Here is a 55,461-nt window from a genome sequence, read left to right on the forward strand (position 1 = left end):
TCGCCGTCGACGAGGCAGAACAGGGAAACCTCGGGGCCTTCGAGGAAGGACTCGAACAGGACCGGGTTGCCCGCCTCGAGCACCGCCTGCGCGTGGGCTGCGGCCTCGGCGCGGTCCGTGGTGACCACGACGCCCTTGCCGCCGGCCAGGCCGTCGTCCTTGACCACGTAGTTGGGGCCGAACTGCTCCAGGGCCTTTTCGACGCCCGCCGCGACCTCCTCCGGCGCAACGCGCAGCGCGCGGGCCGTGCGCACGCCGGCGGCGGCCATGACGTCCTTGGCGAATGCCTTCGAGCCCTCCAGCTGGGCCGCGGCCTTGGTGGGGCCGAAGACGGGGATACCCGCCTCGCGCAGGGCGTCGGCGGCGCCGGTGACCAGCGGGGCCTCCGGGCCGATCACCACGAGCTCCGCCTGCTCGTCGCGGGCGAGGGTGACGATGGCTTGGGGCGACGTGGCGTCGATAGGCAATTGCTTGGCCAGCGTCGACATACCCGCGTTGCCGGGTGCGACGACGAGCTCGTTGCCAGACAGACCTTTGAGCAGGGCGTGTTCGCGGCCGCCCGAACCGATAACAAGGATGCGCATGGCCTCAAACTTACAGGTACGGTTTGAGTGTATGAGCACAGTCTTTACAAAGATCATTGACGGCGAGATCCCCGGACGCTTCGTGTACAAGGACGAGGACGTCGCCGCCTTCCTCACCATCGAGCCGATCGCGTACGGCCACACCCTGGTCGTGCCGATCAAAGAGGTGGACAAGTGGACCGACCTCGAGCCCGAACTGTGGGCCAAGATGAATGCGGTGGCGCAGCGCATCGGCGCCGCCATTGTCAGCGAGTTCGAGTGCGAGCGCGCCGGCTACCTCATCGCCGGGTTCGAGGTGCCGCACGCGCACATCCACGTCTTCCCCGCCAACGACATGTCGGGCTACAACCTGTCCACCGTCATGCGCGCCGACGAGACCGACCCGGCGAAGATGGACGCGGCCGCGGAGACGCTCCGCGCGGCGCTGAACTAGTCCTTTTCCGGCGTCTTGGCGTCCTTGGCTGGCTGCGCAGCCTTTGTCGCCTTCGTTGCCTTTGTCGCTGTCGCGCCATTGACCTCGCGCAGCAGCGGCAGCGAGATCTTGAACGTCGCGCCCTCGCCCGGCGCGGTGTCGACGGTGATGGTGCCCTCGTGCTGCTCGATGAGCGACTTGGTGATTGCCAGGCCCAGGCCGGAGCCGCCGCCGCCCGCGCGGTGGCGCGACGCGTCCGCGCGGTAGAAGCGGTCGAAGATGCGCGCCGCGTCCTCCTCCGCCATGCCGCGGCCGTTGTCCGCGACCTCGATGACGATGCGGTCCAGGTTCTCGCGCAGCGTGATGGTCACATCCACGTCGGAGCCGCCGTGCTTGAACGCGTTGTTGATCAGGTTCATGAGCACCTGGTGGAGGCGATCCGGGTCGCCGTTGACCATCGGCGGCCGGACGCACTGGTTGTCCACCTCAATGGAGCGCTCCGGGTAGGCGGCCCGGGCCGAGGCCGTCGCGGAGTCCACGACCTTCTGCATGTCTACGGCCTTACGGTCCAGGCGGGTGCCCTCCGCGCGGGTGAGCGCGAGCAGGTCCTCCACCAGCAGCTGCATGCGGCCGGATTCTTCCTCGATCTTGTCAATGACCATGTCCGCGTCGGGGGCCATGCCCTTGCGGTAGAGCTCGGCGTAGCCGCGCAGGCTGGTCAGCGGGGTGCGCAGCTCGTGGGAGGCGTCGCCGACGAAGCGCCGCATCTGCTCCTCTTTCCCCTGCGCGTCATTGACCGAGTCCTGCAGCTGGCTCACCATCGTGTTGACAGCGTAGGACAGCTTGCCCACCTCGGTGTCGCGCGACCAGGCGGGGACGCGGCGGTCCACATCGCCGTCCGCGATCGCCAGCGCCGTGTCTTCCACTTCGCGCAGCGGCGTCAGCGACCTTCTCACCAGCGTCTTCGCTGCGATGGCGATCGCCAGGATCGCAATCGCGCCCAGGCTCGTCTCGACCACCGCGAGCCAGCGCAGAATGCGGTTTTCTGATTCCAGCCGCTTCGCCACCAGCGTGATGGTGCCGTCATCGCTTTTCGACGCCACCGCCCTCCACTGCGTCAGCGACGCCGAACTATCCACGTTCTTCGACCCGATGGTGCGCGCCTGGTCCAGGACCGTCAGCTGCTCCCAGTCGGGCGGATTGCCCCGCGGGGTGTAGCGCGAGAACGGGTACGGGTAGCCGGGGAACCAGGTCGCCTGGGCAAACTCGCTGGGCACGCCGATCGACGGGATCCAGGTGCCCTGCCCCGCCCAGCTGTCCAGGCCCTCCTGCAGCTGGTCGTCCACGCGCTGCATGAGGATGCCGCGCATCAGGAAGAAGACCGTGGCAAAACTCAGCACGATGCCCAGGGTGGCCACCACGACCACCAGGGACACCAGCTTCTTTTGCAACGGCCGCGAGGCCTGGTTGTACGACCAGGCCGCGAGCGTCTGCTTCGCCTTCATGGACCGCTACGCCGCAGGTTACTGGCGCGGGGTGCGCAGTACGTAGCCGACGCCACGCACGGTTTGGATCAGCGGCACGTCGCCGGTGTCAATCTTGCGGCGCAGGTAGGAGATGTAGGACTCGACGACGTTGCCGTCGCCGCCGAAGTCGTAGTGCCATACGTTGTCCAGGATCTTCGCCTTGGACAGCACGACCTCCGCGTTGAGCATGAGGTAGCGCAGCAGGTTGAACTCGGTCGGGGAGAGATCGATGATCTCGCCGGCCTTGGTCACCTCGTGGGTTTCGTCGTTCAGCGTCAGGTCCGCGTAGCGGATGGTGGTGTCGTGGTCGGCGTCATCGGTCACGTTGCCGCGACGCAGGATGACGCGCAGGCGGGTGATGACTTCCTCCAGGGAGAACGGCTTGGTTACGTAGTCGTCCGCGCCGATGGTCAGGCCGTGGATGCGGTCCTCCACCGCGTCCTTGGCGGTAAGGAAGAGCACCGGGCCGTCCAGGCCGTCCTGGCGCAGCTTGCCCAGCAGCTCGAAGCCGTCCATCCCCGGCATCATGACGTCCAAAATGTAGGCGTCCGGGCGGTACTCGCGCGCCATGGTCAGCGCCTCCTGCCCGGAGTTTGCGCTTTCTACCTCGAATCCCTGGAACTTCAGGGAGACGGTCAGCAGCTCGACGATATTGGGCTCGTCATCAACGACGAGCACCTTGATGCCCTTCGGGTTCTCAGCCATGAAATGCACTCCTTTGTATGAGTAATTAACCAGATAGCATTTAACTCCCCTCTACTGTACGTTTGCTGTACGTCGTCTTGGGGCTGTCGAGCAAAAGTGGGGGTATATCCAGAGAGCGAAGGTTTAGCCAAATCAAGGCCTTTAAACGCTGACCGCACAGCGCGCGCGAGGACCGCCGCCCCTCCCCCTCGGCGGCAAAAAATTGGAGCTGGAGACGAGACTTGAACTCGCAACCTACGCATTACAAGTGCGTTGCGCTACCGATTGCGCCACTCCAGCAATGCCCATGAATCTTACACATCGACCGGTGAGTGCGCGAAACACGTCGGCGCGATAGTGTTTCGCGTGTGGCATCACTAGAGCAGTATTGGCAGCGGCTGCGTGGCTCGCGCGACCACGTGGCCACGATTGACGAGTCCCGCACCTCCCCGCCCCCGTCCGTCCTCGCGCCCGTCGATCTGACGGACCCCGCGCAGGTGGCCGCGGTCATGAACATCGCCGCGCGGATCGGCGAGACCCTCATCGCCAACGGCACGACGTCCTCGGACGCGATCGCCCAGATCCGCACGGTCACCTCGTCGTACGGCTTGCACTACTGTCACGTGGACATCACGGTGAACACCATCACCATGAACGCCAACGTGGGCGTCCAGCGCCGCACGCCGGTGAACGTGTTCCGCGTGGTCACGATGATGAGCGAGAACTACCACAAGCTGCAGGAAGCCGACCGCCTCATCCGCTCGATCCGCGCGGGCGCCACCCGGCCGGAGATGGCGGAGAAGATCCTCGACGACATCGACAACGAGCCCATCCCCTACCGCAACACCCGCAACCTGGCCGGGTGGGCGGTCATGGGCGCGTCCGTGTCCATCCTGCTCGGCGGCGATCTCCTCATGGCGCTCGTCGGCGGGCTCACCGCCTTCCTCATCATGGGCTTTAACAAGGTCCTGTCTCACAACTCGCTGCCGTACTTCTACCACTGCGTCATTGGCGGCTTTATCGCCACCATCCCGGCCGCCATCTTCTACGACTTCTCCACCTCGATCGGCCACACGATCGTGCCCAGCCAGGTCATCGCCACCGGCATCATCGTGCTGTTGGCCGGCCTGACGCTGGTGCAGTCGCTTTTCGACGGCATCACCGGCTCCCCCGTCACCGCGGCCTCCCGCTTCTTCCAGACCATGTTGTCGTCCGGCGGCATCGTCGCGGGCGTGGCCATCGGCCTGTACGTGGCGGAGCTGTTAGGAGTGCCCCTGCCGCCGCTGGAAACCATGTTAGGTAAGCCGTCGTTAAGCAGCGCCGGCTGGCGCATCATCGGCGGGGCGCTGGCCGCCGCCTCGTTTGCCGTGACCTGCTTTGCGGAGCGCCTGGCCATCATTGTTTCTGGGCTCACTGCCGCCGCGGGCTCCGCGATGTACTACATCTTCCTCATCCCCTTCGGCACCGATAAGTTCATCGCCACCGCGGCCTGCTCCATCGTGGTTGGCCTGGCCGGCGGTCTCATCTCCCGCCGCTACTTGGTCAACCCCGTGATCACCGCGGTGGCGGGCGTGACGCCGTTCCTCCCCGGCTCAGGCATCTACCGCGGCCTCTACGCGGTGCTCAACGAGCAGATTGTGGTGGGGATGAGCAACATCTTCAACGCCATCGCCGTGTGCATGGCGCTGGCCGGCGGCGTGATCTTCGGCGAGTGGGTGGCGCGCCGCATCCGCGCGCCGCAGCTGTACATCCCGTACCGGGCGTTCAAGCGGGCGGGGCGCGTGACGTTCCAGCAGATTCGGCGCGCGGAGCAAGCCGCCCTCCGCCCGAGGCGCCGGAAGCACTAGCTTTGGCGTAGAATCGCCGTTTGAGATTTGCGTTTCGTACAAGGAGGAACCTGTAGTGCCACCGAAGATCACCGACTCCCGCCCCTCTCCCGAGGCCATCAATGAGATGGAGGAGCAGACCGCTTCCGGCGCCCGGCGAATCGTGGCAACGTACGCCGAAGATTTCTTCGACGGAGTAACCCTGATGTCCATGCTCGGCGTGGAACCGAAGGGCTTCAACTACAAGAAATACGCCGAGGAGGTCCTGGGCGACCCGGAGGACGAGGAAGACTCCAAGTCCGCCAAGAAGGCGACGAAGAAGAAGTCGTCCAAGAAGGCCTCGAAGAAGAAAGCCTCGAAGAAGAAGGCGTCGAAGAAGAAGGCCACCAAGAAAAAGGCGACCAAGAAGAAGGCGTCGAAGAAGAAGTCCACAAAGAAAGCAAAGAAGTCCTAGGTGAACGACTTCGTCGTAGTAGCCAACCGCCTGCCCGTGGACCGGGTGGGCGACTCCTGGCAGGCCTCCCCGGGCGGCCTGGTCGCCGCGCTCGCGCCGGTGCTGCGCGCTCGCTCGGGCTGCTGGGTCGGCTGGCCCGGCGAGACGGACACCCACCTCGAGCCGTTCCACGCCGACGGCATCGACCTGGTCCCCGTGGCGCTGGACGCGCAGGACTACACCGACTTCTACGAGGGGTTTTCCAACTCCACCCTGTGGCCGCTCTACCACGACCTCATCGTTGCGCCGCAGTACAACGAGCAGTGGTGGGACCGCTACGTAGCGGTCAACGAGCGCTTTGCGGCCGCGGTCTCCGCTGTCGCCGCCGAGGGCGCCACCGTGTGGGTGCAGGACTACCAGCTGCAGCTCGTCCCCGGCCTGCTCAAGCGGGAGCGCCCGGACCTGCGCATCGGGTTCTTCCTCCACATCCCGTTCCCCTCCCCCGATCTGTTCCGCCAGCTGCCGTGGCGCGAGCCCATCCTGCGCTCGCTGTCGGCCTGCGACCTCATCGGCTTCCAGCGGGCCGCCGACGAGTCGAACTTCCGGGGGCTCCTCGAGCTTATCGACGCCACCGCGGTGCGCACCGGGACGTTCCCGATCAGTATTGATGCGTCGATAGTCGCCCCCGGCGACCCCGCGCCCGTCCGCGAGCTGGTGGGAAACCCGACGCTGCTCATGCTCGGCGTGGACCGGATGGACTACACCAAGGGGATCCTGCAGCGGCTCCTGGCGTTCGAGCAATTCCTGGAGCGCGGCGGCGAGGCAACCCTGATCCAGCTGGCCACGCCGTCGCGCGAGCGCATCGACCACTACCGGCGCACCCGCCGCGAGGTGGAAGAGGCCGTGGGGCGCATCAACGGGCGCTTCGGCCGCATCGGCCGGCCCGTGATTCACTACGTGCACCACGGCGTGCCCAAAGACCAGCTCGGCGCGTACTACGCCGCCGCCGACATGATGCTGGTCACCCCGTTCAAGGACGGGATGAACCTGGTGGCCAAGGAGTACGTGGCCTGCCACCCGGACGGCAGCGGCGCGCTCGTTCTGTCCGAGTTCGCCGGCGCCGCCGTGGAGCTCCACCAGGCGTACCTGTGCAACCCGTTCGACGTGTCCTCCATCGTCCGCGCGATGGAGGACGCCGCCCAGCCCGACCCGCAGCGGATGCGCGCGATGCACGACTGGGTGACCACCCACGACGTCGCCGCCTGGGCCGCATCCTTCCTGGAGGCGCTATGAACCGCTTACTCGCACTCGGCCTGACCGCCGCGCTCGGCCTCCCGCTGGCGGCGTGCGGCGGTGAGCAGACCTGGCAGGTCGTCGCCGTACACACCGATCCCGCCGAGCCCGGGGCGCTGCTTGCCGACGCCGCGGGGCTGGCCAACTTCACCATCACCGATTCCTCCCTCACCGGCACCACGGCGTGCGCGGACCTGGACGCGGCCATCACCACGGAGGACGACGCGTTCACCGTAGACAGCGTCGAGGTGGGCGACGCCGCCGACTGCGACGGCGGGGCGCGCCACGTCCACGAGCAGCTGACCAGCATTATCGTGCCCGGCGCGCGCTTCCGCGTGGATCACCTCACCGATTCCGAGATGGTGTTCACAGCGACGAGTGACGGCCCCGAGGGCGAGAGAGTGGTGGACCCGCCGAGCATCCGGCTGATGGCACTGTGAGAGCCGCCATCGAGCGGGCGGCGCTCGCGAAGTCTCTGCTGGTCTGCCTGGATTTCGACGGCACACTCGCCGAGTTCAACGCGGACCCCTACGCGGTGGCCCCGCACCCGGCCGCGGTGGACGCCCTCCGCACCCTCGCCGCGCTGCCGCGCACGCAGGTTGCCATCCTCTCTGGCCGGCACCTCGACGGCCTGCGCCGGGTGCTGCCGGAGATTGCGGGCAACGTCGTCCTCGCCGGGTCCCACGGCGCGGAGCCCGGCCCGGAACTTTCCAGCGACGACGCCGCCTACCTCGACCGCATCGGGGCGGCGCTCGAGCGCATCGCCGCCGCCCCCGCGTACGTGGAGGTCAAGCCGTACCAGCGCGTGCTGCACGTCGCGCCGATCGCGGGCACCCCTGACGCGGAGCGTATGCTCGCCGCCGCGCGCTCCCTGGACACGGGCGGGCGCCCCGTGACGCCGGGGCACAACGTGGTCGAGTTCTCCGCGGTGGAGATCACCAAGGGCACCTGGCTTTCCCAGCACAAGCGCGAGTTTGGCGCGACGCTCTTTGCCGGCGACGACACCACGGACGAGACCGCGCTGCGCGTCCTGGATCCCCGCCACGACGTGGGGATTAAGGTCGGCGATCAACCGAGCGTGGCCGCGCACCGGGTCGCCGACGTGCCCGCGATGGCGCAGGTGCTCAGCGAGCTGGCTCGCGCACGGTCCGCCCGGGCAGGTACTGCGTCGGCAGAATGATGCGCTCCTGGCGCTGCGGCCGCCCGTTCATTGCGGCGCGCAGCAGCATCGCCGCCGTCTCCCCCTTGCGCTGCGTGGGCTGCGCGACGGTGGACAGGCCGTCCACGCCGATGCCGTCGAAGCCGGTCACGGACAGCTCCTCCGGCACGCGCCGCCGCCCGCGGCAGTACTCGAGCACCCCGAGCGCCATCGAGTCGGTGGTGCACAGGATCGCGGTGAGGTCCGGGTGGGCCTCGAGGAGCTCGCGCGCGCCGTCGGCGGCAGAATCCACGTCGTTGAGGTCGCGCGCGACCACCGGCACGTCCGCGATCCCCGCCGCCGCGAACACGTCCAGCGCCCCGCGCACCCGGGCGCGCTGCACGTGCAGGTCTGCCGCCTCCAGCTCCTCCGGCGTCACCGGCCCGTTCTTCGGCGCGCTGAACAGGCGCTTGGTCAGGATCCCCACGCGCGTGTGCCCGGCGCGCACCAGGTCCTCGGCGGCCGGGGCGATCGCGGCGGCGTCGTCGATGCCCACATACGGCACGCCGGGGACGTCGACGGGCTGATCGCAGATGATGAGGGGGAGGTCGCGCGAGTGGGCGTCGATAAGCATCTGCGCCTGGGCCGGAACCGAGTAGATGATGTAGCCGTCCACGATGGCATCGTGCACGCTCACGCCGGTCGGGATGAGGGTGAGCGAGTAATCGCTCCGCTTAGCGACGCCCGCGAGGAAGTCCACCGACGCCCGGTCCTCAAAGGCGAACGAGAGCTGCTCGGTGAGTACGACCCCGATCGTGGCGGTGCGGCTGGTGCGCAGCGAGCGCGCGTGCGGGTTGGGGCCGGCGTATCCCTTCGCCTTGGCGTGGGCGAGGATGCGGCGGCGCAGCGCGGGCGAGAGCTGGTCGGGGTGGTTGTACGCGTTGGACACGGTGGTGCGCGAGACGCCGAGGTCGGCGGCGATGGAGGCGAGCGTCGCTGGCATACGGATATGCTACCTGCACCTTTCGCGCGGTCCCGGAACTGAATTTTTTGAAAAGCTTTTTCAGTAGTGGTTGGATGGGTGCCATGATGAAACGACTCGCCGCGACCGCGTTTGCACTCACACTCACCCTCACCGCCTGCGGCACGCAGGGCTCCGAAAGCTCCGGGGACGCCCCCACCGGCGCCACCGACGGAGCCGCGGCCGACGCAGCCGCCATGGTGGCCACCACCCAGGTGTGGGCCGACGTGGCCTCCGCCGTAACTGGCGACGAGGTGCCGGCGATCATCGACAACCCGTCGACCGACCCCCACGACTACGAGCCGACCGCCGCCGACCTGGCGGAGATCGCGCAGGCCAAGACCGTCGTGGCTAACGGCGGCGCCTACGACGCGGCCCTTTACAACGCCGCAAAGGGCAACCTCATCACCGCGCTCGAGCCGACCGAGGCGCACGACCACGAGCATGAGCACGAGCATGAGCACGGCGAGGAAGGCCACGACCACGAGCACGAGGGACACGACCACGCGCACGGCGAGGAGAATGAGCACATCTGGTACTCCACCGAGGCCATCCGCGACGTGGCGGAGCAGATCGGCGGCAACCCGATCGACGACAAGCTGGCCGGCATCGACGAGTCGCTCGCCGCGCTGCCCGAGGCGCACGTCATCCAGACCCACCCGATCGCCGACGCCATCGTGGAGGAGTCCGCGCTGGTGGACGACACCCCCGAGTCCTACCGCCACGCCACGCTCAACCACTCCGAGCCGTCCGCGGCCGCCGTGGCCGAGGCGCTCGAGGCGATCAAGGACGCTGACATCCTGATCAACAACTCCCAGTCCCCCAACGCCGTCTCCGAGCGCCTCGTCGCAGCGGCGAGGGAGGCCGGCGTGCCGGTCGTGGACATCACCGAGACCCCGCAGGACGGCAAGAACTTCTTCGACTACTTCCAGGAAGTCCTTGACCAGCTCAATGCTGCAGCTGCGTAGCGCCACCGTCGCGCCGCTGTGGCGCGACATCACGTGTGACCTCGCCGCCGGCGAATTCCTCGCCATCCTCGGCCCGAACGGCTCGGGCAAGTCGACGCTCCTGCGCGCCGCGCTCGGCACGCAGCGCCTCGACGCCGGCTCGATCACACTCGGCGGTCGCGTGGGCTACATCCCGCAGCAGCAGATGTTCCCCGCTCACCTCCCGGCGCGCGTGCGCGACCTCGTCTCGCTCGCCGGAGGCAACCCCGAGCAGTTGCTCGCCCACGTCGGCGCCCCCTCGCTTATCGACGCCCACGTCGGCCGCCTCTCCGGCGGCCAACAACAACTCGTACGCCAAGCCCAGGCCTTCGCGCAGGACCCCGAGATCATCCTCGCCGACGAGCCTTTCCTGTCCCTGGACGTGGCGCGCCAGCGCCAGACCATCGCCCGCTTCCAGGAATCGGGCGCCGCGGTCGCCATGGTCACGCACTCCATCGACCCGGTCATCGACGTCGTAGACAAGGTCCTCTACATTGGCCCCAACGGCCACGTCCTCGGCACCGCCGACGAGGTCCTCCAATCCGACGTCCTCTCCGAGCTCTACGGCGCGCCCGTCCAAGTCGTCCGCGCCGGAGGAAAGACAGTGATCATCTGATGTGGGACACCACCACGTACCTGCTCTCGCAGGACTTCGTCATCACCGCCCTTGTGGCGTGCGCCTTCCTCGGCGTGCTCTCCGGGGTGCTCGCACCCTTGATCGTGATGCGGCAGATGTCGTTTGCTGTGCACGCCACCTCCGAGCTCGCGCTCATGGGCGCCGCCGCAGCCCTGGTCCTCGGCTTCAACCTGTCGCTCGGGGCCGTGCTCGGCTCCATCGCCGCCGCCGTCGCGCTCGCGCTGCTCGGCTTCAAGGGCGGCAACGACTCCGCCGTCGGCGTGATCATGAGCTTTGGCATGGGCATCTCCGTGCTGTGCATTTACCTGTACCCAGGCAACTCCACCACCGCGATGTCCCTGCTCACCGGCCAGGTGGTTGGCGTGGCGCAGACGAGCGTCTGGGCACTGGCCATCACCACCGTCATCGTCGTGGCCGCGGTGGTGGCGTTGTGGCGCCCGCTGCTGTTCTCCTCGATCGACCCGGTCATGGCCGCCGCGACTGGCGTGCGCGTGCGCACCACGGCCACCGTCTTTGCCATCCTAGTCGGGTTGGCCGCGGCGAACAGCGTGCAGATCGTCGGCGTCCTGCTCGTCATGGCGCTGCTCATCACGCCCGGCGCGAGCGCCATCGCGGTCACCGCGAACCCGAAGCTAGCGGTCCTGCTCTCGGTCGTGTTCGCCGAGGTGTCCGCCGTCGGCGGCTTCATCCTCTCGCTCGCGCCAGGCCTGCCGGTCAGCGTGCTCGTCGCGTTCGTGTCCTTTGGCATTTACGTGGTCTGCCGAGGGATCGGGGCGCTGCAGGCGCGGCGGATTACAACGAGCTCAGCCCCTACTTCGCCGCGCGGCGCTGGCGGGCAAACTCGCTGAGCACTACCGACGCCGCGACCGAGGCGTTGAGCGATTCCACCCAGTCCGCGGTGGGGATGGACATGATCACGTCGCAGTTCTCGCGCACCAGGCGGGAGATCCCCTTGCCCTCGGAACCGACGACGATGACCACCGGATCGCAGGCGCCGTCGAAGGTGTCCAGCGTGTGCTCGCCGCCTGCGTCCAGGCCCACGACCATGTAGCCGTTGTCCTTGAACTCCTTGATAGTGCGGGTGAGGTTGGTCGCCTTCGCCACCGGCAGGCGCGCCGCGGTGCCGGCGGAGGTGCGCCAAGCCACGCCCGTAACCTGGGCGGAGCGGCGCTCCGGGATGATCACGCCGTCGCCGCCGAACGCCGCCACGGAGCGGATCACCGCGCCAAGGTTGCGCGGGTCCGTGATGTTGTCCAGCACCACGAACATGCCGTTGCCCTGCACCTGGCCCATCAGGTCGAAGACGTCGGCGTACTTGTACGGCTGGATCTTCAGGCCGATGCCCTGGTGCATACCGTTGCCGGTCATCTCGTCCAGGGTGCGCTTCGGCACCTCGGCGACCGGGATCCCGCGCGACTGCGACAGCGCCACCGCCTCGCTCAGCCGGTTGTCGTGGCCAGTGCCCTGCGCCACGTAGAGCGCCTCGGCCGGCACCCTGGCGTGCAGGCACTCGATGACCGGGTTGCGCCCCACCACCATGTCCGCCACCTCGCGCTCGTGGCGCCCCTGGTTGCGGCGCTGCTGCGCCTGCTTGCGCTTGTGGGCCGCGTGGTAGACGCGGTCCTCCGCCTTCGGCGTCGCGCCCTTGCCGCGCAGGCCGCGGCGGCGCTGGCCGCCCGAGCCCTTCGTGGCGCCCTTCTTGCTCGTCTTCTGCTTATCCGGACGCTGGTACGGCTTTGCCATCTCGTCTCCTACTCCTTGATCTGCCAGGTGGGGCCGTCGGCGGTGTCGGTGACCTCGATGCCCGCGGCGGCGAGGCGGTCGCGCACCTCGTCTGCAACCGCCCAGTTCTTCGCGGCGCGCGCCTCCGTCCGACGCTGAAGCTCCGCCTGCACAAGCGTGTCCAGGGCCTCGAGCGTGCGGTCAGTGTCGCCGCCTGCGTTTCCGCCAGCATTGTCCCACGCCACCGGGTCAACGCCCAACACGGCGGCCATCGCGCGCACCTGCGCCGCCAGCGCGGACGCCTGCTCGGCGTCGCCGGACGCGAGCGCGCTGTTGCCAGCCCGGACCGTGTTGTGGATTTCGGCGAGTGCTTTGGGGACGGAGAAATCGTCGTTAAGCGCTTGCTCGAACGCGGCAGTCCACGACGACGGTTCGGGCGAGCCCGCGCGGTGCGCGAAGTCCTCGATGCGGCGGTACCCGGCCGCGGCTTCCTGCAGGGCCTCCGGCGAGTACTCGAGCACGCTGCGGTAGTGCGCGCTGCCGAGGTAGTAGCGCAGCTCGACCGGGCGGACCGACTCGAGCATGTTGTCGATGGAGAGCACGTTGCCCAGCGACTTCGACATCTTCTCGCCGGCCATGGTCACCCAGTGGTTGTGCATCCAGAACTGCGCGAAGCCGTCGCCCGCGGCGTGGGACTGCGCCTGCTCGTTCTCGTGGTGCGGGAACTGCAGGTCAAGCCCGCCACCGTGGATGTCAAACTCGGCGCCCAGGTACCAGGTGGACATCGCCGAGCACTCCAGGTGCCAGCCCGGGCGGCCGTCGCCCCACGGGGTCGGCCAGCTCGGCTCGCCCGGCTTCGCCGCTTTCCACAGCGCGAAATCGAGCGGGCCGCGCTTACCGGCGCCCGTCTCGCTGCGCGCCATGTCCTCCGGCCGGTTTCCGGACAGCGAGCCGTAATCGGAGCCGTCGGCGGCGACCCAGGCGTCCACGTCGAAGTACACGGACCCGTCGGAGGCGTAGGCGAAGCCGCGGTCAATGAGCCGCTGCATGTACTCCACCATCTGCGTCACGTGGCCCGTGGCGCGCGGCTCCACCGACGGCGGCAAAACGCCAAGCGTGTTGTAGGCGCGGGTGAACTCGCGCTCGTAGGTGGACACCCACTCCCACCAGGGGCGGCCGTGTTCGGCGGCCTTGTTCAGGATCTTGTCATCAATATCGGTGACGTTGCGCGCGAACGCCACGTCCATGCCCTTCGCCGCAAACCAGCGCCGCACGATGTCAAATGCCACACCGGAGCGCAAGTGCCCGATGTGCGGCGCGGACTGCGGAGTCGCGCCGCACAGGTAGATCGAGACGTGCCCCTCGCGGAGGGGCGTGAAGTCTTGCAGCGTGCGGGTTTTGGTATCGAAGATGCGTTGAGTCACGCCTGCTAGCTTAGTTCAACCAGCGCCGTCGCAATCGCCGCCCTCCCCTGGCCCGCGCCGGTAAAGCCCATGTGGTCCGTCGTCGTCGCCGACACGGTTACGGGCGCGCCGAGCGCCTCGCCCAGGACCTGCTCGGCCTGCTCGCGCACCGGGCCCATCTTCGGGCTCTGCCCGATGAGCTGGGCAGAAGCATTAACGACGCTCACCCCTTCCCGCCCCAGCAACTCGCGCAACTCCCTGAGCAGCTCGGTGCCCTTCACGCCGTCGTACTCCGGGCGCCCCACGCCCACGAAGGAACCCAAGTCCCCCAGGCCCGCGGCCGAGAGCACGGCGTCCACGATCGCGTGCGCGACCACGTCGCCGTCAGAGTGCCCTTCGCAGCCGTCGACCCCCTCGTGCAGGATTCCCGCGATCCAGCACGGCTTGCCCTCCTGGATCTGGTGGGCGTCGAACGCGTTGCCCACGCGCAGCTTGGTCATCTGGTGTGTCATGCCCGCCACCTTACCGGGGCGACGGCGAGGCGCCCGGGATCTCAAAGACGGTGGGCTCGGCCTCGTCGGTGATGCTCGTGGCCAGGCGCAGATCGATCGGGGTGGTGATCTTGAACGCCATCGGGTCGCCTTGCACGGTGACGACGTCCGCGCCGAACCATTCCATCAGCGAGGCGTCGTCAGTAGCCACGAAGGACTGGGTGCCGCCGAAGTAGGCCTCGTTGGCCGCGCGGAGTGCGCGCAGGTCAAAGCCCTGCGGCGTCTGGACCGCGCGTAGACGCGAACGGTCCGGGGTGTCGACCACGGCGCCGGCGGCGTCGACCTCCTTGATCGTGTCCGCGACCGGGAGGACCGGAACGACCGCGTCCGCGCCGTCCAGCACGCGGCGGGTCACGCGCGCGATCATCCCCGGCGGGGTGAGGGCGCGGGCGGCGTCGTGGACGAGCACGCAGGCGTCGTCAAGCGGAATGGCCCGCAGCGCCGCGAAGATGGAGTCGGCGCGCTCTGCGCCGCCGTGGACAAAGCGCACCTCGTGGCCGCGCAGCGCGCGCCTGGCCACGTCCTCCATCGACGGGCTGACCACGACGTAGATCGCGTCGACGATCTCGGCGGTCTCCAGCGCGGTGACGGAGCGCTCGATCAGGCTGCGGCCGCGCAGCGGCACGTACGCTTTCGGCACCGCCGCCCCCAGGCGCGTGCCCTGACCCGCGGCCGCGACGACCGCGACGACCCGGCGCGACACGGCGCTACTTCTCGTCGTCGAAGGACAGGTCCCCGTAATCCAGGTCGTCCTCCTCGGCATCCTCCGGCTCCGGGGCGAAGGAGATGCCGGCCTTGACCTGCTCGTCGATGATCTTCTGGATGCCCTGCTCCAGCTCCGCGACCTTCTTCTCATCCACCGGCTCAGCCAGCGCGAGCTCGCCGACCAGGATGTGGCGCGCCTTGCCCAGCATGCGCTTTTCGCCCGCGGACAAGCCCTTGCCCTGGTCACGGCGCCAAAGATCGCGCACGACCTCCGCCACCTTATTAATGTCGCCCGAGGCGAGGCGCTCCTGGTTCGCCTTGTAGCGGCGGGACCAGTTGCCGGCCTCCTCCACGTCCTCCTCGCGCAGGACGGAGAAGACCTTCTGCAGGCCTTCCTCGTTGACCACGTCGCGCACACCGACCAGCTCGGTGTTCTTCACGGGCACGCGGACCTCCAGGTCGGATTGGAGGATTTGCAGCACGAGGTAATCCAGCTTCTCCCCGCCGATCTCGCGCTGTTCAATATCGGCGATCTTCGCCGCGCCGTGGTGCGGGTAGACCACAACTTCTCCGACCTTGAATTCCATGGCAGCTCCTTCAGACATCGTTGACCAACCCTACCACCGTAGCTTTCGGGTGCCTTGCTTCGCGGAGGGGGCGGGGAGCGTAGTCAAGCAAGCGCCCGTGAAAGGATCCGAAAGTTTACCCCCGGATGCCCCAGCTCCCCTGGGGCAGCCCGGGAAACTGGGAAAACTAGGACAGCTGGGACTAAGGTAAGGCGGAGAAATCTACGCGCACTATTACGATGGAGGACACCCACGTGAAGTCCCTGAAGCCGGTTGCCGCTCTGGTGGCCGCGTCCGCATTGGCACTGTCCGGCTGCTCCGCCGGTCAGATCACCCAGACCTCCGACCAGGTCGCCGCCGTCGACGGCGCTACCGCCTTCACCGACAACCGGGAGGTTTCCGTCCAGGACGCCACCGTCATCCTGCAGGAAAACGGCCAGGCCGCGGTGAAGTTCACCGCCACCAACCAGGACACCGCGATGAAGGACCACACCCTGCGGTCCGTGAAGGTCAACGGCACGCCGGCGAACGTCCAGGGCGCGGAGCCGATCGGGTACAACTGCGTGCTCGTCGCTGACGCCGCCGAGAGCCTGACCAACGTGCCGCAGTCCGAGGACGCGTGCATCCAGTACGTGCCCACCACCGTGGCCAACGACGACTTCGCGTACGGCGGCACCGTGCCGGTCGAGTTCGACTTTGACAGCGGCTCCGTGACCGTGGACGCGACCGTGTCCGCGCCGCTGCTGGAGTCCGGCCAGGTGGAGCGCGAGGCAGATCGCTAAAAAACCGCGCAGCGTCCACACCTGCACCGAGTGTGGATACACTGCACCGAAGTGGCTCGGGCGCTGCCCCGAGTGCGGGTCGTGGGGGACCCTGCAGGAACAAACACCCGTCGCCACCAGCTCCGCGCTGACGCCCACGTCTTCAGCGGAGCCCATCACGCTTATCGACGCCACGTCGACCCACACCATCGCCTCCGGCATCACCGAGCTCGACCGGGTGCTGGGCAGCGGCGTCGTCCCCGGCTCCGTGGTCCTCATGGCCGGCGAGCCGGGCGTGGGCAAGTCCACGCTCCTGCTGGAGGTCGCGTCGCGCTGGGCCGCCCAGGGGCGCAACACGCTGTACGTCACCGCCGAGGAATCGGCCGGCCAGGTGCGGGGGCGCGCCGAGCGCACTGGGGCCCTGCACGACAGCCTCTACCTGGCGGCGGAATCCAACCTGGACGTAGTGTTCGGGCACGTCGAGCAGGTGAAGCCGTCGCTGCTCATCGTCGACTCCGTGCAAACCATGCAGGCCAGCGGCGTCGAAGGCGTCGCGGGCGGGGTGGCGCAATCGCGCGCGGTGACGGCCGCGCTGACCAGCCTGGCAAAGCGGACCAACTTGCCCGTGCTGCTGGTGGGGCACGTGACCAAGGACGGCAACGTCGCCGGCCCGCGCGTGCTGGAGCACCTGGTGGACGTGGTGCTGAACTTTGAGGGCGACCGCCACTCCACGCTGCGCATGCTGCGCGGCATCAAGAACCGGTTCGGGGCAACCGATGAGGTCGGCTGCTTCGAGCAGACCGCCGACGGCATCCGGGAGGTGCCAGACCCGTCCGGCTTGTTCCTCTCGCACCGGGGGAAGACGCCGGACGGGTCCGCGGTGACGGTGGCGATGGACGGCGTGCGCCCCATGCTCGCCGAGGTCCAAGCGCTGACCGTCGACCCCGTGAATAAGAACCCGCGGCGCGTCGTTACCGGCCTGGACTTCAACCGGGTGCCCATGGTGCTCGCGGTCCTGCAGGCGCGCTGCGGCCAGCGCACCAACGACAAGGACGCGTACGTGGCCACCGTCGGCGGGGTGCGCATCACCGAGACCGCCACCGACCTGGCCGTGGCACTGGCCACCTGGTCGAGCCTGCACGAGACTCCCCTGCCACCGAAGACGGTGGTGATCGGCGAGGTCGGGCTCGCCGGCGAGCTGCGCCGCGTCCCCAGCCTGCAGCGGCGCCTGCAGGAGGCGGCGCGGCTGGGCTACGAGCGCGCGATCGTGCCCGCCGGCGGCGACGCGGACGCGCCTGGCATGGACATCACGCGGGTGTCCACGCTCGGCGCGGCGATCGCCGCCGTCTCCCCCGCTAAGTGATGTTAAACGGCGCCGGGTCGGAGGCGTTATCGCCGATCACGGCGTGCAGGAAGTAGGACCCGGCCGGCACCGGCTGGCGGTTCTCGCACGCCTCCGGCGCGGACCCGGTGGCGGACCAGCGCGCCTCGAACCCGCGGGTCGCGCCCGGAGCGAACGTCTGCATCCCGCCGACGACGGGCTCGTAGCAGTCCGTGTCCGCCCAGACGCGCTCGTTGGTGCCCATCGCGTACACCTCGAAGCGCAGCTTCGCCTCGTCGAGGTTGATGTTGCAGTCCACGTCGGTGGGGTTGCGCACCTCCATGTACAGCACCGGCTCCGTGCCCGCCGGGTAGGACGGCTGGTTCGTCGTCGCCGTGATCTGCAAGTCCTTCAGCGAGCACTCGCCCGGGTTCGCGGGCGCGGCAGCGACGCTCGGCTCGGAAGACGCTGTCTCGCTGGCAGAGCTGGCAGCGCTCGTGCCGGATTCTTCACCGACGACGGTCTCGGTCGGCTCCGCCTTCGGCTTCTCCTCGCTGGGGCTCGGGCTGGCGGTCGCCTCGACCGAGCTGCTCGCCGTGTCGGCGCCATCGCCGCCGGAGCGCGCCACCGCGGACAGGCCCCACACGATCAGCCCGACGAGGACCAGGAGCGCCACGAGGACGACCACGCGGCGTCGCATGTAGATCTCGGGCGGAAGCGGACGCTTCGGCGGGCGCTGGTCGGTGGGGCGCTGGTAAGTCATGCCTTTACCTTAGCCACCGAAGTTCTCGTACACGGTCTCGACGCGGCCGTCCTCCAGGCGGTAGCGCGCGCCGACCAGGCCCGCGGTGCCGTCGTCAATGCCCTTGCGCAGCGACGGGATCCGGTCGAGGAGGTGCGTTGCGGTGACGCGGGCGTGGGTGCGCTCGATTTCCGACGAATCCACGGGGCCGTCCGCCTGCGCGGTCAGCACGGAGGGAGCGATCTTCTCCACGAACACGCGGGTCAGGCCCGTGGGTAGCTTCGCACTGTTCACGCCCTGGATCGCGGCGCCGACTGCGCCGCAGCGCTCGTGCGACAGGAACAGGACCAGCGAGACGCCGAGGTCCTGCACCGCGAAGTCAACGGAGCCGGCGACGGAGGAGTCGATGCAACCGCCCGCGTTGCGGATGACAAAGACGTCGCCGAAGCCGGCGTCGAGCAGCAGCTCGACCGGCACGCGCGAGTCGGAGCAGGCGATGACGGCCGCGACCGGGTTCTGGCCCGCGGTGAGCGACTGGCGGCGGGCCGTGTCGCGGTTCGGCGCCAGCGTCTCGTCGGTGGCGAAGCGCTCGTTGCCCTCCTTGAGCGCGGCCCAGACGTCGGTCGGAGTGGATGGGGTGGCTGTCGTTTGTTCAGTCATGTGCCTATTCTGTCACTCATCGTGGATGAATCGAAGCAATATGAACATTTAATCGCCTGGTACGAGGCCAACGCGCGCGACCTGCCGTGGCGCGCCCCCGGAACCACCGCCTGGGGCGTGCTGCTTTCCGAGGTCATGAGCCACCAGACCCAGGTCGACCGCGTCGCCCCGATCTGGCAGGAGTGGATCGCGCGCTGGCCCACCCCGCACGCCTTCGCGCAGGCGGGGGCGGACGAGGTGCTGCGCGCCTGGGGCAACCTGGGGTACCCGCGGCGGGCGCTGCGGTTGCTGGAGTGCGCGCGGGTGATCGTCGATAAGCATGGCGGCGACGTGCCGGCGGACGTGGACGCGCTGCTCGCGCTGCCCGGCATCGGCGACTACACCGCGGGCGCCGTGGCCAACTTCGCGTACGGGCGCGACGTGCCGGTGGTGGACACCAACGTGCGGCGCGTGCACGCGCGGGCGGTGCGCGGCGAGGCGACCGCGAAGCCGTCGAAGCGCGAGCTCACCGAGATCCCGCACGGGCCGCGGCTGTCGGTCGCGCTCATGGAGCTCGGGGCGCTCGTGTGCACCGCCCGCGACCCGCGCTGCGGCGAATGCCCGGTCGTCGACTGCGCGTGGCTCGCCGCCGGGAAGCCGCCGGCCGCGGAGAAGCCGCGCTCGCAGAAGTTCGCGGGCACCGACCGCCAGGTGCGCGGCAAAATCATGCGCCTGCTGCGCGAATCGACCGAGCCCGTGGAGCAATCGCTTATCGACGCCACGTGGCACCACCCCGCGCAAACCCACCGCGCCCTCTTCTCGCTGCTCGACGACGGGCTCGCGGTGCAGGACGAGGACGGTCGCTTCCGCCTGCCGCGGTAGCGCTATATTCGAGCCATGTTCGCAACCGCCTTTGCCATCTCGATGCTCGCCGGCCTGTCCACGGGCCTCGGCGGCGTCATCGTCGCGCTGAAAGGCGACATCGGCGACCGCTTCCTCGCAGGCTCGCTCGGGTTCTCCGCGGGCGTCATGGTCTACATCTCGCTCGTGGAGCTGCTGCCGGAGGCGATGGACTCGCTGCGCAGCGGCTGGACCGCGATCGCGGCGTTCTTCGCGGGCGTGGCCCTCATCGCCGTGATCGACCGGCTCGTCCCGGACGACATCAACCCGCACGAGCCGGAGACGTCGGGCGCGACCGGCGCGCTGCGCCGCGCGGGCGTGCTCACCGCCATCGCCATCGCGCTGCACAACTTCCCCGAGGGCTTCGCCACCTTCATGGCCGCCTACACCGACCCCGTTCTCGCCGTCCCGATCGCCATCGCCATCGCGCTGCACAACATCCCGGAGGGCGTCGCCGTTGCCGTGCCCCTGTCGCGCGGGACCGGCAACCGGTGGCGCGCCGCCGGCTGGGCCACCCTGTCCGGCCTGGCGGAGCCGCTCGGCGCGCTCGTCGGCTTCGCGCTCATCGCCCCGTTCATGGGCCCACAGACAATGGGGCTGTCGTACGCCGCCGTGGCGGGGATCATGGTGTTCATTAGCATCGACAAGCTGATGCCCAGCGCGATCCAGACCGGCCACCACCACACGTCCGTCTACTGGATGATGGGCGGAATGGGGTTAATGGCTGCCAGCCTGCTCATGTTGGCCTAGCATCAGCCTGGTGAAGACCACTACATTCATCGTTCCGACCGCGGCCGTGGCGCTGGTGTGCGCGGGGAGTCCGGTGGCGGGGGCGTCGATAAGCGAACCGCCCGGCACACTCCTGAGCACCGCCGACGTGCCGGCCAGCGACGGCCAGCGCATCCGCTACACCACCCAGAACGAGGCCGGCGAGACCGTCGAAGTCTCCGGCGCGCTCTACGACACGCCCAACGCCCGCGGCCTCATCGCCGTCGCCCCCGGCACGCGCGGCATGGCGGACCACTGCGCGCCGTCGGCGGGCGAGGCGATGCTCTCGTCCATCAAGGACGGCTCGATCGGCATCAACTACGAGGCGCCCATCGTGGGCACGCTCATCGACGCCGGCTACCGCGTCGTGGTCACCGACTACATCGGCCTCGGCACCCCCGGCACCCACACGTACCTCAACCGAATCGAGCAGGGCCACGCGCTTATCGACGCCGCCCGCGCCACCGCCCACGACGACGAAGCCATCGCGTTTTGGGGCTACTCCCAGGGCGGGGGCGCCTCCGCCGCAGCCGCCGAACTGGTCGCCGGCTACGCGCCCGAGCTCGACGTGCGCGCCACCTTCGCCGGCGCGCCACCCGCCGACCCGCTGGCCGTGATGGAGCAGGGCAGCACCGGGATGCTCGAAACCGTCGTGGGCTACTCCACGATCAGCTACGCGTCGACCTACCCCGACTTCCGCGAGGCGCTCGAGGAGCACCTCACCGACGAGGGCCGCCGCTGGTTCGCCGCGCTGGAGAAGTCCTGCATCACCGACCCGCCGATCCCCCACGGCGACCTGTTCGAGGACGGCGAGACGCTCACCGAGCTCGTGCTCACCGACGACCGCTTCATCCGCACTCTCAACCACAACAAACTCGGTACCGTCCCCGTCAGCGCGCCGATCATGGTGATGACCAACCCGGACGACGACCTCGTGCCCGAGCCGCAAGCCACGCAGCTGGCGCGCGACTACAAGGCGCTCGGCTCCGACGTGGAGTACCGCCTCCTGTCGGTCCCCGGCACGAAGACGGCGCCGCTGTCCTCCGGCAGCTCGCTCGCGCCTTTCGACGACGCCGACGCCCTCACCCGATTGAGCTCCTACCCCATCTCCAACATTCCGGTCGCGGGCCACGCCGCCCCGATCGTGCTCAACGCCGGCGACGCCCTGGCGTGGCTCGCCGACTACATGCCGCCGAAAAAAATCGACGCCACCCGCGTTGCGGTGACGTCGATTTTGGCGGTGCTCGCGGTCCTTGCGGGCGTCGGCTCCGTGCTGGCGCCGAGCCTGCGCGGACTGGCTTAGCCCGGCTTAGACCGGCTCGGGGCCGCGGCCGTCGGAGCTGCCGTCGGTGCCCTCGGTGCCGTGCTCGCCCGACTCATCGGGGAAGCGCGACGCCTCGGACTCCGGCTGCTCGCGGGACGGGTCGATCTCGCGGACCTCGTCGGCAGGCTCGCCCTCGGCAGTCTCGGCAGTCTCGGTGCCGTCGAAGGTCTCCGCCGGCAGCGGGCGCGGACGCGGCGTGAAGGTGAACTTCGCGTTCTTCTCGTCGCCTTCGACGTCGCCGTCGACGTCGACGGTGATGATCTCGCCGGCACCGATCTCGCCGAACAGGATCTTCTCGGACAGCACGTCCTCGACCTCGCGCTGAATGGTGCGGCGCAGCGGACGGGCGCCCAAGACGGGGTCGAAACCGCGCTTGGCCAGGAGGTTCTTCGCAGCGTCGGTAAGCTCGATGCCCATGTCCTGCGCAGCGAGGTTGAGGTCGACGCGGCTGATGAGCAGGTCGACCATCTGCACGATCTCCTCCTGCGACAGCTGGCGGAAGACCACGATCTCGTCGATGCGGTTGAGGAACTCGGGGCGGAAGTGCTTCTTCAGCTCGTCGTTGACCTTGTGCTTCATGCGGTCGTACTGCGCGTCGGCATCGGTGGCGGTGTTGCCGGTGAAGCCGAGGCCGACCGGCTTCGAGATGTCGCCGGTGCCAAGGTTGGACGTGAAGATGAGCACGGTGTTCTTGAAGTCCACCACGCGGCCCTGGCCGTCGGTGACGTGGCCCTCCTCGAGCACCTGCAGGAGCGTGTTGTAGATCTCCTTGTGCGCCTTCTCGATCTCGTCGAACAGCACGACGCTAAACGGCTTGCGACGCACCTTCTCCGTGAGCTGGCCACCCTCCTCGTAACCGACGTATCCCGGAGGCGCACCGAACAGGCGCGACGCGGTGAAACGGTCGTGGAACTCGCCCATGTCCACCTGGATCAGCGAGTCGTCGTCGCCGAAGAGGAACTCGGCCAGCGCCTTCGACAGCTCCGTCTTACCCACACCGGACGGGCCGGCGAAGATGAACGAACCGGACGGGCGCTTCGGGTCCTTCAGGCCCGCGCGGGTGCGGCGGATGGAGCGCGAGACGGCCTTGACCGCCTCGTCCTGGCCGATGATGCGCTTGTGCAGCTCGTTCTCCATGTGCAGCAGGCGCGAGGACTCGGACTCGGTGAGCTTGAACACGGGGATGCCGGTCCAGTGCGCGAGCACGTCCGCGATCTGGTCCTCGCCCACCTCGGCGATGTCCTCCAGGTCGTCGGAGCGCCACTTCTTTTCCTTCTCCGCGCGCTCCTCGCCCAGCTTGCGCTCGGTGTCGCGCAGGCCGGCGGCCTTCTCAAAGTCCTGGGCGTCGATCGCCGCTTCCTTCTGCTTGCGGACCTCCGCGATGCGGTCGTCCACCTCGCGCAGCTCCTCGGGCGCGGTCATGCGCTTGATGCGCATGCGGGCGCCGGCCTCGTCGAGCAGGTCGACGGCTTTGTCCGGCAGGAAGCGGTCGTTGATGTAGCGATCCGACAGGTTCGCGGCGGCCTTGAGCGCGTCGTCGGTGTAGGACACGCGGTGGTGCGCCTCGTAGCGGTCGCGCAGGCCCTTGAGGATCTTCACGGTGTCCTCGAGGCTCGGCTCGTCCACCTGCACGGGCTGGAAGCGACGCTCGAGCGCCGCGTCCTTCTCAATGTGCTTGCGGTATTCGTCGAGCGTGGTCGCGCCGATGGTCTGCAGCTCGCCGCGCGCCAGCTTCGGCTTGAGCAGCGACGCCGCGTCGATCGCGCCCTCGGCGGCACCGGCGCCGACGAGCGTGTGGATCTCGTCGATGAACAGGATGATGTCGCCGCGCTGGTTGATCTCCTTGAGCACTTTCTTCAGGCGCTCCTCGAAGTCACCGCGGTAGCGCGAACCCGCCACCAGCGAGCCGAGGTCGAGCGAGTAGACCTGCTTGTCCTTCAGTGTCTCCGGGACCTTGCCGTTGGCGATGTCGAGCGCCAGGCCCTCGACCACGGCGGTCTTACCCACGCCGGGCTCGCCGATGAGCACCGGGTTGTTCTTGGTGCGGCGGGAGAGCACCTGCATGATGCGCTCGATCTCCTTGTCGCGGCCAACGACCGGGTCCAGCTTGCCTTCCTTGGCGGCCGCGGTGAGGTTGCGGCCGAACTGGTCCAGCACCAGCGAGTTGGAGCGCTCGCCCTGCTGGTTGCCGCCGCGCGGGCCGGGGCCGGATGCGACCGGGCCGGGGCCCGCCTGCGGCACCTCGGGGTTCTGGTTGTCGCCCTCGTAGCCGGAGAGCAGCTGGATGACGGTTTGGCGCACCGTCGGCAAGTCTGCCCCGAGCTTGGTCAAGACCTGCGCGGCGACGCCATCGCCCTCGCGGATCAAGCCGAGCAGCAGGAACTCGGTGCCGATGTACTTGTGGCCCATCTGGAGGCCCTCTCGCAGCGACAGCTCGAGCACCTTCTTCGCGCGCGGCGTAAACGGGATGTGCCCGGAGACGGGTTGCGAGCCGTGGCCGATAATCTCGATGACCTCGCGGCGCACGTCGTCGAGATTGATGCCCATTTGCTCGAGCGCCTTCGCGGCGACGCCCTCGCCTTCCTTAATCAGGCCGAGCAGGATGTGCTCCGTGCCCATGTAATTGTGGTTGAGCTCGCGCGCTTCTTCCTGCGCCAGCACGATCACGCGCCGTGCTCGGTCCGTAAACCTCTCGAACATGGTGTGCCCCTTCTTGTCGTGAGTTTTCACCTACTCTAACGCGCCACAGCCCCAATCCATCCCGTGTTCGCCACTGGCGAACACGCAAACCCCCCAACCCTATTTAGACGCACCAAACCGGCCCGCGGTTCCCTCCCGGGCCGAAAATGGGTGAATCCTCACAACCCATTGTTTCCCCAGCTCAGAGCCGGTAACGTGGCTGCCATGAACGCACTGGCAGACCTCGTATCCATCGACCGCCGCGGCATGCAACTTGTCGCGGCGGCCGCTGGCATGACCCACGAGGACCTCACCGGACTCGGCCTGCCACGCGACCGCGCCCGCCAACTCCACACCGCCGCAACCGTACTGTGCGGCACAACCAGCCACACCGCCTACCAACGCCGCGCCCACACCGGCGCCGCAACCAACCAGCACCGCCTGGACACCCTCGCCTACATCGCCCGCAGCGCCCGCACCATCACCGACACCACCGCCCGCTGGACCTACATCGACACCCTGTGCAACACCCCCGGCGACCTGACCCACATCACCCGCGTTGCCAACGAACTGAAAGCCGAACTCCAACCGGCACCCCCGCGTACCGAAAAAGCCCGCGTGACCCACCACGGCGACGGCATGGCCACTCTGCGCATCACCGGGCCCGCCCTGGCCATCCAAGGCGTCTACGACGCGGCGAACAACAACATCACCGGCTGGTTGGCAAACGACTGTCCCAAAGCCGACTACCTCGTACGCGTTACCGCCAACCTGGACCTCGGCGACTACCAGCGCATCATCGCCGGCACGGGTGACGACGTTGAGGTCCACTTCGTCAACGGGGTGATCACCACCGGGGAAGAATTCGTGCGCATGCAACTCGAAGGGCTCGGCAGCATCATCCTCGTCGGCGCGATGGACGGGCCGGTCAACGCCTACAACGCGCGCTTCGCCTCGGCGAAACACCGCGAGATCATGCTTGCCGACGCCACCACGTGCACCTGGAAAGACTGCACCGTACCAGCCACACGCTGCCAGGCGCACCACATGAGCGAACACCGCCACGGCGGCGAGACCACGCCCGCCAACCTTGGTTGGTTGTGCCAGTACCACAACTCGCAAGCCGCGACCGGCGCCCGGGGCCACACCGAACGGCGGGACGGACAGATCTATTACGTCTCGCCATACGGAAACGCCACCCCCACCGGCACCGACCACACCGCCCGCGCGCCCAGCCGCACACCGCCCGACTAACTCCCCCCCAACGCAAAAGCCCGCGCGCCAGCAACCCCGGCGCGCGGGCAAGCATGCCCAAAAGGCGTTACAGCAGGTCGCGGAGCACCGGATCCGCGATCTTCAGCACGTTCTCGCGCGCTTCCTTCGCGGTCGGGGCGTCGACGGCGTAGTTGGCCATCTGGCGGCAGGTGTCCATGTCGTGCAGGCGCAGCGCGGCGCGCACCGCGTTCACCTTCGTCGGGGCCATGGACAGCGAGGTGATGCCCAGGCCGACCAGCACGAGCGCCATGAGCGGGTCGCCGCCGGCCTCGCCGCACACGCCGACCGTTTTGCCGGTGGCGTAGCCGCCCATGCCGGTCGCCTTGATCATGTTCAGCACCGGCGGCTGCCACGGGCTGAGCAGCTCCGCAAGCTCACCCTGCATGCGGTCGGCGGCCATCGTGTACTGGGACAGGTCGTTGGTGCCAATCGAGGCGAAGTCAGCAATGCTCAGCACGTGCCCGGCGCGGATCGCCGCCGCCGGGGTCTCCACCATGATGCCCACCTTGGGCAGCCCGTAACCGCGGGCCTTGTCGCAGAACCACTGGGTCTCCTCCACCGTGGCGACCATCGGCGCCATGACCCACAGCTCGGCCTCCGGCACATTGGCGTGCGCGTTGGCCAGCGCCTGCAGCTGGTCGTTGAGCAGGTCCTCGCGGACCATGGACAGGCGCAGCCCGCGGCGGCCCAGCGCCGGGTTCTCTTCCTCGCCGAGGTCGGCAAAGCTCAGCGGCTTGTCAGCGCCCGCGTCCAGGGTGCGCACGACCACGCGGCGCTTGCCAAAGGCACGCAGCACCCGGGTGTAGGTCTCGGTCTGCTCGTCCACGGTCGGCGCGGAGTCGCGGTCCAGGAACAAGAACTCGGTGCGGAACAGGCCGGAGCCTTCCAGGTCGAACTTGGAGGCCTTCTCCGCGTCCTCCGCGGTACCGATGTTGGCCAGCAGCTTCACCTTGTAGCCGTCGCGGGTCGCGCCCTCGCCGGACGAGCCGGCCAGCGCCTCTGCACGGCGGCGGGAGCGCTCCTCCAGCTCGTTCACGTCGGAGTCGGACGGGGCGACGATGACTTCGCCGACGCCGCCGTCGATGGCGAGCGGTGTGGCGTCGTCAATCGCCCCAAGAATGCCCTTCACCTGCACCGCCGCCGGGATGCCCAGCTGCGCGGCCAGGATCGCGGTGTGCGAGGTCGCGCCGCCACCCTCGGTGACGATGCCCAGCACGCGCTCCGGGTCGAGCGTCGCGGTCTCGGCGGGCGCGAGGTCGTGGGCGACGAGGATCGACGGCTCGGCGAAGTCCGGCACGCCCGGCTCCGGCAGGCCGCGCACGCGCGCGGTGGCGCGGTCGCGGATGTCGTACAGGTCGGTCACGCGCTCCGCCATGTAGCCGCCGAGCTTGCGCAGCTTCCCGGCGTAGACCTCGACGGCGTCGTGGATCGCGTGCGTGACGCCGGTGCCCTTCTTCAGCTCCTTCTCGATGCCGCGGATCAGCCCACGGTCCGTCGCCAGCGTCGCGGTCGCCTCCAGCACCTGCTTCGACGTCGCGGAGTTCGCATGCTCGGCGCGCTGCTTCAGGGACTCCGCCACCTCCTGCAGCGCCGCCTTGACGCGCTCGCTGTCGCCCTCGACGGCGGCCGGCTCGTTGTCGTCCACGCCGACGGCGGGCCTCACAACTGCAAGCGGGCCGGATGCGGTGCCGGCGGACACTCCGATTCCGTAGAGAACAGTGCGGTTGGTCATGGTCATTCCTTTCGCTAGTCCGCCCCCGACACTACTCGTCCGCCTGCGCCTCCTGCAGCCTGGCGACGTGAAGCCCCAGGTACGCGACTTCGTCGTCAGTCAGCTCGCGCCCGAACCGCAGCTCAACCACCTGCGCGACCTTCCGCGCTACCTCCATCTCGGCGGGGTACGCGCGCAGCAGCTCGCGCGTCAGCGGCGAATTCCCGTGGTCCAGCTGCGCCCCGCGCTCCAGCCGCACGAAGAGGTACCTCGCATGCGTGATGAAGCGGGCAGTGCTTATCGACGCCACGTCCACCCCCTCACCCCATTCAGCCCCAATCACGTCCAGCATCTGCTGGATCACGCCCGTCATGCGGTACGTCTGCGCCAAGTTGCCAGTGTTGAACCCCGCGTTGACCAGGTGGAGGGTCAGCGCCGTCGCCTCCTCGGGCGGGAGCGGCGCGTCGAGCCGCCGGTTGATCGCGGCGAGCAGCCGCTCCCCCTGCGCCGCCTCCTCAGGGTAGAGGTGCGTGACCTCGGCGCGCAGCGGGTACTCCACGGTGGTGCCCGCCTTCGCCCGCTCGGCGGCGCCGCCGATGTGGTCCGCGATGGCGGTCACCAGGGTCAGCCGGGGGTTCACGCCGATCTCTTCGAGCGCGGCCGCGGCATTGTCGACCGCCCGGGCCGGTAGCCCTGCGATCATTTCGCCTGCGTGGTCGGGGTCGCGGCCGTCGATAGGCACGAAGATGCGCTGTACCTTGGACTCGTCGAGCGCGTCGCCCTGCTTGGTCTTGAAGCCAACGCCGCGGCCGGTGACCACCACCGGCTCGTCGCCGCGGCGGGCGAGCACGACGTTGTTGTTAAACACGCGCAGGACTTGCATGCCCTAAGCGTAACGCGCCCGCCGCGGGATCTTCCGCTGCGGGCGCGCTGTGGCTGAGTGGGCCTTACTTGGTCACGCCGAGGACGGGCTGCCCCTCGGTGACGGTGTTGGTGGCCAGGTCATCAACACCGGTGAGCGTCTTGGAGTTGACCACCGTGGTGATCACGGTCGGGTCGACACCGGCGGCCTTGATGGACGCGAAGTCCACCTCCGCCAGCGGCTCGCCGGCCTTGATCTGCTGCTTCTTCTCAGCGACCGGCGTGAAGCCCTCGCCGCCGAGCTTAACGGTGTCAATGCCAATGTGCACCAGGATCTCCACGCCATCGGCGGTCTTGATGCCGTAGGCGTGGCCCGTCTTGGCCACGGAAATAACCTTGCCGGACACCGGGGCGGCGACGGTGACGTTGTCGTCCTGCGGCTCGATGCCGACCGCGTGGCCGAGCGCGCCGGAGGCGAAGGCGGCGTCGCCGAGCTTGTCCATCGGGACGACCGCGCCGGCGATCGGCGCGAGCACCTCCTTGGTCGCCACGGCGGGCTCAGCGGACTCAGCGGCAGCAGCGGGTGCTGCGGCGGTTGCGGGAGCCGGGTCGGCGGGGTCGGCAGCCTCGGTCTCCACGCCGTCACGCGCCGCGGCGGCGCGGGCGAGCGCCTCCGCCTTCTCCTCCGGGGTGCGGTAGTCGGTGATGAGGATGACGAAGAAAGCCGTGAAGAACGCGACGGCAATCGCCACGAGGTAGACCCACATCGGGTCGAACACGAACACGGTCGGGATGGAGGTGAATACGAAGGCGTTCGTCTTCACGCCGCCGAACGGGGTGCCCAGGATCGCGATGGTCAGGCCACCGGCGAAGCAGCCGACGAGCATACGCGGGTAGATCTTCTTGAAGCGCAGGTGGATGCCGTAGAGCGACGGCTCGGAGATGCCGCCGAGCAGGCCAGCGGCCAGGGCGGAGCCGGCGGTCTGGCGCATGAGCGGGTCGCGGTCGCGAAGCGAAATGGCCAGCACCGCGGCGGTGGCACCGAAGCAGGCGAAGTTCCACGCACCCATTGGGCCCTGGATGAAGTCGTAGCCGAGGGTGTCAATGTTCACCAGCATCAGGGCGTTGAGCGGCCAGTGCAGGCCAAGCGGCACCAGGAACGGGTACAGCATCGGGATGAGCAGCGCGAAGACGAACGGGGCGTTGCCGTTCATCCACGCCAGGCCGGTGCCAATCCAGGCGCCGAGCAGGTAGCCGAAGGGGCCGATGAGGAAGGCGGTGACCGGGATCATCACCAGCAGGGTGAGGAACGGCACGAAGACCATGTGCACCGCGGACGGGATGATCTTCTGGAAACCCTTGTACAGCGCCGCGGCGACCGCGGCCATGATGAGCGGCACGAAGACGTTGCCTTCGTAGCCGTTGTGAATCATCGGTAGGCCGAAGACGTCGATCACATCGGTCGGCTCGCCGAACAGTTCGACCACGCGCGCCTCGGGGTGCTCGGCAAGCGTGATGTAGTTCGGGGTGAACAGCGCCAGCATGATCGCAGCGGGCACCCACGGGTCAATGTTGAGCTTCTTGCCGGCGTTGTAGGCCACCGCCACGGGCAGGAAGTAGAACACGGAGTTCCACATCGCGTCGACGAACTGCCAGCCCGGGGTCTTCAACTCCGCGCGGAAGTCCACGAGGTGGAACGCGTCGAGCACCGCGGCAAACGCGATGATCAGCGACGCACCAAGCAACACGCCCAGAATCGGACGGAACGAGTCCGACAGGTACTCAAAGAACGTATCCAGCCACGGCAGCCGGCCCTTGGCCTTGTCGCGCTGCTGCTTCTTCAAGTCGTCGTTGGACACGGCGCCGCGCCCCGCCATCTCCGGCAGGTTATTGATGTCGTTGTACACATTCGCCACGTCACCGCCGATGATGACCTGGTAGCGGCTCCCGCCCTGCGGCACAGCACCCATCACCTTGGGGTTGGCTTCGAGGCGTTCCTTGTCGGCCTTGGTGGCGTCGACAAGCTCGAGGCGCAAACGCGTCGCGCAGTGCGTCATGCTCACAATATTGTCCGGCCCGCCGATACCGGCGAGGATGTCGGCAGCCAGCTCCTGGCGGCCGACCTTCGTGGATGCCATCGGTATGCTCCTTTTTCGCTTCAGGCAAACAAAAAGACCTGGGACGCCAAAACGCCCCAGGTCTTGCCCCGCGAACTCACGCGGGTAACAACCCTGTTGTTGGCCTCAATCTTAGGCCCGCCGCCACCGCAATAGCAAAGGGCAGGGCACTCCATCCGAGGGTAGAGAGCAAACTGGGCACCCCGGGCAGCGCGATCACGCCCATCGTGCACACCAGCGCCACGCCGGCCGCCCAACTGCGCACCGGGGAGCGCAGGTCCACCGCCGTCATGGCCAGCGGGATCAACCACACCGCGTAGTAGCCCTGCAGCAGGCCGCCGACCAGGAACACGCCGCAGAACAGCACGCCGATCGTGCAAAACGCCCACACCACGCCAAGCTCGCGCCGCTGCGGGAACAGCACCGCCACCGCGCCGAACACGCCGATGAGCACGACGATGCTCACCGCGACCGTGCCCGCGCCGCTGAGCCCGAGCGCGCCGATCGCGCCGTTGTCGTACTGCCGCGTCTCCGCCAGGTAGGGCACGAGCCGCTCGGTGTACCAGCCCGGCTCCGCAGTGGTGGCCCAGCCGATGCCAAACAGCGCCGCGTAGACCGCGCCCGCGCCGACGAGCACCCACCACTGCCCCAGCAGGAACGGCACGGCGATGAGCACGATGAACTGCGGCTTGATCGTCACCGCGTACGCGAGCAGGAGCATGGCGACAACCCTCGACCCGCGGTAGTCGCGCAGGCACGCGTGCACGAACGCCACCATGACCAGCAGCAGGAACCCGTTGATATTCGTGAGGTAGATCGTGGATTCCACCGGCTCCGGTACGTTGAACGCGATGCCGATCGCCGCGAGCGTGAGCGGGCGCGCCATCTCCGGCGCGACCATCTTGGCGGTCCACCAGAGGGCAATGCTTATCGACGCCACACTCGCCCCCACCATCGCCCACCGGGCCACATCGAACGAGCCGAACACCGCCAGCGGTGCCAGGACAACGTTCGCCCCCGGCCCGTACAGGTAGTGGGGGTCGGACGTGGAGTAGTCCTCGTTGTAGACCGGGACGCCGTGCGTGTAGCGCTGGACGGCGTCCCAGATGGGGACGAAGTCGAGGCCTTCGCGAAGCAGCGGCAGGATGATCGCGGCGCGCAGCAGGCCGATGATCGCGGCGGACCAGAGCAGCCACGCCGGCACGCGCCGCGGCAGCAGCGCCGTGTGCGCGCCGTGCGCGGGAACGCCCGCGCCTGCGACCACCTACGCCTCCGGCTTGACCATCGGGAACAGGACGGTCTCACGGATGCCCAGGCCGGTCAGGGCCATGAGCAGGCGGTCCACGCCCATGCCGCAGCCGGCTGTCGGCGGCATGCCTTGCTCCATGGCGGCGAGGAAGTCCTCATCAAGCACCATGGCCTCGTCGTCGCCGTTGGCGGCCAGGCGCGCCTGGTCCTCGAAGCGAGCGCGCTGGATCACCGGGTCGACGAGCTCGGAGTAGCCGGTGGCCAGCTCGAATCCGCGCACGTAGAGGTCCCACTTCTCGGTCACGCCGGGCTTATCGCGGTGGTCGCGCGTCAGCGGCGAGGTCTCGACCGGGAAGTTGGTCACAAACGTCGGCTCGTAGAGCTGGTCGCCGCACAGCTCCTCCCAGATCTCCTCGACCAGCTTGCCGTGGCCCCAGCCGGCGCCCTCCGGCACCTTGAGGCCGATGGTGTCGGCGATGGCGGTGAGCTCCTCCACACTCGACTCGATGGTCACCTCGGGCTGGCCCGGGAATTTGCGGGCGAGGGCCTCGTTGAGGCTCGGGTACATCTCCAGGACTTTCCACTCGCCGGAGAAGTCGTACTCGGTGCCGTCGGCAAGCGTGACCTGCTCGGAGCCGAAGACCTCGCGGGCGCAGAACTGCACCAGGCCCTTCATCATTTCGGCGCCGTCGTGGTAGGTGCCCCACGCCTGGTAGGTCTCCAGCATGGTGAACTCCGGCGAGTGCGACTTGTCCACGCCCTCGTTGCGGAAGTTCCGGTTGATCTCAAAGACGCGGTCGATGCCGCCGACGACGGCGCGCTTGAGGTACAGCTCCGGCGCGATGCGCAGGTACAGGTCGATGTCCAGCGCGTTCGAGTGGGTCACAAACGGGCGGGCAGCGGCGCCGCCGTGCAGCGTCTGCAGCATCGGCGTCTCAATCTCCACGAAGTCCTCGCCCGTGAGGTACTTGCGCACCGCGGCGATGGTGCGGATGCGCGTCATCGCGTTCGTGCGGGCGTCCTCGCGCATGATCAGGTCGGTGTAGCGCTGGCGGACGCGCTGCTCCTCGTTCATGTCCGCAAACGCGACGGGCAGCGGACGCAGCGCCTTCGACGCCATCTGCCAGGACTGCGCCTGGACGGAGAGCTCGCCGCGTCGAGAAGCGATGACCCGGCCCTTCACGGACACGATGTCGCCGAGATCAGTGTCCGACTTCCACGCGGCCAGCGCGTCCTCGCCGACCTCCGCGAGCGAGAGCATGACCTGCAGCTGCGTGCCGTTGCCCTCCTGCAGGGTGGCGAAGCAGAGCTTGCCCGTGTTGCGCTGGAACATGATGCGGCCCGCGACGGCCACCACGTCCTGGGTCTCCTGCCCCGGCTCCAGCTTGGTCGCGCCGTCGCCCTCCCCCTCGGGCACGGCCTGGTACTTCGCCCGCAGGTCCTGTAGGGAGGTGGTCCGCTCGACGCTGACTGGGTAGGCGTCCTGGCCGGCGTCGAGAAGCTTCTGCCTCTTGTCCCGGCGGATCTGCTGCTGCTCTGAAAGTTCTGGCGTATTCACGTTCAGCCATCGTAGTCGGTCAGCGAGGCTCACTCGACTCCACGGTCACGGTACCGCGCCGCCCGCCCACAAGACTCACCGCGGCCAGGGCGATTATCGACGCCACCACCCCCGCCACGAACGCCGACGCAGACCCCTCCGCCTGCGTCGCGCCCGCCGCCACACGCAGCGACATCACGCCGATGAGCACCGCGGTGCCGGCCGCGCCGCCGAGTTGCTGCAGCGTGTTGAGGATCGCGGAGCCGTGCGAGTACAGCGCGTTCGGCAGGGCGGACAGCGACGCGGTGAGCAGCGGCGTCATCACCATCGCCATCGCCACGTTCACCGCGATCAGCGAGACCACGATCACCCACGCCGGAGTGTCCTCGCCAAGCAGCAGCCACAGCGCGGCCTGCGAGACCCCCATGAGGATCGCGCCGGGGACGGCCAGCGAGCGGGTCCCCACGGCGTCGTAGATCCGCCCCGCGATCGGCGAGGCGATCCCCTGCGCCACGCCGCCCGGCAGCAGGAGCAGGCCGGTGAGCAGCGTGGACAGCCCGAGCGCGCCCTGCATGTAGATGGGCAGCAAGTTCACGGTGCCCAGGAACGCGCCGAAGATGAAGACGACGGCGATGATGGAGCAGGTGAAGTCGCGGTAGCGGAACGCCCCGAAGTCCAGCAGCGCGCGGTGGCGGGCGGCAAGGCGACGCTGGCGGCGCACGAACACGACGGTGAACGCGATACCCACCGCCAGCGCGATCGCCGGGGCGACGGACTCGCCGGTGAGGAGCTGCGTGAACGTCGATAAGCCGTAGACCAGGCCGCCGAACGCCAGCACCGACAGCCCGACCGAGGGCAGGTCGAGCGGCGTCGAGCGGGTCTCGCCGACATTGCGCATGAAAAAGAACGCGCAGACGACGAGCAGCACGGGCACCGGCACCATCACCCAGAAGATGTGGTGCCACGTGTACGCGTTCAGCACCGCGCCGGCCAGCGCCGGGCCGAGCGCCGGGGCGACCGAGATCACCACGGCATTGAGCCCCATCACCGTGCCGCGGCGCTGCGGCGAAATCACGTTGAGCGTGACCGTGAACAGCAGCGGGATCATCACCGCCGTGCCCGCGGCCTGGACGATGCGGGCGAGGATCAGGACGACGAAGGCAGGCGAGAGCGCCGCGAGCACGCTGCCGCCGATGAACAGGCCCATCGCGGCGAAGTACAGGGTGCGGGTTGTAAGCCGCTCGATGAGGAAGCCGGTGGTAGGGATCACCACGGCCATCGTGAGCATAAAGCCGGTGAGCAGCCACTGCGCCACGTCCGCGCTGACCGCGAACTCCTGCATGATCGCCGGCAGGGCCACCGAGACCGTCGTCTCGTTGAAGATCATCATCATCGCCGAGAACACGAGGATGCCAAGCAGGACCGCCGGGTTGGGTGCGGCGGAAGCGGTACGGGCGGTCACGCGCGGAGTCACCTTTCTGTGCGACAAAAGAAGGAGCACGCGGGCAGCTCGCTGATCCGCGCTCCCCTGTGCTCCAGGCAATGCTGAGCCCGCCTACTGTATGCCACGGCGGGCGGTGGCGCTACTCGCACATCGGCAGCGCGAGTCGCTTCTCCTCGGCCTCGTGGCCGTTGATGACCACCATGAACTGCTCCTTGTTCTCCGGCACCATCACGAAGGCCGGCGGGTAGGCGTCCGGGACCTCGTAGGAGTCGATCATGCACTCGCCGCTGCCCAGGATGACGGCCTCGTCGCGGCCCGGCACGACCTCGTCGCGCGCGTCCTGCGACACGTACTTGGACACGGACACGCCCAGGTCCTGGTTGGCGCAGCGGATCTTGCCCTCCTGGCCCTGCTCCGGGGTGGCGGACTCGCACTGCAGGTCCTCCCAGCCCTTCTGGCCCGAGCTGCCGGACACCAGCTGCGGGTACGCCTCGGCGATCTCCGCGTCGGCGCCCTCCCACTGCGCGCCGCGGCTGTTGTCCCACCACCACCAGAACGCGCCGAGCGCGATGAGCAGGAGCACGAGCACCGCGATGATCCAGGGCCACGGGTTCATCTTGCTCTTCACCACGGCGGGGCGCTTGTACTCGCCGGTGGGGCCGTAGGCGTACGGCTCCGGGGGCTTGCGGTAACCGTCCTGCGGGCGCGGCGCCACGGAGGTCAGCGGGCCCTGGTCCTCGACCGCGGAGGCGGCGCCGCCTGCCAGGGCGAGGAGGTAGCCGGCGCAGGAGCCGGACTCGCCGGCCAGCTCGGCGTCCACGGGGGCGCCGGTGAGCTCGGCGACGAGGTCGCGGAAATCGGCGCGGTTGCGCTCGGCGGACCCGGTGGCGTCACTAAGCGAGGGCGCAGGGCCCACGAGCGCCATCTTCACGGGCGTGGACGACCAGGCGGGCTGGACCAGCAGGTGGTCCGGTGTAATCGAGCGGGCGACAAAGTCGGCGTGGCCCTCGCGGTTGTAGGCGTCGATGGCCTCGGCGACCGGCTGGAGCAGGTCGCGGGCCTCAGTCTTGGTGAAGGCGGAGCCGACGGCCTGCTTCTCGCCCAACAGCTGGCGCAGGGGTGTGCCGGTCGGGGCCTCGCGCAGCACGAACAGGTGTCCGCCGTCGGTCAGTCCGGCGCCGCGCGGCTGGAACACGCCCGGGTGCGACGCCTCCGCGAGCGCGGTGTTGAGCGCGCCGACCACATCGGCTGCGTCGGGCCCCGGCGTGGCGGCAAACAGCTCGACCTCCACGGCCTGGCCGCTCTCGTTGGACGCGGTGTACAGGGTGGAATCGGCGGTGCGGCCCGTTTCCAGGACCTGCTCCTGGTCGAAGGTGAAGCCGAAGCGCTGGTTCAGCAGTGCAGCGATGTTGGACACAGACATGCCCAAGAGTGTAGCGCCCGCTATGCCTCGATGTTTTTAAACCCGACGCCCAGCGGCACGCCGACGTTATCAATCAGGTGCACGCCGCCCAGATCGACGGCGGCGAGGAGGCGGGCGTCGCCGGTCGGTGGGGCGGGGCGCATGGCAAGGTCGCGCAGCTCAAGGTAGGCGGGCTCGACCCCGGCGGCGGCGAGCACCCCGCGGGCGGTTTCCAGGACCACGTCCGCGCCGTGCTCCGCCGCGTGCGCGCCCGCCGTCAACGCCGCGGCCAGCGCGAGCGCCGCGTCGCGGTGCTCCTCCGGCACGTCGCCGTTGCGCAGGCTCACCGCCAGCCCGTCTGGCATGCGCACCGTGGGCACACTGTGGATCTTCACCTCCATGCGCAGCGCCGTGACCGCCAGCTGCGTCGCCACGAGCAGCTCGAAGTCCTTCTCCCCCAGCACCAGGTCCGTGGCGTGGGTGGCGTTGAGCGTGGCGAGCAGCCGCGCCACGTCGCGCCCGACCGCCTCGGCGTCTTCCAGGTGCGCCATCCCGGTGTCCACGCTGGCGGCGCAGCCCAGTTCTCCGTGGAAGACCACGTCAACCTTTTCCTCGGCGAAGACTTCCGGGACCTCGTCGCCCGAAAAGGTGACAAACACGTACGAGCCCAGCAGCGACTTCGCCGCCCGGATCAGCTCGATGTGCCCGGCGTGCACCGCGCGGCCGAGCGGCACGACCACGATCGACTTGCCCACCTTCCGGAACGCGCGCCCGTAGGTGGCCAGCAGCGCCTCGTCGCGCACGACGGTCGCTGCTCCCGGTGTAAACGTCATTGGTTTCTCCCTTCGTATTTGTCCATTGCCCACACTTGCATGGCGGCGTCGCGGGCCTGTTCCGCACCCCTGCGCTGCATGTCCACGAACGCGCGGCGCACGCCTGGATCATCGATCGCGCCCAGCAGCAGGTCCGCCGTGGCCGGGTCGAGGCCCGGCCCCTCGCCCGCGGGCTCGTCCCCGAGCGCCGGGAGGTTGGGGATGGCGGAGGTGAGGAGTTGGTGGGCGTCGATAAGCAAGGTGCGCTGCGCGGCGCGGAGTTCCTGCGCGGCGGCGATGCGCGGGCGCGCCGAATCTGCGATGGGCACGGCGGTGCCGCCGGATTCCGCAACGAGCATGGCAACGACGCCTTCGCCGAGCTCGTCGGCCGCGGACGTGAGCCACGTGCGGTCGTGGAGGCGGTAGGCGCACATGACGATCGCGCGCGCCATTTCCACGTCATCGAGCAGCTGCGCGCCGCCGAGCAGCGCCGTGTGCAGGAACATTTGGCGCGGCCGCGCGTACGGGGCGAGGCGGGCGGCGATGCTGCGGACTTCGGCGGGGCTGGCGACGTCGATGAGCACGAGGTCCACGTGCGCGATGAGCCCGGGGTCCGCGAGGTCGAGCGGGCGGACGGTGTGCCCGGCGCGCTCGAGGTCGTCGGCGAGCCCGCACGCGTTGCCGATCGCGCCGGCCAAGAGTGTCGGCGCCACTAGCGCTTGTTGCGTTCCAGCAGCTCAGAGACGGACAGCGAGCCCTCGCGGCCGGCATCGCGGCGGCGTCGGCCTCCGCGGCGCTCATCGCTTTCACGCTTCTCGACGCCCTGCTCATGCCGCCCGACGTACTCCTCCGGCTCCGGCTGCGGTTGGGGTTGAGGCTTGGGCTCCGGCTCCGGCTTGGGTGCGGCGGTTTCGGTCTTGGTCCGCTCGCTGATCAGCGCCGACAGCGGGTTCTGCTGCTCGCGCTGCGGCTGCTGCCCGATGTTGCCGCGCACAGCGTCGCTGCTCGGCGCGCCGCTGGGGCGACCGCGGCGGTGGGAGCCGTTCGCGCGCTCCGGGGCCGGGGTGCGCACCACGGAGATCTTCGCGGTGTCAAAGCTCGACGGCCCCTTGGTCTCGTGCTTGTGGGGCTCGGACTTGGGCGCCTCAACGGGCTCAGCCGGCTCGCTCGGCGCAGTCGGCTCAGCCGCTGCCTCCGCTTCCGCCGGGCGCTCGAGTTCCTGGATGCGCCGCGCCGCCGCACGCACCGCGGTCGGCTCGTACTCGAAGACCTGCCCGCTCATCTCCTCCAGCTGGGAGCGCAGCGCCTTGATCTCAGCTTGCAGCTCGCGGAGCAGCTCGGTGTCCACCGGGCTCGCGCCGGCGCCACCCGCGGCGGCGGCCGGCTGCCGCTCCAGGCGCGCCAGTTCTTCCTTGTGGTTCGCCTCGCTCTGCTTGAGCGCGCGGGTCGCTTCGTCGCGGTCGCGGCGCATGCGGAAGATCACGATCAGCCCGGCCGCGGCGGCCCACAGCGCGAGGATGAGCGAGATTTTCAGCGCGTTTGCCGAGTTGGTAAACAGCATCACCACCGTGCCCACGATCGCGAGCGCGAACGGCACGATGACCCAGAGGTTTCCGCGGTCACTAGAAGAGGGTTGGGCAGTCATGATTAGTACCTTAGCTAACGCCCTCGCCCGACGAGGGTGGCGACACCTCGCACGCCTTCTCCAGCAGCACCCCCGCCACCGCGAGCAGCAGGCCGCCGACCACACCGCCGATGAGCCCCGGCAGGTCCTCCCCCGCCGCGGCGAGCGTGCCCAGCCGCGGCACCACGTACACCAGCGGCCCGAGGTACGCCCCGCCGCACACCGCGCCGGCCCACGCGCACGCCTTGCCAAACAGCATAAAATTCGCGGCCATCATCGGGTTGAGCTGCGAGCGGTCCAGCCCGACCCGCCCGTCGGAGCGCCGCCGCTTCACCACCACCACGAGCACCGCACACACCAGCGCCAGCACCCAGAGGCTCGACGGCACCGCAGCGCCTATCGACGCCACCGCCCCGTACCACCGGCGCATCAGAATCAATGTGGCCGCCGCGCAGAACCCCGCCGCCCCGATCAGCGCCGCGTAGGACGTGCGGTGCATGCCCTCGCTGCTCATCCTCTTAGCCCTCCAGTCTGCGCACACCGTCGCGCTCCGCCGGGTCCAGGCGGGCGAGCAGGTCGGCGACGCGCTCGCCGCCCAGGGTAGCGTCCGGGTCGATCTCCAGCCAGGGTGCAAGCACGAAGGCGCGCAGGTGCGCCCGCGGGTGCGGCACCGTCAGCTCCGGGTCGTTGGACGTGTAGCCGGCGATGTCCACGATGTCCACGTCCAGGGTGCGCGGCCCCCAGCGCTCGACGCGGACGCGGTTGGCGGCCTCCTCGAGCGCCTGGCATTCGCGGAGGAGTTGGGTGGGGGTGAGGGGGGCGTCGATAAGCATGCTCTGGTTGAGAAAGTCCGGCTGGTCCGTCTTGCCCCAGGGGGCGGTGGCGTAGAGGGAGCTGGCGACGACGAGCGAGTCGGCGAAGTGGTCCACCACCGAGGCGAGGTGCGCGCGCGAGTCCTCCATGTTGGAGCCTGCGGAAATGACGGCGCGCATGCTACCTCCTGTGCTTGCGGTTGCGGCGGCAGACGACGGCGACGTCGTCGAAGACGAGCGGGATCGGCGCGTGCGGCTTGTGCACGGTGACCTCGATGGCGTGCAGGGCGTCAAAGCGGTCCATGGCGGTGTCGGCGATCTCGGTGGCGACGGTCTCGATGAGCTGGCGCGGGGTGCCCGCGGCGACGTCGTAGGCGAGCTGCGCGAGCTCCGCGTAGTTGATCGTTTTGGTCAGGTCGTCGCCCGCCGCGGCCTCGGCGAAGTCGACCCAGCAGGTGATGTCCACGGTGAAGGACTGGCCAAACTCGGTCTCGTGCGGGAGCACGCCGTGGTGCGCGTAGCACTGCAGGCCCTTCAGTTCGATGCGATCGGCCATGGGTGCGCACCTCCCTCGCGCCACTTGGCGGCGACGTCGACGGCGTCGCGCGAGACCGCGACCTCGTGCACGCGCACGCACCACGCGCCGTAGTGCGCGGACAGCGCGGTGACGGCGGCGGTGGCGGGGTCGGCGTCGACGGGGCCGTGCTCCAGGCCGCGCTCCTTGCGCACCCCGGTGAGGAAACGCTTGCGGCTCGCGCCGACCAGGATGGGGAACTCGCCCGCGATGAATTCGGGCAGCGCGTTGAGCAGCGCCCAGTTGTCCGCGGCCGTCTTGGCAAAGCCGAGGCCGGGGTCGAGCGTGATCTGGTCGTGCGCCACGCCGGCGGCGAGCGCGTTATCCACCAGCTCGCCCAGCACCTGGTGGACGTCGCGCACCACGTCCCCGCCGTGGTCGGCGGCCCCGGAGGCGTTGACAAAGGCGTCGGCGCGCCAGTGCATGAGGCACACCGGCAGCTGGGTCTGGGCCATGACGCGGTACATGTCGGTGTCGGCGAGGCCGCCGGAGACGTCGTTGATGAGGTCCACGCCGGCGTCGGCAGCCGCGAGCGCCGTCGACGCGCGCATCGTGTCCACCGAGGTGCGGATCCCGTCCGCGTGCAGCGCCGCGATGACGGGGCGGACGCGCTCGGCCTCCACCTCCGCAGGCACGCGGGTGGCGCCGGGTCGGGTGGATTCGGCGCCGACGTCGATGATGTCTGCGCCGAGCCGCAGGAGTTCATGCGCGTGGGCGATCGCGTCATCGGCGGCAAGCCAGCGGCCGCCGTCGGAGAACGAGTCCTCGGTGACGTTGACAATGCCCATCACCGTCGTGCGGCCGGGCGCAGTGAGATCGGCCACGCTGACCATGGCTAGCTCCTTATCAGGCTCATGACCTCGGCGCGCGAGGCCGCGTTGGACTGGAAGCCGCCGCGCACCGCGGAGGTGGTGGTCACCGCGCCCGGCTTGCGGATCCCCCGCATGGCCATGCACAGGTGCTCGCATTCGACCACCACGATGACTGCGGAAGCACCAAGCTTATCGACGATCGCGTCAGCCACCTGCCCCGTCAACCGCTCCTGCACCTGCGGCCGCTTTGCGTACATGTCCGTGAGGCGGGCGAGCTTGGACAGGCCCGTGACCTTGCCGTCCTTGCCCGGGATGTAGCCCACGTGCGCCTTGCCGTAGAAGGGCACGAGGTGGTGCTCGCAGGTGGAGTAGATCGGGATGTCGCGTACGAGGACCAGCTCCTGGTGGTTCTCCGCGAACGTCTTCTCCAGGACCTCGGTGGGGTCGGTGTGGAGGCCGGCGAAGACCTCCTCGTAGGCGCGGGCGACGCGCGCGGGCGTCTCCTTGAGACCCTCGCGGTCCGGGTCTTCGCCCACGGCGATGAGCAGTTCGCGCACCGCGGCTTCGGCGCGCTGCTGGTCAAACTTATTGGTCATTGTTGGGTCGGTCCTCTGGGTCGGTGGGGTGGTTGTCGCTGTTGCTGTCGCGGTCCTCTTTCCGGTGCCGCGGCAGCTGGCGGGTCGTGTCCTCGGACGCGGGGCGGTAGGCGGTGCTGCCGCCGCGGCCTTCCGCATCATCGTTGTAGTACGACTCGTCGGGGCGCTCGTTGTCGGGGAGGCGGAAGCCGATCTCGGCGGTCTCGTTGTCCGGCTGCTCCGGCTGGGCGGGCTGGTCCGGGGTCGGCGCGTAGTTGCGCATCCCCGGGTGCTGGCCCTGCTGGCTTTGCTGGCCATCCCCCGGGTAGGTCCAGCCCGGAGGCGGCGTCGGGCCGCCGTAGTTCGGGCGGCTGCCGCCGGTCGGCGGAGTCCACTGCGACGATCCGTTGCCGTCCTTACCCGGCTTGCCCGGGCGCCAGTGGTTGCCGCCCTGCTGGCCCTGCTGACGCTGCTGGCGCTCCCGCTGACGGCGCTCACGCGTCGCCTTCGACGCCTCCAGGATGGAGAAGCGCTTTGGCGGCTCCTCGCCGCGTTCCTTCGCCAGTTCCACCGGCGTCTTGACCGGCTCGCGGCCGATCTGCTGGTGGAAGCGGGCGTCGTGGGCGGGCAGCTCGGGGCGTACCGGCTCGATGTCGGTGAACAGTTGCTCCAGGTCCGGGCGGCGCAGGGTCTCCTTCTCCAAGAGCGCGGAGGCCAGCGCGTCCAGCTGGTCGCGGTACTTTTCGAGGGTGCGGTAGGCCACCTGGTGGGCTTCGTCGAGAAGCGCCTGCATTTCCTCGTCGATCTTGGCGGCGACGGCCGGCGAGTACTCCAGCGAGCCTCCGCCGCCCTTGCCGGAGAACGGATCGCCCTGCTCCTGGCCGTACTTCACGGCGCCGAGCGAGGAGGTCATGCCGTACTCCGTGACCATCGCGCGGGCAATCTTCGTGGCCTGCTCGATGTCGTTGGAGGCGCCGGTGGTGGGCGCGCCGAAGACGAGCTCCTCGGCGGAGCGGCCACCCATGGCGAAGACCATGCGGGCGAACAGCTCATTGCGGTTGTACATGCCCTTGTCGTCCTCGTCCGCGGTCATGGCGAAGCCGCCCGTGCGGCCGCGGGCCAGGATGGTGACCTTGTAGACGCGCTCGATGTCTTTGAGCGCCCACGCGGACAGGGTGTGGCCGCCCTCGTGGTAGGCGGTGACCTTCTTCTCCTGCTCGGAGATGATCTTGGTGGAGCGGCGCGGGCCGCCGATCACGCGGTCGGTCGCCTCCTCGAGCGCGTCCGTGGTGATGACGTTGCCGCCGACGCGGGCGGTGAGCAGGGCGGCCTCGTTAAGCACGTTGGCCAGGTCCGCGCCCGACATGCCGGCGGTGCGCTTGGCCAGCGCGTCGAGGGAGACGTCCTTGGCCAACGGCTTGCCCTTGGCGTGGACCTTGAGGATCTGGGCGCGGCCGGCCAGGTCCGGGTTGGTCACCGGGATCTGGCGGTCGAAGCGGCCCGGGCGCAACAGGGCGGGGTCCAAGATGTCGGGGCGGTTGGTCGCCGCGATGAGGATGACGCCCTCGCGGTCGCCGAAGCCGTCCATCTCCACCAGCAGCTGGTTGAGGGTCTGCTCGCGCTCGTCGTGGCCGCCGCCCATGCCGGAGCCGCGCTGGCGGCCGACGGCGTCGATCTCGTCGACGAAGATGATGCAGGGGCTGTTCTCCCGGGCCTGTTTGAACAGGTCGCGCACGCGGGAGGCGCCCACGCCAACGAACATTTCTACGAAGTCGGAGCCGGAGATGGAGTAGAACGGCACGCCGGCCTCGCCAGCCACGGCGCGGGCCAGCAGGGTTTTACCGGTACCGGGAGGGCCGTAGAGGAGCACGCCGCGCGGGATCTTCGCGCCCAGCTTTTCGTAGACGCCCGGGTCCATGAGGAAGTCGACGACCTCCTGCAGCTCATCGACGGCCTCGTCGGCGCCCGCGACGTCCGCGAAGGTGTTGGTCGGGTTGTCCTTGGTCAGCTGCTTCGCCTTCGAGCCGCCGATGCCAAACATGCCGCCGCCGGCCTGCATGCGGTACATCATGTAGGAGATCAGGCCGAAGACCAGGATCATCGGCAGCATGAAGCCCAGCATGGACAGGAGGAAGGACTCCTGCGTCACGTTCGTCTTGTACTTGTCGGCCCCGGACTCGCGCACGGCGTCGAAAATCTCCTGCGTGGTGCGCGCCGGGTACTGGGCGGAGATGGCCTCGACGCCCTCGTGCTCGTCCACCGTGATCGGCTCGCGCAGCTCGATGCGGACGCGCTGCTCGCGGTCGTCGATCTGCACCTCCTGCGCGTTGGAGTTGTGCAGCTGCTCGACGGCAACGGACGTGTCGACCGTTTGGTAATTCCGCGTGTCGTCTCCAAACAGCGTCAGGACGTACAGCGCGATGAGCGCGATGGCGGCGAAAATGCCCCACCGCAACACGTTTTTATTTTTAGTCATACAGTTTTTTGGGTCTTACTTGTCGTCGCAGTTAGTTGTCGCCTGGAGGGGCCTACTGGCCCTCGGAGTACACGCGCGGGTGCAGCGTGCCCACGTACGGGAGGTCGCGGTAGCGCTCCGCGTAATCGAGCCCGTAGCCGATGACGAACTCGTTGGGGATGTCAAAGCCGACGTCGAGCAGGTCGATCTTGGCGGTCTGCACCTCGGGCTTGCGCAGCAGCGTGATGACCTCGAGGCTCTTCGGGCCGCGGCCGTTCAGGTTCTTCAGCAGCCAGGACAGGGTCAGGCCGGAATCGATGATGTCCTCCACCACGAGCACGTCGCGGTCGGCGATCTCCTTGTCCAGGTCCTTGAGAATGCGCACCACGCCAGAGCTGGTGGTGGAGTTGCCGTAGGAGGACACAGCCATGAACTCCATCTCGGCCGGGATGGAAAGCTTGCGAGCAAAGTCGGTGAGGAAGAAAACCGCGCCCTTGAGCACGCACACCAGGATGAGGTCCTGCTCGGCGTCCTTGTACTTCTCCGAGACCATGTCCGCCAGCTCCTGGATGCGGGCCTGCAGGTCGTCCTCAGTCAGCAGGATGGCCTCAACGTCGTCGCCGTAGCGGTTCGCGGGGACGTTGAAATCCTTCTTGGTGTACAGCTCGGTCATGGTTGGGCCCTTCCATCTCCTGTTGGCTTACAACTCCTTCATACTGCCACCTCTTCCCCGCCTGCGACAACAACGGGAGGACTACTTGCAGCGGTCCTCCGGCGGTCGGGTATCCAGCCCGTATTGCAGGAACGGCGCGAGCAGCGCACCGATCAGCGCGACGACCGGGTTGGCAAAGAAGAGGGCAGGGTCTGAGGAGAGGGTGGACGAGCCGGTGAACAGGCCACAGGAGGAGCCCGGGATCGCGGGGTGTTCTGCCGCGGGAGCGGCGGGAGCGGCGAGAGCGATCGCGGTCATACCGGCGACCAGGGAAGTGCGGAGGGGACGCATGGTGAGCTGCCTTTCAGTCGGGGGAAGCGATATTACGAACACGTGTCATGTTGAGTATCGCGCAACGCCTCAAGCGGCGTTACTCGCGCCGCTCGAGGGTGAGCTCGCCGCCCACCCGGCGCACGCGCACTCCCCCGGCCATGTCCACGCCGACCTGACCGTTCCAATGCGTGATGAGCCGCTCGATGGCGGTGAGTTGCCCGCGGTTGGGGCGCACGTCTGCGCTGACAAGCCACGCGTGGATCCGGGAGCGGCGCACGGCGCTGGGCAGGGCGGCGAGTTCGTCGCAGGAGGTGGTCGCGGGGGCGCTAAGAAGCGATTGCGCGGCCGCGATCCGGTCGGCGGTCTGCGCAAGAGGCGGCACGGCGTCGCCACCAAGGAGCTCGGTGAGCGCGGGGATGATGCGCGTGCGCAGCGCTACTCGACGAAACGCGGGGTCCCCATTCATCGGATCCTCCCACGGGGTCACGCCCAGCTCGGCGCACGCGCCGACCGTATCCGCGCGGCGGATGGGCAGGAAGGGGCGCACGAGACGCCCGGCGCGGGGCGCCATGCCGGACGGGTTGCCGCGCAGCGCACCGAGCAGCAGCGTTTCGGCCTGGTCGTCGGCGGTGTGCGCCACCCATACCTCGCCACCGTGGGCGAAGAGCGCGGCGTAGCGGGCCTCGCGGGCCGCGGCCTCCAGGTTCCCGCCGCGCGGCACCGCCACCTCCACGACCTCGGCCGGGACGCCGAAGCCTCGCGCCTGCTCGGCGGCACGCTTTGCGACGCCACCGCTGCCCTCCTGCAGCCCGTGGTCCACCACCACGGCACGCGCCGGGACGCCTTCCGCGGCCGCGGCGGCGACGAGCGCGAGCGAATCGGGCCCGCCGGACAGGCCGATGACCACGGGCGCAGCGGGCGCGTCTGCGGCAAAGTCTGCGGCGCGGACGGCGCGCCGACAGGCCAGGAAGTGGGGCGAGGTGCGGGGCCAGAACGGCTGCGCGGCCATGGCTAGAAGTCGCGGAGGACGGAGGCGAGCTGGTCCATCCCCCGGCGCGCCTCCAGGATGGACGAGTCGTTGGAGATGAACGCGAAGGTGTAGACGTTGCCGTTCACGCTGGTGACGGTGCCCGCGAGCGCGGAAGTCTCATCGAGCGTGCCGGTCTTCGCGCGCACCCAGCCGCGGCCGGCCAAGTCGCCGTAGCGGGAGGCGAGGGTGCCCTCGCCCGCGGCGACGGGCAAGGTGCCCAGTAGGTCGCGGATCGGTGCTTCGGTGGCTGAGGAGAGTAGGACGCCATCAAGCAGCGCGGGCGGGATGCGGTTCGCGTCCGAAAGCCCGCAGTTGTCCAAGAGGGTGGTGCCGCTGACGTCGAAGCCCTGCTCCGCGAGCGTGTCCAGGGCAGCCTGCGGCGCGTCGGTCGTGCCCCGCGCCAGCGCGAGCTCGCGCCCGATCGCCTCGGCGTAAACATTGTCGGAGTTGCGCATCATCACCCGCATCCGCTCGAGCAGGGTCGGCGACTCCACCGACGCCACGACCTCCGCGTCCGCGGGCGCCGGCCCATCCGCGACGGCGACGTTCGCCGCCCCCAGCCGGTTCGCTAGCGCCTGCGCCACGTCCAGGGCCGGGGTGTGGGTGCGCGGGACGTCGCCCTCCGTCGCCCCGCCGAGCCGGCCGCCGGAGAGCATCGCGGGCTGCATCGGCGCCACGAAGCCGGCGTCCACGTTCTCCGGGTCCCAGCTTTCTGGGTATTCCTCCATGCCGTCCCAGGAGGACGTGTCAATGGTGACGGTGTCGACGGCGCCTCCGACGTTGCTGACCTGGGCGGCGAGCGCATCCAGGGCTTCGTCGTCGAGCCAGACGTCGCCACCGGCCAGGATGGTCACCTCGCCCGGGTTCGCGCCGCGCACCACCGCGGTGGACAGCGTATCCTCCGGGCCCAGCTGGTAGAGCGCGGCCGCGGCGGTGAGGACCTTGGTCACGGAAGCCGGCCGCAGCGGCTCGTCCGCGTGCTGATCAAAGACGACCTCGCCGGTGGCGGCGTTGGAGATCCGGGCGTGGAAGGTCCCAAGGTCCGGGTTTGCGGCGGGGGACGAGAGGGCGTCGATAAGCAACTGCTCATCAACCGGCGAGCCCTCCGCGGGCGTGAGGAGACCGGGCGGGGCTTGCAGCGCGTAGGCCGGCGCGTGCTCAAGCGATGCGAGATCGCGCTGCGCCGCGACGCCGAACCCCGCGACGGTGCCGACAGCTCCGAGCGCGAGCGCGCCCACTACCCAAGTCCATACTTTCACGGGCACTAACCCTAGCCCACGTATGATGGTGAGCCGAACCATCACTCGAAGCAAAGGAGCAACAATGGCTACCGAGGTCATCATCGAAATCCCGAAGGGCTCGCGCAACAAGTACGAGGTCGACCACGAGACCGGCCGCGTCCACCTGGACCGTTACCTGTTCACCCCGATGGCGTACCCCGCCGATTACGGCTACATCGAGCACACGCTTGCCGACGATGGCGACCCCCTCGACGCACTCGTCATCACCCCGGAGCCCGTGTTCCCCGGCGTGGTTGTCGCCGCGCGCCCGATCGGCGTGTTCAAGATGACCGACGAGGCCGGCAGCGACGACAAGCTGCTCTGCGTCATCGACGACGTCCGCTACGAGGGCTACCAGGACATTTCCGACGTCTCCGACTTCCTGAAGAACGAAATCGAGCACTTCTTCGTCCACTACAAGGACCTGGAGCCGAACAAGGAAGTCACCGGCTCCGGCTGGGGCGACAAGGCTGAGGCGGAGAAAATCCTGCAGGCGGCCGTCGAGGCGTACAAGAAGTAGCGCGTTTTGCTTTGCTGGCCCGGGCTTGCCGTTTTTGGCGGCCCGGGCCTTTGCTGTTTTTGCGGGGGCGGGTGGCTCCGTTCGCGCGGTGAGGCGACAGGATGGTGACCAGAGGATGGGAACGTCAGGATGGTGATCAACCGAGTAACAGCCGCGAGTTTGCGAGACGTTACTCGACTAATCACCATCCTCTGGTTACCATCCTGGTTTTTCGACGCGCTTAGAAATTCGGCGCCGGAACCCCCGGAATCAGGCCGCCGGCCCACGCCCACCCGGCGCCGAGGATGCCGATGAGCCCCAGCACCAGCGGGATCACGATCGCGGCAATGGTCCCACCGCTCGACCCCTCACGCTCGCTCGACGCACTGCCGGACGCATCTTGGGCGTCGGCCGGCTCCGTCGGCGTGGTGGTCACCGTCGACTGCGTCGTCGCGGTGCTGCCCTCGGTCGGCTCGGGGGTGGCGCTGGTCGGGGTTGCGACGCTGGTGGTTTCGCTGGTCGTGCTGATCGGACTGGTCGTGTTGGTCGGGCGCTCCGGGAGCGCCGGCCACGGCCAGCGAGTTTCCGTCGGCGCGGACTCCGCCACGTCGACCGGGCCAACGGTAGGCGCCGTTTCCCTCGTGGTCGCAGGCGCCTGAGTGCTTGTCGACGCCCACACATCCGTCACCTCCGCCGTGGACTCCCGCGGAGTCGACGCCACCGGCTTCGCAACAGTGGTCGTTGAGACTCGCTCAGTGGTTGCCTTGGGCGTTGCCACTGTCGTCATCGGGGCGGGCGTGGTCGCCTTACTCGTCGGAGACTCGGCGGCCGACGTCGTCGACTGCGGCTTCGAGGCCACAGGCTTCGCGCTAGTAGTTGTCAGCGCAACCGTCGTGGACGCCTCCGCCGATGCCGTCGACGTCTCCTGCGTCGTCATTGCAGGCTTGACGGACGTCTTCGGCGTATCCGCAGTTGTCTTCGGAGCGGGCTTCGCGGTAGTGGGCGCCTTGCTCGTCGGAGACTCAGCGGCCGACGTCGTCGACTGCGGCTTCGAGGCCACAGGTTTAGCCGTAGTAGTCGTCGGGGCGGCCGGGGTAGATTCCTCCGCAGGCTTCGGCTGCTCAGAAGTAGCTTCAGACGTTGGCTCGCTGCTCGCCTTCAGCTCCGCCTCCAGCGCATCGCGGTTGTCGGCAGCCTCAAAGAACGCGGCGAGGTACCGGTCGGCGTGCTGCTGCAGCGCTGCGGCGCGTGCAGCATCGCCTGCGTCCTCCGCTGCCTTGGCGTCTGCAAGTGCCTGCTGGTACTTCTCCGAGTAGTCTTCGACGGCCTGCTCAGCGTCTGCCATGGTGGCGGGCTTGGGGACGTCGATAGGCGGCAGCTCCGTTGGTGTCGGCTCCGTCGTGATGGCAACCGGCGACGGCACTGAGGTCTCCGGCGCGGCAGTTTCCGACGGCTCGGGCGCCACGGTTGGTTCCGGCCCCACTGACGGTTCCGGTTCCGCCGAGGTCGCCGTGGATTCCGTAGTCTCCGGCACGAAGGTCTCCGAGGGTTCCGGCTCGACGGAAGGCTCGGGCTCCGCCGAAGTCTCCACGGACGGCTCCGCCGAAACTGAAGTCTCCTCCGCCGGCTCCGGCGCCTCACTCGTCATCGGCTGCCCGCCCAGCTCGCGCAGCTGCGGGTGCGTCTGCAGCAGGATCTGCGCGTCGAGCTTCTGCGGCAGCAGGGCCAGATCGCCTCGGTTTGTGCCGTTCTTCATCAGCGCCCCGCTGCAGGAGTGCGCGAGCCCCATGGCGTGGCCCATCTCGTGGGCGATCGTCATCACCATGCTGGCGTGGTGGACGTTCGCCGGGTTGGCGTACAGCGCCTGATTTAACGTCACACGGGGATTGTTGCCGGGCGTGCCTTGCTGGCGGCCCGCAACAATCCCATCCAAGGACCCGAGCTCCAGCATCACTGCCTCGGGGTCGCGGTAGTCCACGTACTCCACGCGCAGCAGACCGCCGGTGGCCTCGATCCACGCGTCCATGGCCTCCTTCAGGTGCTCGCCGTAGGCGGTGGTGTTGTAGACCTTGAGCGTGTTGCCGTGGATGTTGCTCTGGTTCGAGCCGAAGAAGTAGCGCTCCACGTTCGGGAGCTCCTTCCCCTGGTTCGCCAGCGCAGTATCAGTCTTGCACTGCGCGTCGAGCGGATCGACCTCTCCGCTGTACGCGTGCGCGGAGGGGGCGTTGACAATCAACAAGGAGGCGCCGAGCGCGGCGGCGAGATACTTTCGGGAAGACACGTGGGGATGACCTTTTTAAGAGATGACTAACGGCGTGCTTAGAAAGAGTACAGCTTCGCCCACCAATTAGCCAGTTCGCCGTCCGCGCCGCCACAGCCCGCAGAAACCAGCGCTGAGCATTATCGACGCTACGCCCACCCACACCATAAGCCCCGCACCACCAGTCTTGGGCAGGTTCCCCTGGCGCACGTTGGCGAGGGAGACACTGACGGTGTTCGCGGCGTCGATGAGCTGCACGTTCTCCCCTGGCGCGCCCGCCCACAGCCCCACCATCGGCGAATCCTGAGAAAACGCGCCGTCGGGTCCGCGGAACTCAAGGACGTCCGTCTCCCCCTCGCGCACGACGCGCAGCACAATCGGCTCGGCAAGCAGCGAGTATCCGGCGGGCGCCTTCGTCTCCACAAGCTGGTACTCCCGGCCGCGCTCGAGGGCGGCTCCGGTGGTGAGGAAGCCGTCGGGGGTTGGGGTGAGGGGAATGGGGGACGACGGGGCGTCGATAAGCGGGCGAAGCTCCAGGCCAGCTTCAAGGGCCACGGTGCGATCCTGGTGATCCACCTTGCGCACGCGCAGCTGCACGGGGCACGGCGCGGTGGCGACGTTGTCGGCCGGGGTGAGCTCGCCGCCCGTATTGCGCGCGGTGACGGTGTTGGGGGTGCAGGTGCCGGTGGCGCGGGCGTAAATTTAATATCCAGACATTTATGCAGATCGTTTGCACTTCTGAACCAAATAGTTAAGACCCCTGACCTGGGAACTTGAACATTTGACTAAAACACCAAAGGTTGCCCAAAGTGCGGTGAGGCACACTCAACCCCTGGGTGTTCTTCGCCACAGCACCTCGCTCGGGTGTGGGCAAATGGGGGGTAGAAAACCAGGAGGTAGGGCACAAAAAAGGGGCGCCCGCACATCACACGCGAGCGCCCCACGCAGCCGACGATTCAGCCGGCGGCTTCCACAGAGCTACACCAGGTAGCGGCGTCCCACCACAAAGACCGCAGCGCCAACCGCGGAGGCAATCAACAGCGCCACCAGCGCGCGCGCCACCGTGTTGGAGCCGGTCTCGGCAGCCATGCCGCGGGCCTGCACTTCAGTCTCGCCGGCGACAGCATCCGCAGTCACAGGTGCGGCCTGCTGCTGCACCTCCACATCGGGCGTTGCCTCACCGTCGGCCTGCTCGGCCTTACCACCGGCCCGGGCCTCCTCCAGCCCCTGCTCACGGATCGCACCAGCGTTGTCCGTCACCAGTTGCGCCGAGGCTTCCACCTCCTCCTGCGTCGGGGTTTCGGCGACGCGGGCCACATCAGCAACGTAGGTGGCGCCGTCCTTGTTCAGGTAGTAGGTCTGCCCGTCCACATTCAGCACGGACGGGAGCGCGACCAGGCCACCGGCAACGGGCGCCGGGTTGTTCGGGTCCACCGCGTCCGCGTCGAGCACCTTCTCCGCCGGAGATTGGTCCGCGTCGGGCTGGACCGGGGTGGCAGGCTGGTCGCCCTGCTGGCTCTCCGGCGCGTCGGCGGGAGCAGCCGGGGCGGAGGGGGCGGGCGCGGGGGCGTCGATAAGCCCTGCGACCGCTGCCCTGGTCACGTCGACCGCGCGCTCCTGGTCACCGGCGCTTAACTGCGCGTAGGGGGTGGTGACGAGGTTGGCGTCGGACACGTAGTGGTCCCCTGCCTGGTTGAGGAAGTAGGTGGCACCGAGGGCGTCCGTCACCTCGGCGGGGAGGTCCTGCGCGCTGGCGAGCGGGGCCGCGGTGAGCGTGAGCGCACCGGCAAAGGCGACGGCGAGGGAAGTGCGGTTCATGGTGGTCTCCTGTCTCGAGCAAGGGTCACTCTCAAGTTCACCTTTAGACTTTACACAGAGGTGCCACGTTTTCCCAGGAGTCACACGTAACACATTGGCAACGATTGTCGCGCGGGTCCGCCGGCTACTCGGCGGCGTCCACCGTCGCGTCGTCCACCACGCCCGCAAACTGCCACCCAACCACCGCGTTGCGTACCGCCGCGGCGAGTGGGTTCACCGGCTGAATGCAGGAGATGGTGAGCAAGCGACCGGGCATGGGCTCGGTGCCCCACACGGAGGCGTCGTCAGCCAGCCCCTCCTTCTCCGGGTCGTGCAGGTCCGTCGCGCGGTACTCCAACCACTTGCCCGCCGCGCGCGAATCCTGCGTGCGCAGGTAAAGCGTGTCCCCCTCGCGCACGTTGTGCGCATTCGCGCGCGCGTCGTACAGCCCGTCAAACACACCGTGCACCGCCGCGCCGGTGTGCCCCGCCACCACGACAAGGTCGCCAGCACCCGGGCCCGGGAGCTGATACGGCTTCCCCTCCGCCGTGTACGCGCACGCCTTGCCCATCGACGCCGGATTGATCGCGCCGTCCTTCACCCGGCAATCCCCCTTCTCAAACTCGGCGCGCAAGCCTATCTGCGGCACCGCCATCTCCACCGGCCGCGACTGCCCAATCGGGCCCGCCTCACCCGGCTCCCCTCCCCCGCATCGGCTCAGCAGCGCCACCGGCAGCGCTAACACCGCCACCAGCACCGCAAGCACCATCGCGCGCCGCACCCAATACACCCACTGCGGGCGACGCGGTCTCCGGGATCCCATGGCGCAATAGCGTATAGGATCGGCCCCATGAAAACAGTCAATGTCACAGAAGTACCGCAGGGAGCACAGCTTATCGACGTCCGCGAGCCCGACGAGTTCGCCATCGCCCACGCCGCGGGCGCTGTCAATCTTCCCCTGTCCAACTTTGTCGGCCTAGCAGACAAGATCGACCCGGACCAGGACATCTACGTCATCTGCAAGTCCGGCGGCCGCTCAGCCCACGCCGCCGAGTACCTGGAGCAGGCCCGCGGTTGGGACAATGTCATCAACGTCGCTGGTGGCACAGACGCCTGGCTCGCCGCCGACCTTCCCACGGAATAGCCACCTACCCCGGCAAAACACACCGCCCGGCGGGGGCAGTTTTCCGCGCACCTGTAATTGATTGAATTAGCCAACTAACCGTATGATGTGGGCATGGCAACGCACGACGAGCTCCCCAACGCACTCACTAAGTCCCCGTCCTTCCAAATCGAGCGGGTCCGCCGCCACACCAAGGAAGAGGTGGAGCGCACCCTGCTCAAGCACGACGTGAGCATGCGCGGCTTTTGGGTACTCACCTGCGTTGACAACACTGCGCTGTCGCAGTCGCAGCTGTCCAGCCTGCTGGCTGTTGACGCCTCCGACATGGTCCGCCTCGTCGATTCGCTGGAGAAACTGGGCTGGGTCAAGCGCGACCGCGACCCGAAGGACCGGCGCCGCCAGATCGTCACCGCGACCAAGAAGGGCTCCAAGGCGTTGGGGACGCTCGCCGAGGAGGTCGCCGATGCCGAGGACCGCGCCCTCGACGCGTCCAGCGCCAAGCAGCTCAAGAGCTTGAAGAAGCTGTCGAAGGCGATTCTGCAGGACGAGGACCAGTAGGGGCGTCGATAAGCGAAAAGCCCGGCCCCCATGGGGACCGGGCAATGAGGCGCGAGCTTAGTCGCCGATCTGGTCGCGGCCGCGCTTGACAATCAGCGGGTCCGGCTCGCCGACGAGCTCGTGGTCCTTGTTCGTGTACTCAAACTTGGACAGGATGTAGCGCATCGCGTTGAGGCGGGCGCGCTTCTTGTCGTTGGACTTGATGGTCACCCACGGGGACTCGTCCGTATCGGTGTAGCGGAACTGCTCCTCCTTGGCGCGGGTGTAGTCGTCCCACTTGTCCAGCGAGGCCAGGTCCATCGGGGACAGCTTCCACTGGCGGACCGGGTCCACCTGGCGGATGGCAAAGCGGGTGCGCTGCTCGCGCTGGGTCACGGAGAACCAGAACTTGGTCAGCGAGATGCCGGAGCCCAGGATCATGTTCTCCAGCATCGGTACCTCGCGGAGGAACTCCGCGTGCTGCGACTCGGTGCAGAATCCCATGACGCGCTCGACGCCCGAGCGGTTGTACCAGGAGCGGTCAAAGAACACGATCTCGCCCGCGGACGGGAAGTGCTCAATGTAGCGCTGGAAGTACCACGAGGTGGACTCGCGCGGGCTGGGCTTCTCCAGCGCAACCGTACGGGCACCGCGCGGGTTGAGGTGCTCGTTGAAGCGCTTGATGGTGCCGCCCTTGCCGGCGGCGTCGCGCCCCTCGAAAAGGATGATGTGGCGCTGGCCCGTGTCCTTGGTCCAGTTCTGCCACTTCAGCAGCTCGATCTGCAGCGCGCGCTTTTCCTTCTCGTACTCCGCGCGGCTCAGGCGCTCGTCGTACGGGTAATTCTCACGCCAGGTCTGAATCGGCGTGCCGTCCGGCATCATGAGCACCGGATCGTCTTCATCAGTATCGTCAACAACCCAGCCCTCGACCTCTGCCAGGTCGATCAAAGGGAGTTCATCATCCTTGTGGTCAGCCATGTCCTTAAGTTTACCGCCCGTCTGGGGTTTGTGTTCGATGGAAGATTGAGAGGTGGAATCGGAGGTCAGTTTCGCCGGGGTGTCCGCCTGGTGTGCGTTGTGGACTTTCGCCGCGGGCTTCGGATCCGGGGCCTTCCGTGTCGATTCCGGCACCGGAGCGACCAGCTTCTCCTCGGATGCGAGCGCGCTGGGATCCTTGGCCGGCTGAGTTGCTTCCGGCTTCGGTGTTGAGGCCTTGGCCCGCCCAGCCGCCGGGCGATTCGCCTCTGCGCGGGGAGCCTCAGCACGAGGAGCCTCCAGCTCAAGCTGCGCTTCGCCGGTTCCGCGCACGCGACCAAAGAGACGCCTTAAACGCAAAACAACCCCGCGCAGCGGCGGGGTTGTAAGGCGGTTTGTCTTACGCGACAAGGCCGATCAGCTCGCCCAGGTTGCCAGCCGCCTTAGCAACTGCGCCCAGGATGCCGAGCAGTGCGCCTGCAACGTGTGCGTCAGAGGACAGAAATGCCCAGTTCTGAAGTGCTTCCATGATGTTCTCCTTTTAACGAGTGACCCTATCCAAGGCCAATGAGGTGAGTGTTGAAGTTTGCGCGTTGCCGAAAGTGGACGCGCGAGAGACGACTACTTGGAGGCAGTGTCGTTCGGGAGCTCCTTGGCAGCGGTGCCCAGGGAGCCGAAGCGGATCAGGATGTCCGGGATGCCGCGGAACAGCTCGACGAAGTTCTTACCAAACTTGCCGAAGTCCTTCAGCATGTCAGCGATGGTAGAGAGGTCACCCATTGTTTTCCCCTTACGTGTAGGTGCCAGAATGTCTGGCTCTTGATTGACAGTGTCCTGACACCCGCCGTGGGGCATCACACGAAGTATTTTGCCACAGCATTGTGAGCTCGCAAGTGTTTCGGCGAAACTTTTTCCCCGCCAAAATCGGCCCCCATTTGAGAGTTTGTTCACCCAAACGCAACCTTTTTCCAAGGTTCACCGCCAACCTGCGCCGTTACAGCTTTGTTATGGTGCTACTAAGTTAACTGTCTCTTAACTCCGGCGGGGCGGCGTAACGGGGGTTGCGGTGGCGTCGATAAGCAATGCCCCCACAGA

Annotated in this window: 57 protein-coding genes and 1 tRNA gene (1 of these 58 cut by a window edge); 18 read left to right on the plus strand and 40 right to left on the minus strand. The window is 68.3% G+C overall.

Features of this window, described 5'->3' with window-relative positions:
- On the minus strand, window positions 1–584 hold the beginning of the coding sequence (gene purD / locus CKJ82_RS09270) for a phosphoribosylamine--glycine ligase (RefSeq protein ID WP_095537899.1). Its footprint begins 682 nt before the window's first position; only the first 584 of its 1,266 coding nucleotides appear in the window; its start codon is at window positions 582–584; its stop codon lies off the left edge, out of view.
- Window positions 585–615: 31 nt separating this feature from the next.
- Between purD and CKJ82_RS09275 the strand changes: the two genes are divergently transcribed.
- Window positions 616–1,017 carry an HIT family protein gene (locus tag CKJ82_RS09275; RefSeq protein WP_095537900.1) on the plus strand — a complete coding sequence of 134 codons (402 nt, stop codon included), beginning with the start codon at window positions 616–618 and terminating at the stop codon, window positions 1,015–1,017.
- Here the strand turns inward: CKJ82_RS09275 and CKJ82_RS09280 are convergent.
- From CKJ82_RS09280 to CKJ82_RS09290, 3 genes are all read right to left on the minus strand, one after another.
- Window positions 1,014–2,501 (minus strand): sensor histidine kinase, encoded by a 1,488-nt coding sequence (locus CKJ82_RS09280; RefSeq protein WP_095537901.1) that lies wholly within the window; start codon window positions 2,499–2,501, stop codon window positions 1,014–1,016. The genes CKJ82_RS09275 and CKJ82_RS09280 overlap by 4 nt on opposite strands.
- Window positions 2,502–2,519: 18 nt before the next feature.
- Entirely contained in the window at window positions 2,520–3,227 is a 708-nt protein-coding gene (locus CKJ82_RS09285) for a response regulator transcription factor (RefSeq protein ID WP_095278712.1), read from the minus strand.
- 203 nt (window positions 3,228–3,430) lie between these two features.
- A tRNA-Thr gene (locus tag CKJ82_RS09290) sits at window positions 3,431–3,506 on the minus strand.
- A gap of 68 nt (window positions 3,507–3,574) precedes the next feature.
- On the opposite strand from CKJ82_RS09290, the gene thrE reads away from it, so the two are divergent.
- Genes thrE through CKJ82_RS09315 form a run of 5 tightly spaced genes read left to right on the plus strand, consistent with a single transcriptional unit; the run spans window position 3,575 to window position 7,938 of the window.
- Complete coding sequence (gene thrE / locus CKJ82_RS09295) at window positions 3,575–5,053, plus strand: threonine/serine exporter ThrE (protein ID WP_338063603.1); 1,479 nt, start codon at window positions 3,575–3,577, stop codon at window positions 5,051–5,053.
- 55 nt (window positions 5,054–5,108) lie between these two features.
- Window positions 5,109–5,486 carry a hypothetical protein gene (locus tag CKJ82_RS09300; protein WP_095537902.1) on the plus strand — a complete coding sequence of 126 codons (378 nt, stop codon included), beginning with the start codon at window positions 5,109–5,111 and terminating at the stop codon, window positions 5,484–5,486.
- Entirely contained in the window at window positions 5,487–6,758 is a 1,272-nt protein-coding gene (locus CKJ82_RS09305; protein WP_095537903.1) for an alpha,alpha-trehalose-phosphate synthase (UDP-forming), read from the plus strand.
- A complete protein-coding gene (locus CKJ82_RS09310) occupies window positions 6,755–7,198 on the plus strand; it encodes a hypothetical protein (protein ID WP_095537904.1) in 444 nt (147 codons plus the stop codon). Before CKJ82_RS09305 ends, CKJ82_RS09310 begins: the two co-directional genes overlap by 4 nt.
- Window positions 7,195–7,938 (plus strand): trehalose-phosphatase, encoded by a 744-nt coding sequence (locus tag CKJ82_RS09315; protein WP_095537905.1) that lies wholly within the window; start codon window positions 7,195–7,197, stop codon window positions 7,936–7,938. The genes CKJ82_RS09310 and CKJ82_RS09315 overlap by 4 nt, the downstream gene beginning before the upstream one ends.
- Here the strand turns inward: CKJ82_RS09315 and CKJ82_RS09320 are convergent.
- Window positions 7,883–8,899, minus strand: coding sequence for a LacI family DNA-binding transcriptional regulator (locus CKJ82_RS09320; RefSeq protein ID WP_095536273.1), 1,017 nt, complete (start codon window positions 8,897–8,899; stop codon window positions 7,883–7,885). The genes CKJ82_RS09315 and CKJ82_RS09320 overlap by 56 nt on opposite strands.
- Before the next feature lie 83 nt (window positions 8,900–8,982).
- Here CKJ82_RS09320 and CKJ82_RS09325 point away from each other — a divergent pair, with 83 nt between their 5' ends.
- Genes CKJ82_RS09325 through CKJ82_RS09335 form a run of 3 tightly spaced genes read left to right on the plus strand, consistent with a single transcriptional unit; the run spans window position 8,983 to window position 11,388 of the window.
- Window positions 8,983–9,885, plus strand: coding sequence for a metal ABC transporter solute-binding protein, Zn/Mn family (locus tag CKJ82_RS09325; protein ID WP_240510746.1), 903 nt, complete (start codon window positions 8,983–8,985; stop codon window positions 9,883–9,885).
- Complete coding sequence (locus tag CKJ82_RS09330; protein ID WP_095537907.1) at window positions 9,869–10,519, plus strand: metal ABC transporter ATP-binding protein; 651 nt, start codon at window positions 9,869–9,871, stop codon at window positions 10,517–10,519. The genes CKJ82_RS09325 and CKJ82_RS09330 overlap by 17 nt, the downstream gene beginning before the upstream one ends.
- Window positions 10,519–11,388, plus strand: coding sequence for a metal ABC transporter permease (locus CKJ82_RS09335; protein WP_095537908.1), 870 nt, complete (start codon window positions 10,519–10,521; stop codon window positions 11,386–11,388). Before CKJ82_RS09330 ends, CKJ82_RS09335 begins: the two co-directional genes overlap by 1 nt.
- On the opposite strand, the gene rlmB is transcribed toward CKJ82_RS09335, so the two are convergent.
- Genes rlmB through CKJ82_RS09360 form a run of 5 tightly spaced genes read right to left on the minus strand, consistent with a single transcriptional unit; the run spans window position 11,351 to window position 15,508 of the window.
- Complete coding sequence (gene rlmB, locus CKJ82_RS09340; RefSeq protein WP_095537909.1) at window positions 11,351–12,283, minus strand: 23S rRNA (guanosine(2251)-2'-O)-methyltransferase RlmB; 933 nt, start codon at window positions 12,281–12,283, stop codon at window positions 11,351–11,353. The genes CKJ82_RS09335 and rlmB overlap by 38 nt on opposite strands.
- Window positions 12,284–12,291: 8 nt before the next feature.
- On the minus strand, window positions 12,292–13,686 hold the full coding sequence (gene cysS, locus CKJ82_RS09345) for a cysteine--tRNA ligase (RefSeq protein ID WP_095537910.1): 1,395 nt from the start codon (window positions 13,684–13,686) through the stop codon (window positions 12,292–12,294).
- A 5-nt stretch (window positions 13,687–13,691) separates the two neighbouring features.
- Window positions 13,692–14,177, minus strand: coding sequence for a 2-C-methyl-D-erythritol 2,4-cyclodiphosphate synthase (gene ispF, locus CKJ82_RS09350; protein ID WP_095537911.1), 486 nt, complete (start codon window positions 14,175–14,177; stop codon window positions 13,692–13,694).
- Between the two features lie 10 nt (window positions 14,178–14,187).
- Window positions 14,188–14,919: a 2-C-methyl-D-erythritol 4-phosphate cytidylyltransferase gene (gene ispD, locus CKJ82_RS09355; protein ID WP_095537912.1), complete on the minus strand. Its 732-nt coding sequence runs from the start codon at window positions 14,917–14,919 to the stop codon at window positions 14,188–14,190.
- Between the two features lie 4 nt (window positions 14,920–14,923).
- Window positions 14,924–15,508 (minus strand): CarD family transcriptional regulator, encoded by a 585-nt coding sequence (locus CKJ82_RS09360; protein ID WP_095278725.1) that lies wholly within the window; start codon window positions 15,506–15,508, stop codon window positions 14,924–14,926.
- Between the two features lie 218 nt (window positions 15,509–15,726).
- On the opposite strand from CKJ82_RS09360, the gene CKJ82_RS09365 reads away from it, so the two are divergent.
- On the plus strand, window positions 15,727–16,269 hold the full coding sequence (locus CKJ82_RS09365) for a hypothetical protein (protein ID WP_095537913.1): 543 nt from the start codon (window positions 15,727–15,729) through the stop codon (window positions 16,267–16,269).
- Window positions 16,262–17,611, plus strand: a complete 1,350-nt coding sequence (gene radA, locus CKJ82_RS09370; RefSeq protein ID WP_095537914.1) for a DNA repair protein RadA — start codon at window positions 16,262–16,264, stop codon at window positions 17,609–17,611. Before CKJ82_RS09365 ends, radA begins: the two co-directional genes overlap by 8 nt.
- On the opposite strand, the gene CKJ82_RS09375 is transcribed toward radA, so the two are convergent.
- A complete protein-coding gene (locus CKJ82_RS09375) occupies window positions 17,604–18,332 on the minus strand; it encodes a hypothetical protein (protein WP_095536283.1) in 729 nt (242 codons plus the stop codon). The two genes, radA and CKJ82_RS09375, sit on opposite strands and share 8 nt — an antisense overlap.
- A 9-nt stretch (window positions 18,333–18,341) precedes the next feature.
- Entirely contained in the window at window positions 18,342–18,971 is a 630-nt protein-coding gene (locus CKJ82_RS09380) for a carbonic anhydrase (protein ID WP_095537915.1), read from the minus strand.
- A 21-nt stretch (window positions 18,972–18,992) separates the two neighbouring features.
- On the opposite strand from CKJ82_RS09380, the gene CKJ82_RS09385 reads away from it, so the two are divergent.
- From CKJ82_RS09385 to CKJ82_RS09395, 3 genes are read left to right on the plus strand one after another with little or no spacing between them, the layout of a single operon-like run.
- Window positions 18,993–19,832: an iron-sulfur binding domain-containing protein gene (locus tag CKJ82_RS09385; protein WP_240510747.1), complete on the plus strand. Its 840-nt coding sequence runs from the start codon at window positions 18,993–18,995 to the stop codon at window positions 19,830–19,832.
- Window positions 19,833–19,847: 15 nt separating this feature from the next.
- A complete protein-coding gene (zupT, locus tag CKJ82_RS09390; protein WP_095537917.1) occupies window positions 19,848–20,600 on the plus strand; it encodes a zinc transporter ZupT in 753 nt (250 codons plus the stop codon).
- A gap of 10 nt (window positions 20,601–20,610) precedes the next feature.
- Window positions 20,611–21,921 carry a lipase family protein gene (locus tag CKJ82_RS09395; protein ID WP_095537918.1) on the plus strand — a complete coding sequence of 437 codons (1,311 nt, stop codon included), beginning with the start codon at window positions 20,611–20,613 and terminating at the stop codon, window positions 21,919–21,921.
- Between the two features lie 6 nt (window positions 21,922–21,927).
- On the opposite strand, the gene CKJ82_RS09400 is transcribed toward CKJ82_RS09395, so the two are convergent.
- Entirely contained in the window at window positions 21,928–24,642 is a 2,715-nt protein-coding gene (locus CKJ82_RS09400; RefSeq protein WP_095537967.1) for an ATP-dependent Clp protease ATP-binding subunit, read from the minus strand.
- Window positions 24,643–24,846: 204 nt separating this feature from the next.
- On the opposite strand from CKJ82_RS09400, the gene CKJ82_RS09405 reads away from it, so the two are divergent.
- Window positions 24,847–25,875, plus strand: coding sequence for an HNH endonuclease signature motif containing protein (locus tag CKJ82_RS09405; RefSeq protein ID WP_095537919.1), 1,029 nt, complete (start codon window positions 24,847–24,849; stop codon window positions 25,873–25,875).
- Window positions 25,876–25,942: 67 nt separating this feature from the next.
- Here the strand turns inward: CKJ82_RS09405 and ptsP are convergent, their stop codons facing one another.
- From ptsP to dacB, 20 genes are all read right to left on the minus strand, one after another.
- Entirely contained in the window at window positions 25,943–27,628 is a 1,686-nt protein-coding gene (gene ptsP / locus CKJ82_RS09410) for a phosphoenolpyruvate--protein phosphotransferase (protein WP_095275585.1), read from the minus strand.
- 31 nt (window positions 27,629–27,659) lie between these two features.
- The gene (locus tag CKJ82_RS09415) at window positions 27,660–28,490 is read right to left on the minus strand and encodes a PRD domain-containing protein (RefSeq protein WP_095537920.1); all 831 of its coding nucleotides are present in this window, start codon (window positions 28,488–28,490) and stop codon (window positions 27,660–27,662) included.
- 64 nt (window positions 28,491–28,554) lie between these two features.
- The gene (locus CKJ82_RS09420) at window positions 28,555–30,606 is read right to left on the minus strand and encodes a glucose PTS transporter subunit IIA (RefSeq protein WP_095537921.1); all 2,052 of its coding nucleotides are present in this window, start codon (window positions 30,604–30,606) and stop codon (window positions 28,555–28,557) included.
- A 76-nt stretch (window positions 30,607–30,682) separates the two neighbouring features.
- Window positions 30,683–31,849 (minus strand): glycosyltransferase family 87 protein, encoded by a 1,167-nt coding sequence (locus CKJ82_RS09425; RefSeq protein ID WP_095537922.1) that lies wholly within the window; start codon window positions 31,847–31,849, stop codon window positions 30,683–30,685.
- A complete protein-coding gene (lysS, locus tag CKJ82_RS09430; RefSeq protein WP_095537923.1) occupies window positions 31,850–33,391 on the minus strand; it encodes a lysine--tRNA ligase in 1,542 nt (513 codons plus the stop codon). It lies immediately after the preceding gene.
- Window positions 33,392–33,410: 19 nt separating this feature from the next.
- Window positions 33,411–34,832, minus strand: coding sequence for a DHA2 family efflux MFS transporter permease subunit (locus CKJ82_RS09435; protein ID WP_240510748.1), 1,422 nt, complete (start codon window positions 34,830–34,832; stop codon window positions 33,411–33,413).
- Window positions 34,833–34,953: 121 nt separating this feature from the next.
- Window positions 34,954–36,237, minus strand: a complete 1,284-nt coding sequence (locus CKJ82_RS09440) for a protein kinase family protein (protein WP_095537924.1) — start codon at window positions 36,235–36,237, stop codon at window positions 34,954–34,956.
- 20 nt (window positions 36,238–36,257) lie between these two features.
- Window positions 36,258–37,049, minus strand: coding sequence for a pantoate--beta-alanine ligase (locus tag CKJ82_RS09445; RefSeq protein ID WP_095537925.1), 792 nt, complete (start codon window positions 37,047–37,049; stop codon window positions 36,258–36,260).
- Window positions 37,046–37,741: a 6PGD fold domain-containing protein gene (locus CKJ82_RS09450; RefSeq protein ID WP_133064061.1), complete on the minus strand. Its 696-nt coding sequence runs from the start codon at window positions 37,739–37,741 to the stop codon at window positions 37,046–37,048. Before CKJ82_RS09450 ends, CKJ82_RS09445 begins: the two co-directional genes overlap by 4 nt.
- The gene (locus CKJ82_RS09460; protein ID WP_095537928.1) at window positions 37,741–38,673 is read right to left on the minus strand and encodes a DUF6779 domain-containing protein; all 933 of its coding nucleotides are present in this window, start codon (window positions 38,671–38,673) and stop codon (window positions 37,741–37,743) included. The genes CKJ82_RS09450 and CKJ82_RS09460 overlap by 1 nt, the downstream gene beginning before the upstream one ends.
- A gap of 10 nt (window positions 38,674–38,683) precedes the next feature.
- Window positions 38,684–39,151 carry a DUF3180 domain-containing protein gene (locus CKJ82_RS09465; protein WP_095537969.1) on the minus strand — a complete coding sequence of 156 codons (468 nt, stop codon included), beginning with the start codon at window positions 39,149–39,151 and terminating at the stop codon, window positions 38,684–38,686.
- Between the two features lie 19 nt (window positions 39,152–39,170).
- Window positions 39,171–39,644, minus strand: a complete 474-nt coding sequence (gene folK / locus CKJ82_RS09470) for a 2-amino-4-hydroxy-6-hydroxymethyldihydropteridine diphosphokinase (protein ID WP_095537929.1) — start codon at window positions 39,642–39,644, stop codon at window positions 39,171–39,173.
- Between the two features lies 1 nt (window position 39,645).
- On the minus strand, window positions 39,646–40,020 hold the full coding sequence (gene folB / locus CKJ82_RS09475; RefSeq protein ID WP_095537930.1) for a dihydroneopterin aldolase: 375 nt from the start codon (window positions 40,018–40,020) through the stop codon (window positions 39,646–39,648).
- Window positions 39,999–40,871, minus strand: coding sequence for a dihydropteroate synthase (folP, locus tag CKJ82_RS09480; RefSeq protein WP_095537931.1), 873 nt, complete (start codon window positions 40,869–40,871; stop codon window positions 39,999–40,001). The genes folB and folP overlap by 22 nt, the downstream gene beginning before the upstream one ends.
- A gap of 2 nt (window positions 40,872–40,873) precedes the next feature.
- On the minus strand, window positions 40,874–41,446 hold the full coding sequence (gene folE / locus CKJ82_RS09485) for a GTP cyclohydrolase I FolE (RefSeq protein ID WP_095275596.1): 573 nt from the start codon (window positions 41,444–41,446) through the stop codon (window positions 40,874–40,876).
- Window positions 41,436–43,901 (minus strand): ATP-dependent zinc metalloprotease FtsH, encoded by a 2,466-nt coding sequence (gene ftsH / locus CKJ82_RS09490; protein ID WP_095537932.1) that lies wholly within the window; start codon window positions 43,899–43,901, stop codon window positions 41,436–41,438. Before ftsH ends, folE begins: the two co-directional genes overlap by 11 nt.
- Window positions 43,902–43,953: 52 nt before the next feature.
- Window positions 43,954–44,544, minus strand: a complete 591-nt coding sequence (gene hpt, locus CKJ82_RS09495) for a hypoxanthine phosphoribosyltransferase (protein ID WP_095536349.1) — start codon at window positions 44,542–44,544, stop codon at window positions 43,954–43,956.
- A gap of 90 nt (window positions 44,545–44,634) precedes the next feature.
- Window positions 44,635–44,883, minus strand: a complete 249-nt coding sequence (locus CKJ82_RS09500; RefSeq protein ID WP_095537933.1) for a hypothetical protein — start codon at window positions 44,881–44,883, stop codon at window positions 44,635–44,637.
- A gap of 79 nt (window positions 44,884–44,962) precedes the next feature.
- Window positions 44,963–45,874: a tRNA lysidine(34) synthetase TilS gene (tilS, locus tag CKJ82_RS09505; protein ID WP_095537934.1), complete on the minus strand. Its 912-nt coding sequence runs from the start codon at window positions 45,872–45,874 to the stop codon at window positions 44,963–44,965.
- A gap of 2 nt (window positions 45,875–45,876) precedes the next feature.
- Window positions 45,877–47,154, minus strand: a complete 1,278-nt coding sequence (gene dacB / locus CKJ82_RS09510) for a D-alanyl-D-alanine carboxypeptidase/D-alanyl-D-alanine endopeptidase (protein ID WP_095537970.1) — start codon at window positions 47,152–47,154, stop codon at window positions 45,877–45,879.
- 64 nt (window positions 47,155–47,218) lie between these two features.
- On the opposite strand from dacB, the gene CKJ82_RS09515 reads away from it, so the two are divergent.
- On the plus strand, window positions 47,219–47,695 hold the full coding sequence (locus CKJ82_RS09515; protein WP_095537935.1) for an inorganic diphosphatase: 477 nt from the start codon (window positions 47,219–47,221) through the stop codon (window positions 47,693–47,695).
- 220 nt (window positions 47,696–47,915) lie between these two features.
- Here the strand turns inward: CKJ82_RS09515 and CKJ82_RS09520 are convergent, their stop codons facing one another.
- The 4 genes from CKJ82_RS09520 to CKJ82_RS09535 form a co-directional block, all read right to left on the minus strand.
- Complete coding sequence (locus CKJ82_RS09520) at window positions 47,916–49,955, minus strand: hypothetical protein (RefSeq protein WP_095537936.1); 2,040 nt, start codon at window positions 49,953–49,955, stop codon at window positions 47,916–47,918.
- 66 nt (window positions 49,956–50,021) lie between these two features.
- Window positions 50,022–50,489 carry a SpaA isopeptide-forming pilin-related protein gene (locus tag CKJ82_RS09525; protein ID WP_133064062.1) on the minus strand — a complete coding sequence of 156 codons (468 nt, stop codon included), beginning with the start codon at window positions 50,487–50,489 and terminating at the stop codon, window positions 50,022–50,024.
- 423 nt (window positions 50,490–50,912) lie between these two features.
- Window positions 50,913–51,752, minus strand: a complete 840-nt coding sequence (locus CKJ82_RS09530) for a hypothetical protein (protein WP_095537938.1) — start codon at window positions 51,750–51,752, stop codon at window positions 50,913–50,915.
- A 124-nt stretch (window positions 51,753–51,876) separates the two neighbouring features.
- Window positions 51,877–52,554, minus strand: a complete 678-nt coding sequence (locus CKJ82_RS09535) for a sortase family protein (protein ID WP_095537939.1) — start codon at window positions 52,552–52,554, stop codon at window positions 51,877–51,879.
- 27 nt (window positions 52,555–52,581) lie between these two features.
- Here CKJ82_RS09535 and CKJ82_RS09540 point away from each other — a divergent pair, with 27 nt between their 5' ends.
- Window positions 52,582–52,875 (plus strand): rhodanese-like domain-containing protein, encoded by a 294-nt coding sequence (locus CKJ82_RS09540; protein WP_095275609.1) that lies wholly within the window; start codon window positions 52,582–52,584, stop codon window positions 52,873–52,875.
- A 93-nt stretch (window positions 52,876–52,968) separates the two neighbouring features.
- Window positions 52,969–53,412: a MarR family transcriptional regulator gene (locus CKJ82_RS09545; protein WP_095537940.1), complete on the plus strand. Its 444-nt coding sequence runs from the start codon at window positions 52,969–52,971 to the stop codon at window positions 53,410–53,412.
- Window positions 53,413–53,469: 57 nt separating this feature from the next.
- Here the strand turns inward: CKJ82_RS09545 and ppk2 are convergent, their stop codons facing one another.
- The 3 genes from ppk2 to CKJ82_RS11855 form a co-directional block, all read right to left on the minus strand.
- Window positions 53,470–54,369: a polyphosphate kinase 2 gene (ppk2, locus tag CKJ82_RS09550; protein ID WP_095275641.1), complete on the minus strand. Its 900-nt coding sequence runs from the start codon at window positions 54,367–54,369 to the stop codon at window positions 53,470–53,472.
- A gap of 397 nt (window positions 54,370–54,766) precedes the next feature.
- Window positions 54,767–54,895: a hypothetical protein gene (locus CKJ82_RS12105; protein ID WP_255396015.1), complete on the minus strand. Its 129-nt coding sequence runs from the start codon at window positions 54,893–54,895 to the stop codon at window positions 54,767–54,769.
- Window positions 54,896–54,987: 92 nt separating this feature from the next.
- On the minus strand, window positions 54,988–55,146 hold the full coding sequence (locus tag CKJ82_RS11855) for a hypothetical protein (protein ID WP_158221635.1): 159 nt from the start codon (window positions 55,144–55,146) through the stop codon (window positions 54,988–54,990).
- Between the last annotated feature and the right edge of the window lie 315 nt (window positions 55,147–55,461).

The organism is Corynebacterium gottingense (assembly GCF_002285125.1).
GTDB lineage: Bacteria > Actinomycetota > Actinomycetes > Mycobacteriales > Mycobacteriaceae > Corynebacterium > Corynebacterium gottingense.

Bases quoted from the DNA above. Each gene is read 5' to 3' on its own strand.
- CKJ82_RS09420 (WP_095537921.1), bottom strand. From the start codon at position 30,606: ATGGCATCCACGAAGGTCGGCCGCCAGGAGCTGGCTGCCGACATCCTC.
- CKJ82_RS09535 (WP_095537939.1), bottom strand. From the start codon at position 52,554: ATGGGATCCCGGAGACCGCGTCGCCCGCAGTGGGTGTATTGGGTGCGG.
- CKJ82_RS09275 (WP_095537900.1), top strand. From the start codon at position 616: ATGAGCACAGTCTTTACAAAGATCATTGACGGCGAGATCCCCGGACGC.
- ppk2 (WP_095275641.1), bottom strand. From the start codon at position 54,369: ATGGCTGACCACAAGGATGATGAACTCCCTTTGATCGACCTGGCAGAG.
- CKJ82_RS09445 (WP_095537925.1), bottom strand. From the start codon at position 37,049: ATGACGTTTACACCGGGAGCAGCGACCGTCGTGCGCGACGAGGCGCTG.
- folP (WP_095537931.1), bottom strand. From the start codon at position 40,871: ATGGTCAGCGTGGCCGATCTCACTGCGCCCGGCCGCACGACGGTGATG.
- tilS (WP_095537934.1), bottom strand. From the start codon at position 45,874: ATGGCCGCGCAGCCGTTCTGGCCCCGCACCTCGCCCCACTTCCTGGCC.
- rlmB (WP_095537909.1), bottom strand. From the start codon at position 12,283: ATGGCAAAGCCGTACCAGCGTCCGGATAAGCAGAAGACGAGCAAGAAG.
- CKJ82_RS09465 (WP_095537969.1), bottom strand. From the start codon at position 39,151: ATGCACCGCACGTCCTACGCGGCGCTGATCGGGGCGGCGGGGTTCTGC.
- ispF (WP_095537911.1), bottom strand. From the start codon at position 14,177: ATGACACACCAGATGACCAAGCTGCGCGTGGGCAACGCGTTCGACGCC.
- CKJ82_RS09405 (WP_095537919.1), top strand. From the start codon at position 24,847: ATGAACGCACTGGCAGACCTCGTATCCATCGACCGCCGCGGCATGCAA.
- folK (WP_095537929.1), bottom strand. From the start codon at position 39,644: ATGCGCGCCGTCATTTCCGCAGGCTCCAACATGGAGGACTCGCGCGCG.
- CKJ82_RS11855 (WP_158221635.1), bottom strand. From the start codon at position 55,146: ATGGGTGACCTCTCTACCATCGCTGACATGCTGAAGGACTTCGGCAAG.
- CKJ82_RS09330 (WP_095537907.1), top strand. From the start codon at position 9,869: ATGCTGCAGCTGCGTAGCGCCACCGTCGCGCCGCTGTGGCGCGACATC.
- ptsP (WP_095275585.1), bottom strand. From the start codon at position 27,628: ATGACCAACCGCACTGTTCTCTACGGAATCGGAGTGTCCGCCGGCACC.
- folB (WP_095537930.1), bottom strand. From the start codon at position 40,020: ATGGCCGATCGCATCGAACTGAAGGGCCTGCAGTGCTACGCGCACCAC.
- CKJ82_RS09440 (WP_095537924.1), bottom strand. From the start codon at position 36,237: ATGTCTGTGTCCAACATCGCTGCACTGCTGAACCAGCGCTTCGGCTTC.
- CKJ82_RS12105 (WP_255396015.1), bottom strand. From the start codon at position 54,895: ATGGAAGCACTTCAGAACTGGGCATTTCTGTCCTCTGACGCACACGTT.
- CKJ82_RS09375 (WP_095536283.1), bottom strand. From the start codon at position 18,332: ATGACTTACCAGCGCCCCACCGACCAGCGCCCGCCGAAGCGTCCGCTT.
- folE (WP_095275596.1), bottom strand. From the start codon at position 41,446: ATGACCAATAAGTTTGACCAGCAGCGCGCCGAAGCCGCGGTGCGCGAA.
- CKJ82_RS09545 (WP_095537940.1), top strand. From the start codon at position 52,969: ATGGCAACGCACGACGAGCTCCCCAACGCACTCACTAAGTCCCCGTCC.
- CKJ82_RS09380 (WP_095537915.1), bottom strand. From the start codon at position 18,971: ATGACTGAACAAACGACAGCCACCCCATCCACTCCGACCGACGTCTGG.
- CKJ82_RS09335 (WP_095537908.1), top strand. From the start codon at position 10,519: ATGTGGGACACCACCACGTACCTGCTCTCGCAGGACTTCGTCATCACC.
- zupT (WP_095537917.1), top strand. From the start codon at position 19,848: ATGTTCGCAACCGCCTTTGCCATCTCGATGCTCGCCGGCCTGTCCACG.
- CKJ82_RS09500 (WP_095537933.1), bottom strand. From the start codon at position 44,883: ATGCGTCCCCTCCGCACTTCCCTGGTCGCCGGTATGACCGCGATCGCT.
- CKJ82_RS09320 (WP_095536273.1), bottom strand. From the start codon at position 8,899: ATGCCAGCGACGCTCGCCTCCATCGCCGCCGACCTCGGCGTCTCGCGC.
- CKJ82_RS09365 (WP_095537913.1), top strand. From the start codon at position 15,727: ATGGAGGACACCCACGTGAAGTCCCTGAAGCCGGTTGCCGCTCTGGTG.
- CKJ82_RS09310 (WP_095537904.1), top strand. From the start codon at position 6,755: ATGAACCGCTTACTCGCACTCGGCCTGACCGCCGCGCTCGGCCTCCCG.
- CKJ82_RS09530 (WP_095537938.1), bottom strand. From the start codon at position 51,752: ATGAACCGCACTTCCCTCGCCGTCGCCTTTGCCGGTGCGCTCACGCTC.
- CKJ82_RS09460 (WP_095537928.1), bottom strand. From the start codon at position 38,673: ATGACTGCCCAACCCTCTTCTAGTGACCGCGGAAACCTCTGGGTCATC.
- CKJ82_RS09415 (WP_095537920.1), bottom strand. From the start codon at position 28,490: ATGCAAGTCCTGCGCGTGTTTAACAACAACGTCGTGCTCGCCCGCCGC.
- ftsH (WP_095537932.1), bottom strand. From the start codon at position 43,901: ATGACTAAAAATAAAAACGTGTTGCGGTGGGGCATTTTCGCCGCCATC.
- CKJ82_RS09280 (WP_095537901.1), bottom strand. From the start codon at position 2,501: ATGAAGGCGAAGCAGACGCTCGCGGCCTGGTCGTACAACCAGGCCTCG.
- CKJ82_RS09400 (WP_095537967.1), bottom strand. From the start codon at position 24,642: ATGTTCGAGAGGTTTACGGACCGAGCACGGCGCGTGATCGTGCTGGCG.
- CKJ82_RS09540 (WP_095275609.1), top strand. From the start codon at position 52,582: ATGAAAACAGTCAATGTCACAGAAGTACCGCAGGGAGCACAGCTTATC.
- CKJ82_RS09360 (WP_095278725.1), bottom strand. From the start codon at position 15,508: ATGGAATTCAAGGTCGGAGAAGTTGTGGTCTACCCGCACCACGGCGCG.
- CKJ82_RS09325 (WP_240510746.1), top strand. From the start codon at position 8,983: ATGATGAAACGACTCGCCGCGACCGCGTTTGCACTCACACTCACCCTC.
- CKJ82_RS09515 (WP_095537935.1), top strand. From the start codon at position 47,219: ATGGCTACCGAGGTCATCATCGAAATCCCGAAGGGCTCGCGCAACAAG.
- CKJ82_RS09285 (WP_095278712.1), bottom strand. From the start codon at position 3,227: ATGGCTGAGAACCCGAAGGGCATCAAGGTGCTCGTCGTTGATGACGAG.